Annotated in this window: 49 protein-coding genes and 4 tRNA genes (1 of these 53 running past the window's edge); 20 read left to right on the plus strand and 33 right to left on the minus strand. The window is 71.4% G+C overall.

The features are described 5' to 3' along the window. Positions 1-114: 114 nt before the first annotated feature. The 3 genes from AC07FA_RS00845 to AC07FA_RS00855 all read right to left on the minus strand — a co-directional run bounded on the left by AC07FA_RS00845 (position 115) and on the right by AC07FA_RS00855 (position 2569). Positions 115-732, minus strand: a complete 618-nt coding sequence (locus AC07FA_RS00845) for a superoxide dismutase (RefSeq protein WP_479072535.1) — start codon at positions 730-732, stop codon at positions 115-117. Between the two features lie 191 nt (positions 733-923). Beyond that, complete coding sequence (locus AC07FA_RS00850) at positions 924-1460, minus strand: heme-degrading domain-containing protein (RefSeq protein WP_479072536.1); 537 nt, start codon at positions 1458-1460, stop codon at positions 924-926. Continuing rightward, positions 1457-2569 carry a Gfo/Idh/MocA family oxidoreductase gene (locus AC07FA_RS00855; protein ID WP_479072537.1) on the minus strand — a complete coding sequence of 371 codons (1113 nt, stop codon included), beginning with the start codon at positions 2567-2569 and terminating at the stop codon, positions 1457-1459. Before AC07FA_RS00855 ends, AC07FA_RS00850 begins: the two co-directional genes overlap by 4 nt. Before the next feature lie 53 nt (positions 2570-2622). Here AC07FA_RS00855 and AC07FA_RS00860 point away from each other — a divergent pair, with 53 nt between their 5' ends. The 6 genes from AC07FA_RS00860 to AC07FA_RS00885 all read left to right on the plus strand — a co-directional run bounded on the left by AC07FA_RS00860 (position 2623) and on the right by AC07FA_RS00885 (position 8696). Next, positions 2623-3768 (plus strand): ROK family transcriptional regulator, encoded by a 1146-nt coding sequence (locus tag AC07FA_RS00860; RefSeq protein WP_479072538.1) that lies wholly within the window; start codon positions 2623-2625, stop codon positions 3766-3768. Positions 3769-3995: 227 nt separating this feature from the next. Further along, positions 3996-4946 carry a hypothetical protein gene (locus tag AC07FA_RS00865; RefSeq protein WP_479072539.1) on the plus strand — a complete coding sequence of 317 codons (951 nt, stop codon included), beginning with the start codon at positions 3996-3998 and terminating at the stop codon, positions 4944-4946. 262 nt (positions 4947-5208) lie between these two features. Further along, on the plus strand, positions 5209-5997 hold the full coding sequence (locus AC07FA_RS00870) for an HAD-IIA family hydrolase (protein WP_479072540.1): 789 nt from the start codon (positions 5209-5211) through the stop codon (positions 5995-5997). A 105-nt stretch (positions 5998-6102) separates the two neighbouring features. Then, complete coding sequence (locus AC07FA_RS00875; protein ID WP_479072541.1) at positions 6103-6642, plus strand: hypothetical protein; 540 nt, start codon at positions 6103-6105, stop codon at positions 6640-6642. Between the two features lies 1 nt (position 6643). Next, positions 6644-7345: a class F sortase gene (locus AC07FA_RS00880; protein WP_479072542.1), complete on the plus strand. Its 702-nt coding sequence runs from the start codon at positions 6644-6646 to the stop codon at positions 7343-7345. Between the two features lie 310 nt (positions 7346-7655). Then, complete coding sequence (locus tag AC07FA_RS00885) at positions 7656-8696, plus strand: glycoside hydrolase family 6 protein (protein WP_479072543.1); 1041 nt, start codon at positions 7656-7658, stop codon at positions 8694-8696. 24 nt (positions 8697-8720) lie between these two features. Here AC07FA_RS00885 and glxA read toward each other — a convergent pair whose 3' ends face one another. The 3 genes from glxA to AC07FA_RS00900 form a co-directional block, all read right to left on the minus strand. Beyond that, on the minus strand, positions 8721-10655 hold the full coding sequence (gene glxA, locus AC07FA_RS00890) for a radical copper oxidase GlxA (protein WP_479072544.1): 1935 nt from the start codon (positions 10653-10655) through the stop codon (positions 8721-8723). Continuing rightward, on the minus strand, positions 10652-12574 hold the full coding sequence (locus AC07FA_RS00895; protein ID WP_479072545.1) for a glycosyltransferase family 2 protein: 1923 nt from the start codon (positions 12572-12574) through the stop codon (positions 10652-10654). Before AC07FA_RS00895 ends, glxA begins: the two co-directional genes overlap by 4 nt. A gap of 449 nt (positions 12575-13023) precedes the next feature. After that, positions 13024-13097, minus strand: a tRNA-Lys gene (locus tag AC07FA_RS00900). A gap of 185 nt (positions 13098-13282) precedes the next feature. Between AC07FA_RS00900 and AC07FA_RS00905 the strand changes: the two genes are divergently transcribed. The 3 genes from AC07FA_RS00905 to AC07FA_RS00915 all read left to right on the plus strand — a co-directional run bounded on the left by AC07FA_RS00905 (position 13283) and on the right by AC07FA_RS00915 (position 17266). Next, positions 13283-14575 carry a peptidoglycan-binding protein gene (locus tag AC07FA_RS00905; RefSeq protein WP_479072546.1) on the plus strand — a complete coding sequence of 431 codons (1293 nt, stop codon included), beginning with the start codon at positions 13283-13285 and terminating at the stop codon, positions 14573-14575. Between the two features lie 25 nt (positions 14576-14600). Continuing rightward, entirely contained in the window at positions 14601-16517 is a 1917-nt protein-coding gene (locus AC07FA_RS00910) for an SPFH domain-containing protein (RefSeq protein WP_479072547.1), read from the plus strand. A gap of 158 nt (positions 16518-16675) precedes the next feature. After that, positions 16676-17266, plus strand: coding sequence for a lytic polysaccharide monooxygenase auxiliary activity family 9 protein (locus AC07FA_RS00915; RefSeq protein WP_479072548.1), 591 nt, complete (start codon positions 16676-16678; stop codon positions 17264-17266). A gap of 7 nt (positions 17267-17273) precedes the next feature. On the opposite strand, the gene AC07FA_RS00920 is transcribed toward AC07FA_RS00915, so the two are convergent. The 8 genes from AC07FA_RS00920 to AC07FA_RS00955 all read right to left on the minus strand — a co-directional run bounded on the left by AC07FA_RS00920 (position 17274) and on the right by AC07FA_RS00955 (position 24339). After that, entirely contained in the window at positions 17274-18812 is a 1539-nt protein-coding gene (locus AC07FA_RS00920; RefSeq protein ID WP_479072549.1) for an MFS transporter, read from the minus strand. Between the two features lie 130 nt (positions 18813-18942). Further along, a tRNA-Lys gene (locus AC07FA_RS00925) sits at positions 18943-19016 on the minus strand. 105 nt (positions 19017-19121) lie between these two features. Beyond that, positions 19122-19880 carry an IclR family transcriptional regulator gene (locus tag AC07FA_RS00930; RefSeq protein ID WP_479072550.1) on the minus strand — a complete coding sequence of 253 codons (759 nt, stop codon included), beginning with the start codon at positions 19878-19880 and terminating at the stop codon, positions 19122-19124. 167 nt (positions 19881-20047) lie between these two features. Then, entirely contained in the window at positions 20048-20881 is an 834-nt protein-coding gene (gene ehuA, locus AC07FA_RS00935) for an ectoine/hydroxyectoine ABC transporter ATP-binding protein EhuA (RefSeq protein WP_479072551.1), read from the minus strand. Next, positions 20871-21512, minus strand: coding sequence for an ectoine/hydroxyectoine ABC transporter permease subunit EhuD (gene ehuD / locus AC07FA_RS00940; protein ID WP_479072552.1), 642 nt, complete (start codon positions 21510-21512; stop codon positions 20871-20873). Before ehuD ends, ehuA begins: the two co-directional genes overlap by 11 nt. Beyond that, positions 21509-22237, minus strand: a complete 729-nt coding sequence (gene ehuC, locus AC07FA_RS00945; RefSeq protein WP_479072553.1) for an ectoine/hydroxyectoine ABC transporter permease subunit EhuC — start codon at positions 22235-22237, stop codon at positions 21509-21511. The genes ehuD and ehuC overlap by 4 nt, the downstream gene beginning before the upstream one ends. A gap of 19 nt (positions 22238-22256) precedes the next feature. After that, positions 22257-23159 (minus strand): ectoine/hydroxyectoine ABC transporter substrate-binding protein EhuB, encoded by a 903-nt coding sequence (gene ehuB, locus AC07FA_RS00950; protein ID WP_479072554.1) that lies wholly within the window; start codon positions 23157-23159, stop codon positions 22257-22259. A 196-nt stretch (positions 23160-23355) separates the two neighbouring features. Continuing rightward, a complete protein-coding gene (locus AC07FA_RS00955) occupies positions 23356-24339 on the minus strand; it encodes a D-2-hydroxyacid dehydrogenase (RefSeq protein ID WP_479072555.1) in 984 nt (327 codons plus the stop codon). A 191-nt stretch (positions 24340-24530) separates the two neighbouring features. Here AC07FA_RS00955 and AC07FA_RS00960 point away from each other — a divergent pair, with 191 nt between their 5' ends. Together AC07FA_RS00960 and AC07FA_RS00965 are read left to right on the plus strand one after the other, a co-directional pair. Continuing rightward, a complete protein-coding gene (locus AC07FA_RS00960) occupies positions 24531-25295 on the plus strand; it encodes a maleate cis-trans isomerase family protein (RefSeq protein WP_479072556.1) in 765 nt (254 codons plus the stop codon). Between the two features lie 61 nt (positions 25296-25356). Then, positions 25357-26451 carry an LLM class flavin-dependent oxidoreductase gene (locus tag AC07FA_RS00965; RefSeq protein WP_479072557.1) on the plus strand — a complete coding sequence of 365 codons (1095 nt, stop codon included), beginning with the start codon at positions 25357-25359 and terminating at the stop codon, positions 26449-26451. A 40-nt stretch (positions 26452-26491) separates the two neighbouring features. On the opposite strand, the gene AC07FA_RS00970 is transcribed toward AC07FA_RS00965, so the two are convergent. Beyond that, positions 26492-28366 (minus strand): putative bifunctional diguanylate cyclase/phosphodiesterase, encoded by a 1875-nt coding sequence (locus AC07FA_RS00970; RefSeq protein WP_479072558.1) that lies wholly within the window; start codon positions 28364-28366, stop codon positions 26492-26494. A 384-nt stretch (positions 28367-28750) separates the two neighbouring features. On the opposite strand from AC07FA_RS00970, the gene AC07FA_RS00975 reads away from it, so the two are divergent. Then, positions 28751-29986, plus strand: a complete 1236-nt coding sequence (locus AC07FA_RS00975) for a M6 family metalloprotease domain-containing protein (RefSeq protein WP_479072559.1) — start codon at positions 28751-28753, stop codon at positions 29984-29986. 46 nt (positions 29987-30032) lie between these two features. Here the strand turns inward: AC07FA_RS00975 and AC07FA_RS00980 are convergent. The 7 genes from AC07FA_RS00980 to AC07FA_RS01010 all read right to left on the minus strand — a co-directional run bounded on the left by AC07FA_RS00980 (position 30033) and on the right by AC07FA_RS01010 (position 36323). After that, positions 30033-30106 (minus strand) — tRNA-Lys (locus tag AC07FA_RS00980). Then, on the minus strand, positions 30097-30780 hold the full coding sequence (locus AC07FA_RS00985) for a hypothetical protein (RefSeq protein WP_479072560.1): 684 nt from the start codon (positions 30778-30780) through the stop codon (positions 30097-30099). Before AC07FA_RS00985 ends, AC07FA_RS00980 begins: the two co-directional genes overlap by 10 nt. Positions 30781-30920: 140 nt before the next feature. Beyond that, the gene (locus tag AC07FA_RS00990) at positions 30921-31262 is read right to left on the minus strand and encodes a hypothetical protein (RefSeq protein WP_479072561.1); all 342 of its coding nucleotides are present in this window, start codon (positions 31260-31262) and stop codon (positions 30921-30923) included. 106 nt (positions 31263-31368) lie between these two features. Continuing rightward, on the minus strand, positions 31369-32712 hold the full coding sequence (locus tag AC07FA_RS00995; protein WP_479072562.1) for an AAA domain-containing protein: 1344 nt from the start codon (positions 32710-32712) through the stop codon (positions 31369-31371). Next, positions 32709-34328, minus strand: coding sequence for a hypothetical protein (locus AC07FA_RS01000; protein ID WP_479072563.1), 1620 nt, complete (start codon positions 34326-34328; stop codon positions 32709-32711). Before AC07FA_RS01000 ends, AC07FA_RS00995 begins: the two co-directional genes overlap by 4 nt. Continuing rightward, positions 34319-35482 (minus strand): hypothetical protein, encoded by a 1164-nt coding sequence (locus tag AC07FA_RS01005; RefSeq protein ID WP_479072564.1) that lies wholly within the window; start codon positions 35480-35482, stop codon positions 34319-34321. Before AC07FA_RS01005 ends, AC07FA_RS01000 begins: the two co-directional genes overlap by 10 nt. Beyond that, entirely contained in the window at positions 35391-36323 is a 933-nt protein-coding gene (locus AC07FA_RS01010; protein ID WP_479072565.1) for a phosphatase PAP2 family protein, read from the minus strand. Before AC07FA_RS01010 ends, AC07FA_RS01005 begins: the two co-directional genes overlap by 92 nt. Positions 36324-36650: 327 nt before the next feature. On the opposite strand from AC07FA_RS01010, the gene AC07FA_RS01015 reads away from it, so the two are divergent. Further along, entirely contained in the window at positions 36651-37247 is a 597-nt protein-coding gene (locus AC07FA_RS01015) for a histidine phosphatase family protein (RefSeq protein WP_479072566.1), read from the plus strand. 94 nt (positions 37248-37341) lie between these two features. On the opposite strand, the gene AC07FA_RS01020 is transcribed toward AC07FA_RS01015, so the two are convergent. Further along, positions 37342-38766 carry a tetratricopeptide repeat protein gene (locus tag AC07FA_RS01020; protein ID WP_479072567.1) on the minus strand — a complete coding sequence of 475 codons (1425 nt, stop codon included), beginning with the start codon at positions 38764-38766 and terminating at the stop codon, positions 37342-37344. A 240-nt stretch (positions 38767-39006) separates the two neighbouring features. On the opposite strand from AC07FA_RS01020, the gene AC07FA_RS01025 reads away from it, so the two are divergent. Beyond that, entirely contained in the window at positions 39007-39468 is a 462-nt protein-coding gene (locus AC07FA_RS01025) for a hypothetical protein (protein ID WP_479072568.1), read from the plus strand. 83 nt (positions 39469-39551) lie between these two features. Beyond that, positions 39552-40442 carry a spermidine synthase gene (locus tag AC07FA_RS01030; protein ID WP_479072569.1) on the plus strand — a complete coding sequence of 297 codons (891 nt, stop codon included), beginning with the start codon at positions 39552-39554 and terminating at the stop codon, positions 40440-40442. Between the two features lie 3 nt (positions 40443-40445). On the opposite strand, the gene AC07FA_RS01035 is transcribed toward AC07FA_RS01030, so the two are convergent. Then, a complete protein-coding gene (locus AC07FA_RS01035; RefSeq protein ID WP_479072570.1) occupies positions 40446-40997 on the minus strand; it encodes a hypothetical protein in 552 nt (183 codons plus the stop codon). 89 nt (positions 40998-41086) lie between these two features. Here AC07FA_RS01035 and AC07FA_RS01040 point away from each other — a divergent pair, with 89 nt between their 5' ends. The 3 genes from AC07FA_RS01040 to AC07FA_RS01050 all read left to right on the plus strand — a co-directional run bounded on the left by AC07FA_RS01040 (position 41087) and on the right by AC07FA_RS01050 (position 44835). After that, positions 41087-41776 (plus strand): response regulator transcription factor, encoded by a 690-nt coding sequence (locus AC07FA_RS01040; protein ID WP_479072571.1) that lies wholly within the window; start codon positions 41087-41089, stop codon positions 41774-41776. Further along, a complete protein-coding gene (locus tag AC07FA_RS01045; protein WP_479072572.1) occupies positions 41773-43218 on the plus strand; it encodes a sensor histidine kinase in 1446 nt (481 codons plus the stop codon). The genes AC07FA_RS01040 and AC07FA_RS01045 overlap by 4 nt, the downstream gene beginning before the upstream one ends. Before the next feature lie 132 nt (positions 43219-43350). Next, a complete protein-coding gene (locus AC07FA_RS01050) occupies positions 43351-44835 on the plus strand; it encodes a glycoside hydrolase family 18 protein (protein WP_479072573.1) in 1485 nt (494 codons plus the stop codon). A gap of 212 nt (positions 44836-45047) precedes the next feature. Here AC07FA_RS01050 and AC07FA_RS01055 read toward each other — a convergent pair whose 3' ends face one another. The 4 genes from AC07FA_RS01055 to AC07FA_RS01070 form a co-directional block, all read right to left on the minus strand. Further along, positions 45048-46457 carry a GH1 family beta-glucosidase gene (locus tag AC07FA_RS01055; RefSeq protein WP_479072574.1) on the minus strand — a complete coding sequence of 470 codons (1410 nt, stop codon included), beginning with the start codon at positions 46455-46457 and terminating at the stop codon, positions 45048-45050. 61 nt (positions 46458-46518) lie between these two features. Beyond that, entirely contained in the window at positions 46519-47433 is a 915-nt protein-coding gene (locus AC07FA_RS01060) for a carbohydrate ABC transporter permease (protein ID WP_479072575.1), read from the minus strand. 11 nt (positions 47434-47444) lie between these two features. Beyond that, positions 47445-48389: a carbohydrate ABC transporter permease gene (locus tag AC07FA_RS01065; protein WP_479073407.1), complete on the minus strand. Its 945-nt coding sequence runs from the start codon at positions 48387-48389 to the stop codon at positions 47445-47447. A gap of 75 nt (positions 48390-48464) precedes the next feature. Continuing rightward, entirely contained in the window at positions 48465-49829 is a 1365-nt protein-coding gene (locus AC07FA_RS01070; RefSeq protein WP_479072576.1) for an ABC transporter substrate-binding protein, read from the minus strand. 248 nt (positions 49830-50077) lie between these two features. On the opposite strand from AC07FA_RS01070, the gene AC07FA_RS01075 reads away from it, so the two are divergent. Continuing rightward, a complete protein-coding gene (locus AC07FA_RS01075; protein ID WP_479072577.1) occupies positions 50078-51106 on the plus strand; it encodes a LacI family DNA-binding transcriptional regulator in 1029 nt (342 codons plus the stop codon). Between the two features lie 107 nt (positions 51107-51213). Here AC07FA_RS01075 and AC07FA_RS01080 read toward each other — a convergent pair. From AC07FA_RS01080 to AC07FA_RS01095, 4 genes are all read right to left on the minus strand, one after another. Further along, a tRNA-His gene (locus AC07FA_RS01080) sits at positions 51214-51286 on the minus strand. Positions 51287-51411: 125 nt separating this feature from the next. Continuing rightward, positions 51412-52014 (minus strand): oligoribonuclease, encoded by a 603-nt coding sequence (orn, locus tag AC07FA_RS01085; RefSeq protein ID WP_479072578.1) that lies wholly within the window; start codon positions 52012-52014, stop codon positions 51412-51414. Positions 52015-52024: 10 nt separating this feature from the next. Continuing rightward, positions 52025-53254, minus strand: coding sequence for a helix-turn-helix domain-containing protein (locus AC07FA_RS01090; protein WP_479072579.1), 1230 nt, complete (start codon positions 53252-53254; stop codon positions 52025-52027). A gap of 410 nt (positions 53255-53664) precedes the next feature. Beyond that, entirely contained in the window at positions 53665-54015 is a 351-nt protein-coding gene (locus tag AC07FA_RS01095) for a hypothetical protein (protein WP_479072580.1), read from the minus strand. A 378-nt stretch (positions 54016-54393) separates the two neighbouring features. Between AC07FA_RS01095 and AC07FA_RS01100 the strand changes: the two genes are divergently transcribed. Beyond that, entirely contained in the window at positions 54394-54915 is a 522-nt protein-coding gene (locus AC07FA_RS01100) for a universal stress protein (protein WP_479072581.1), read from the plus strand. A 77-nt stretch (positions 54916-54992) separates the two neighbouring features. Here the strand turns inward: AC07FA_RS01100 and glmS are convergent, their stop codons facing one another. After that, a protein-coding gene (gene glmS, locus AC07FA_RS01105) for a glutamine--fructose-6-phosphate transaminase (isomerizing) (RefSeq protein ID WP_479072582.1) crosses the window boundary here: on the minus strand, positions 54993-56372 show its 3' portion. Its footprint extends 450 nt past the window's final position; the window shows 1380 of its 1830 coding nt (coding positions 451-1830); its start codon lies off the right edge, out of view; it ends in the stop codon at positions 54993-54995.

The raw sequence follows: 56372 nt of genomic DNA on the forward strand, positions 1-56372 counted from the left end.
CCGGGGGAACGGAGAAAAGAGGGGGGGGGTGGGGGTCCCTTAGGAGGGCGGGGGGGTGGGCCGGGAAGCGCACGGGCTTCCCGGCCCACCCGCCGTTCCGCTGTGGCGCGGGTGTCAGCCGACGACGTTCGCGGTCGCGGCGGTGAAGCGCGCCTGGACGTCGGCCCAGTTGACCAGGTCCCACAGCTTGGTGACGTAGTCGGGCCGGACGTTCCTGTACTGGAGGTAGTAGGCGTGCTCCCAGGCGTCGAAGACGAGGAGCGGGACGCTGCCCTGACCCACGTTGCCGTGGTGGTCGTACACCTGCTCCACGATCAGCCGACGGCCCAGCGGCTCCCAGGCCAGCACGCCCCAGCCCGAGCCCTGCACGGACGAGGTGGCGACGGTGAGCTGCTTCTTGAACGCCTCGAAACCGCCGAGGTGTTCCTCGATCGCGGTGGCCAGCGCGCCGTCCGGGCGGTCGCCACCGTCCGGGGAGAGGTTCTGCCAGAAGATCGAGTGCAGGACGTGCCCGGAGAGGTTGAACGCGAAGGTCTTCTCCAGACCGACCAGCCCGGCCGGAGGGATCACGTCCTTGTCGCGGAGCTCGGCGATCTGCTCCAGCGTGTCATTGGCGCCCTTGACGTACGCGGCGTGGTGCTTGGCGTGGTGCAGCTCCAGGATCTCGCCGGTGATCGCGGGCGCGAGCGCGGAGTAGTCGTACGGCAGGTCCGGGAGAGCGTAGGTGCCCATCAGGCACGGCCCCTTTTCGGTAGTGGGTGATCTTCAGGGACCACCCTAGGCCGTTATTGCGAGTTGCTTGCAACAACCACAGCAATGCAACACTATGGATCAGGGCGGGGCCGACCCGTCAGCTTTCGCCAGGCCGGCACCCCGGCGTGCTGTCCTTCCGTGTGCTGCCCTTCCGACAGGTGATCGTCTTCTCACCGGCGCCCGCCGGCCCGGTCGGCCCCGCGTCCCGCTTTCCCGGCTTTCCGCACTCCGCCGCTCAGCTTCGTGGCGAACTGTTCCAGCGCCTCGACGACCAGTGCGTGGTCCTCGGCCTGCGGCAGACCGGAGACCGTGACCGAGCCGATGACGCCCGCGCCCTCGACCGCGATCGGGAACGAACCGCCGTGCGCGGCGTAGAGGTTCGGGTCCAGGCGCGAGGACTCCTCGAACGTGGTGCCCTTCGCCCGGAACCGGGTGCCGACCAGGTACGAGCTCTCCGCGTACCGCTCGACGACCCGGCGCTTGCGGTCGATCCAGGCGTCGTTGTCCGCGGTCGAACCGGGCAGCGCCGCATGGAACAGCTGCTGCGCGCCGCGCCGGATGTCGATCGCGACGGGGGCGTGCCGGGCGCGGGCCAGCGCGACGAGCAGGCCGCCGAGCGCGTACGCGTCGTCGTAGCCGAAGTGGGGCAGCGTCAGGCTGCGCTCCTGGGCGATGAGCTCGGAGATGGTCGGAGCGGTGGGACTCATACGGAGTGCTCCTCGGTGGGGTGGGGGAGAAGGGTCACGGACGTGCCCTCGCGCGCGGAGCGGCGGGCGGCCTCCAGCACGTCCAGGGAGGCGGCGGCCTGGAGAGCGGTCACCGGGTTCTCGCCGGTGCCGCGCAGGGCCGCGGTCACCGCCGCGTAGTACGCGGGGTAGTCGCCGGGGAGCGAGCGGACAGGGGTGCCGCCGTCGGTCAGGGGCGACTCGCCCGAGCCGACCCGGCCCCACAGCTCCTGCGGCTCCTCGCCCCACGGCTCGTCCGCCACGGGGCGCAGGCCCTCGCGCAGCGCGGCCTCCTGCGGGTCCAGGCCGTACTTCACGTACCCGGCCGTCGAGCCGAGCACGCGGAAGCGCGGGCCGAGCTGGGCCGTGATGGCGCTGACGTACAGATGCGAGCGCACCCCGTTGGCGTGCGTGATCGCGATGAAGGTGTCGTCGTCGGCCGAAGCACCCGGACGGCGTACGTCGCTCTCCGCGTACACCTGCACCGCCGGGCCGAACAGCGTGAGCGCCTGGTCGACGACATGGCTGCCCAGGTCGTACAGCAGCCCGCCGATCTCCAGCGGGTCGCCGGACTCGCGCCAGCCGCCCTTGGTCTGCGGACGCCACCGCTCGAAGCGGGACTCGAAGCGCTGTACGTCACCGAGCTCGCCGTCGGCGATCAGACGGGTCAGGGTGAGGAAGTCGTTGTCCCAGCGGCGGTTCTGGAAGACCGAGAGCAGCAGACCCCGCTCGTCGGCGAGCGCGGCCAGCTCCCGCGCCTCGGCGGCGGTGCCCGCGATCGGCTTGTCCACGACGACCGGCAGTCCGGCCCGGAGCGCGGCCTTCGCGAGCGCGACGTGGGTCTTGTTCGGGGAGGCGATCACGATCAGGTCGAGCTCGTCCGCGCGGGGCCAGAGCTCGTCGGGCGAGGCGGCGAACCGTACGTCCGGGAACTCGGCGCGGGCCTGCGCCCGCCGCTCCTCGTTCGACGTGACGACCGTGTCCAGGACGAGGCCCTCGGTCGTGGCGATCAGCGGGGCGTGGAAGACGGAGCCGGCCAGGCCGTAGCCGACGAGTGCGACCCGGAGTGGGGCATTGGGGTTCCCAGTCATGCCTGCCACTTAAGCAACGCTGTTGCCAAAGTGCAAGCGGTGGGGACAATGGTGTGGTGAACAGAAGCAATACCAGGAGCGGCAGCGGAGCCAACCTCCCGACACTGCGCCACCACAACGCCGCGCTCGTGCTGGACCTGCTGCGGGTCGCGGGCGAGCGCGGGATCAGCAGGCTGGAGCTGGCCGAGCGGACGGGGCTCACGCCGCAGGCCGTCAGCAAGATCACGGCCCGACTGCGGGCGGAGGGGCTCGCGGCGGAGGCGGGCCACCGCGCGTCCACCGGCGGCAAGCCGCGCACGGTGCTCCGGCTGGTCCCGGACGCGGGGTACGCGGTGGGGCTCCACCTGGACCGCGACGAGCTGACGGCCGTCCTGGTCGACCTGGCCGGCACGCCGGTGGCCGCCCGCACGTCGCCTCTCGACCTCGGCGCCCCGGCGGACGAGGTGATCGCGGAAGCCGCGGAGGCGGCGGACGCGGTACGGGGGCAGCGGCCGGTGTTCGGGCTCGGGGTCGCCATGCCCGGGCCGTTGGACCACCGGGGCGGGGTGCTGCACCGGGTCACGGGGTTTCCGCAGTGGGACGGCTACCCGCTGCGGGACGCGCTGGCCGCGCGGACCGGGCTGCCGGTGGTCGTCGACAAGGACACCAACGCGGCGGCCCTCGGGCTGGCCCTGCGGGAGCCGGGCGGAAGCGACTTCGCGTACCTCCATCTGGGGACCGGGCTCGGCGCGGGACTGGTGCTCGGCGGCGAGCTGCACCGGGGGGTGCGTACGGGGGCGGGGGAGTTCGGCCACCAGACGCTGCAACTGGACGGGCCGCTGTGCGAGTGCGGGGGCCGGGGCTGCGTCGAGGCCCTGTGCCTGGCAGCGGTGGCGCGCGGCGATGTCGCGGAGGCGGTGCGGGTGCTGGGGGCGGGGGCGGCGAATCTGGTCGGGCTGCTCGACATCGACCGGGTGGTGCTGGGCGGGCGGACCGTGGCGGCGGACGAGGAGGCGTACGTACGGGGCGTCCGGGCGGTGATCGAGGACCGCGCCCGCCGGGAAGGAACGGGCCGCCCGACCCCCGTCACCGTCGCGGGCGGCGGCGACCGCCCGGTCGCGGAGGGCGCGGCGCAACTGGTTCTGGCCCCGGTGTTCGGCCGGGTCGGCGAAGCGGGGCCGGGGCCGGAGGTGTTGTCCTCAATCACCGGACGGGCTTGATTCTGGCCGGAGCTTGTTGAGGGCACGTGACACGCGGGGACGGGGAGGGGCCGAATGAGCGGGCCATCCCAGCAGGCCCGTCCGGCGTTCGAGGACAACGCGGGGCCGGACGAGTGGCGCCAGGGCTCCGCACGGGTGACCGGGCCGGCATGTCGCGGCCCCCCGCCCCCACCCCCCTGGCAACGTCACCCGCCCGGTCGTTCGCGAGCAGCAAAGGGTGCCCCCCTATGCCCCCCAAACCCCCCGTCAGGCTGCGCGACGGCCGCGCCCTCATCACTCTGGGAACCCTCGGACCCGCCGCCGGGATCGCCGCGGCGGCCGTCCTCCTCGTCGGAGCCGCCCCGGCGGGCGCCGCCGCCGTATCCGTCAGCGCCGGCCGGCAACCCGGCTGCGGTGACCCGAACGCCGACGAGTTCCCCATCGAGACCAGAATCCACGGCGGCCCGGACACGTACGCCTCCGGCGGCGGGTACGGGGTCTGGTTCCTCGATCTGACCAACACCACGTCCGAGCCGTGCCGTGCCGTCCACCCGGTCCTGGTGGTGACCGATCAGGACCGCAAGCTCGCCGCCGACCAGATCCAGGTGGAGTTCTCCGAGCGGACCAGGCGCGCCGATCCCGATGCGGAGTACCGCGTCACCTGGGAGACCACGGACCGGGACGAACAGATCGGGGTCTTCGGAGGAGGCGAGGACGGCGACGACTTCCCCGGCTTCACCGTGCCCGCCGGACGTACCGTCACCGTTCAGGTCCGGATGGCCTTCACCTCCGACACCGAACCCGGCAAGATCACCGTCAACGCCGCCGTCGTCCATCGGCAGAAGGGGGGTGGCGGCGGCAGCGCCGACGGGGAGTGGGTCGGGGAATCCGGTGACTACCCCTTCGTCATCGTCGAAGGTGACGGCGACGGCGACGGCGACATCGACGCCGGAGGCGACAGCCGCACCGACGGCGACCCGGAAGCCGATACCGACACCGGCACCGAAAGCGAAACCGGTACCGACGCCGACACCGGCACCCGCACCACCCCCCGCGACGCCGCGGGCAACCCCCTCCCCGAGCTGGCCCGCACCGGCCAGGACCCGGTCCTGCCACTCGGATTCGCCACCGGAGTGCTCATCATCGGCGGGGCGGCCGTCGTGACCCGGGCGGAACGAGCCCGCCGCGAGCAGGACTGAGCCCCGCCCCGTTCACATACGTCTGCCACCGTCGCCCCGTGGCCTACCCGGACGACCAGGCAGCGTCAAGGTGAGGTTCCGCTGCACGGCGGGCAACAACGGGTACTGGGTGGTGGACGGGGTCAAGATCAGTTCCTCGTGACCCGGCAGTTCCGCCCCATCACACGGGAAGCCTAAAATCGGGACGTCGGCGCTGCACAACGCGGTGCCGCCGGCGTCCCCGCACATCGCGTGCACAGTACGTACGGCAGGAGCCCGTCACATGGCAGAGCGCAAGCCGATCGAATCCTGGCTGACCGACATGGACGGCGTCCTCATCCACGAGGGCACGCCGATCCCCGGCGCCGATGCCTTCATCAAGCGGCTGCGGGACTCCGGGCTGCCCTTCCTGGTCCTCACCAACAACTCCATCTACACGGCACGGGACCTGCACGCCCGGCTCAAGCGCATGGGCCTGGACGTGCCCGTGGCGAACATCTGGACCTCGGCCCTGGCCACCGCCCAGTTCCTGGACGACCAGCGGCCGGGCGGCACGGCGTACGTCATCGGCGAGGCCGGGCTCACCACCGCCCTGCACGACATCGGCTACATCCTCACGGACCACGCCCCGGACTACGTGGTGCTCGGCGAGACCCGTACGTACAGCTTCGAGGCGCTCACCAAGGCGATCCGGCTGATCAACGGCGGCGCCCGCTTCATCTGCACCAACCCGGACGAGACCGGCCCCTCCGCCGAGGGCCCGCTGCCCGCCACCGGCTCGGTCGCCGCCCTGATCACCAAGGCTACCGGCAAGGACCCCTACTTCGCGGGCAAGCCCAACCCGCTGATGATGCGGACCGGTCTCAACGCCATCGGCGCCCACTCCGAGACCAGCGCCATGATCGGCGACCGGATGGACACCGACGTCCTGGCGGGGCTTGAGGCGGGCATGCAGACCTTCCTGGTCCTCACCGGCCTCACCACCCTGGCCGACATCGACCGGTACCCCTTCCGGCCGTCCACCGTCGTCGACTCCATCGCCGACCTGGTCGACCTCGTCGACCTGCCCTGACACGGGTTCGCGGGGCCGGTCGCGACACGCGTCGTGACCTGCCCCGCGCGTCCTGCGGATGCGAAATGCCGACGCACGGGTGAACCTGCCAGAAGGAGGTTCACCATGCGTTCACTGCCCCTCACGTTCTGTGCCGCCGCGGCGGCCGCGGCGACTCTGCTGCCCACGACCGCCGCGCTGGCCGACTCCGAGCCCCAGGGAAGGGTCTCGGTGACCCCGTCCGCCATAGCCCCCGGCGGGGAGGTCGAGCTCTGGGTCGACATCTGCGGCAAGGGCAAGGCGGCCAAAGGCAACTCCGATGCCTTCGTCTCCGAGGCCCACTTCGCCCCCGCCGACAACAAGGGTCTGTTCGCCGAGGCCAGGATCCGCTCCGACGCCGAACCCGGCGACTACGACGTCTGGGTGAACTGCAAGGGCGGCAAGGGCAAGGCCACCGGCAAGATCACCGTCGTCCACCACCGGCAGCCCTCGCCCATCGCCCCCGTCAGGGCCGGCGGCGGTGGCACCGCCACCCTCGCCGACCAGGCAGCCGAGCAGGACGGCCCGGGCACACGGCATGCCGTGACCGGTCTGGTCCTCGGGGCCGTCGCGGCCGTCGCCGTCGCCTTCCGCAGCGCACGGCGCCGTCGCTCGGCCACGGACTGACGTGTCCGGCTCGGACCGCCCGGCAGGCACCGGGCGGTTGCTCACCGGAGTTGCCTGGGCCGTTCTCCTGCTGGGACTGTGGCTCTGGGGCCGCGAGATCACGGACGGCCCGGGCGGCAGCTCCGCCCCCACGACCGGGGACGTCGCGGCGGTCGGGCGCCCCCTGGGCGTACCGCTGCCCCCGGCGCACAAGCCGCTCGACGGTGCCGCGCCCGAGCGGGTCGAGATCCCCTCGATAGGGATCGAGGCCCCCGTCGTCCGGCGCGGTCTGGACAAGGACGGGGCGATCGACCCGCCGCCGTACGCGAAGCCGCAGACCGTCGGCTGGTACGGCAGCGGCACCGAACCCGGCACCGAGGGCGCCGCGCTCTTCGTCGGCCATGTCGACACGGAGACGAAGCCCGCCGTGTTCTACGGGCTCAGCGCCGCCCGCCCCGGCGAGAAGGTCCGCGTGACCAGGTCCGACGGCACGATCGCCGAGTTCACGATCGACGACGTCCAGGTCTTCACCCGGGAACGCTTCGACGCCCAGAAGGCGTACGGCCCCCGCAAGGACGGCCGGGCGGAGCTCCGGCTGATCACCTGCGGCGGCACGTACGACCGGAAGTCGCGTTCGTACACCGCCAATGTGGTCGTCTCGGCCTATCTGACGGGCCAGGACAGCGCGACCGCGAAGGACAACGGCGAGAAGAGCCCCGTCTGACGTACGGCACACCGTGGGTACCTGGCCCGGCCGGCAGTCCGCTCCCCCTCGGAGTCGTCGGCCGGGCCGGTCCTCGACCGCTGGTGCCCGGCTGCGGGAGAAGCCGGGCACGGCGCGGGAGGTCGGGTGCCTGCCCGACACTGTAGGCACGGCGATCCCTCGGGCCCACAGAATTTCTGACGGGTTGTCCGGATATCGCGGTCGCGGCGGGCGCCCCTGCCGCTGTGCCAGGATGGATATGACCGGGAGTACATCGGTGCGGCCGGCAACGGCTGCGATCAGTGCGACCAGTGCACCCGAGGGGGAGTGGATGTACGGCAGTTACACCGGCCGGTCCGGCGCGCGCACGCGCCCGGGAGCCGGTCTGCGCACCGGTACGGCGGCCGTGATCGGCGCGGTCCTGCTCCTGGCGGGCTGTTCCTCGTCCGGTGACGAGGAGAAGGACGGACCGTCCGCCGCCATCGGCCAGCAGCCCAGGGACAGCGCCCCGTTCTGGGTCGACCCCGACGGCACCGCGGCACGGCAGGCCGCCGGCTACGCGAAGGACGGCGACGACAGGAACGCCGGCCTGATCAGGAAGATCGCCCGGCAGCCGGTCGGTGAGTGGATCGGCCCGGACAACCCCGAGGGCGAGGTGAAGGGCGTCACCGAGGCGGCCGACAAGGCCGGCCGGGAGGCCCTGCTGGTGCTCTACAACATCCCGCACCGCGACTGCGGACAGTTCTCCAAGGGGGGAGCGTCCGACGGGGACACCTACCGGGCCTGGGTGGAGAACGTGGCCAGGGGCATCGGCGACCGCCGCACCACGGTGATCCTGGAACCGGACGCGCTGCTGCACCTGGTCGACGGCTGCACACCGCAGGAGTTCCACGAGGAGCGCTACGACCTGCTCAAGGGTGCCGTGCGGCGGCTGAAGCAGCAGCCCGGGACCACGGTCTACGTCGACGCGGGCAACGCGGGCTGGCAGAGCCCCGACGCGCTGTTCGAGCCGCTCCAGCGGGCGGGGGTGGGGGAGGCCGACGGCTTCGCGGTCAACGTCTCCAACTTCCAGACCACGGCTGCCAGTACGGACTTCGGCAAGCGGCTGTCGGCGAAGGTCGGCGGCAAGCCCTTCGTGATCGACACCAGCCGCAACGGCAACGGCCCCTACGACGGCGGCGACCCGGCGGAGAACTGGTGCAATCCACCGGGCCGCGCGCTGGGCGAAACGCCGACGACGCGGACGGGCGACGAGCTGATCGACGCCTATCTCTGGATCAAGCGCCCCGGCGAATCGGACGGCACCTGCAAGGGCGGCCCGAAGGCGGGCGAATGGTGGCCGGAGTACGCGCTGGATCTGGCCGGCCAGTAAGCGCGCCCGGGCTCGAACGCGTGGCTACGGCACTTCCACCCACGTCCCCTCCGACGGCGTGCCCCGCTCGTCGGTCACGAACAGCATGTACCAGCCCGAAGGAACCAGCGCCCGGTTCTTCGGCACCGTCACCGTGACCCCGTCCGCCGTCGTCCTCAGATCCAGCGCGACCGTCCGCTGATCCGTGTCCGTGACATGCGTGACCGCGCTCGGCCGCATCAGCTTCGCCGACTTCAGGGACGACGCCTGCCGCGTCGTGAACGTCCCCGTACCGCCGCGCGCGATCCGCTTGGGCCCGTCCGTCAGCTCCGGGCGGTCCCCGCGGTACAGATACGGCGGCGTGTAGATCTCGATGCGCTGCTCGAACGTGCCCGGCCGTGTGTTGTCCCGGTCCGAGTACAGCGAGTCCGAGCCGAAGATCATGACCCGGCCGTCCGGCAGCAGCACCGACCCGGAGTGGTAGTTGCGGCCGACGGCGGGGTCCGCCACCCGCTGGTACGTGTCCGACTTCGCGTCGTACAGCCGCGCCTGGAGCACATCGGAGCCGCCGCGCCCGCGATAGTCCTCGGAGCCGCCGGTGACCAGCAGCGAGTCGTCGGGCAGCAGTGAGGCGCTCGGGTACCGGGTGCCCGACGACAGCGCCGCGCCGTCCACGAACCGCGGTTTCCCGGCCTTGAGGTCCACCAGCCGGGACTTCTCGCTGGACTTCTCGGACTCACCGACCCCGCCCCCGCCGATGACCATGAACTTCTCGTCCTGGGCGGGAGGCAGCCGTACGGTCGCCGAGGTCTCCATCCTGTCCGGGTCGCTGAGTCCGGGAATCCTCTTGAACGTGTTCGTCCCCAGGTCCCAGACACCGGGGGCGCGGCCCACGTTCGCGGGCCCGTACCCGGCGTTGGAGCCGGAGTAGAAGAGCTTGCCGTCGTTGAGGAGGAAGACCGCCGGGTAGGTCGGGAACTTCCGGACGACGCCGGTGTACTCCCACGTCCTGGTCCGGGGGTCGTAGATCTCGTCCTTGCCGGGCACGATCTGCCCGATCTCGTCCAGACCGGAGAGTGCGAGGACCCTGCCGTCCTTCAGCGTGGTCAGCGTGGGATACCAGCGGGCCTCGTTCATCGGGTCGACGGTGATGTACTTCTCCGCCACCGGGTCGAATTCGTAGGCTTCCCTGATGCCCTGGAAGTCCTTCTTGTCCAGGGCGAGCTTCTGGGCGATCCCGTACACGTTACGGGTGTCGGAGCCGGACAGACCGGCGATCCGGTAGTTGTCCTCGGTGCCCGTCTCGTACTTCTTGCCGGACTGTCTGGCCTCGACGTAGATCCGTCCGCGACCGGGTTCGTTGCGCACGAAGGCGCCGGTCCGCTTGTCGAAGACCTTCGTGGCCTTCTCGACCAGCACGGGGTCCTTGGAAACGAACGTCTTGCCGTTCTCCTTGCCCGTGAACCGGGTGCCGGCCGGCAGGGTGACGGGCTTGTCCGGGTCCTCGTTCTGGACGATCATCAGGCCGCCGGCCTTGGTGACGTCGCCCTCCAGCTTCTCGTACCGCTTGGTGCCGCCGGCTATCAGGAGCTTGCCGTCGGGCAGCTGGGTGTGACCGGAGCAGAACATGTCCTTGGGCGTGGGTATGTTCTTGAACCCGTTCGTCGCCGGGTCCCACAGCACCGACCGGAAGCTCTTCGCGTCGAAGTTCTTCTGGTTGTTGCCCGAACCCGCGACGAGCAGCACCTTGCCGGTGTGCAGCAGCGCCGCGTGGATCGTGTTGATCCGGAACTCGGCGGGGACGTCGAGGAAGTCCCAGTGACCGTTCGCGGCCTTGTACTCCGCGGTGTTGATCTCGTACGCGTGGTAGCGCTCGGTGCCGAACCGGTACAGCCACGGTCCGTTCGCGCCCGCGAGCGCGAGAACCACCGCCGTACTGATCGCCAGCCGGCGGGTACGGCGGCTCGGACGGTACTTCATTTCTTACGTCCCCCAAGGGCGATCTGCATGGTCTGTTCGTTGTCGGCGGGGCCGGGCCGCTCCGGCGGAAGGGGCCGGGGCCCGGGCGCCGCGGCCCTGCCCCCGTGCCGCCCCGCGCGGCGCTTCTTCCGCTCGGCGCGGACGGTGTGCCGCCAGCCGAAGATCGGCGCCGCCGTGATCAGCAGGGCGAGGCAGGCCCAGGTCAGCATCGCGGGATGGCTGTGGCCCAGGAAGAAGGAGGCGGCGATGGAGCCGCCGAAGACGAGGAGGAAGAAGAGGTGGATACGGAAGGTGCCGAAGAGGGTGTCCGGGCTCGACGAGTCGCCCTTCGGTGTCACCACGAAGGAGCTCTTGCGGCGCAGGACGGCATCCAGCAGGGAGCGTGCGTAGATCGGCGCGGAGAGCGCCGACATCATCATCCCGGCGAGTCCGCCGGAGCCCTCGGGCTCGTGCGGCGAGACGTTGTGGCGGCGGTTCCAGATGTAGAGACCGATCTGGAGCGCGGAGGCGTTGCCGTAGAGCATCATCCAGATCGTCGGGTCGATCTGCACACCGGAGGCGCCCATGCCGAGGAACAGCGCGCAACTCAGCGCGGCGAGAATCCAGTTCATCGCCGACATCGGATAGAAGATGATCATCATCGTGTAGTTGAAGAGCTTGCCCGCGGGGAGCGAGAACCAGCCCTTCCAGTACTGCTTGAGGATCGTCTCGTACGTCCCGCGCGACCAGCGCAGCTGCTGCGTGAAGAAGTCCGTCCACGCGGTGGGACCCTCACCGACGGCGAGTACGTCCGGGGTGTAGACGGAGCGCCACTTGTTCCCGGTCAGGGGGTTGCGGGCGCGGTGGATCTCGAAGCCGGTCGCCATGTCCTCGGTGATCGAGTCGTAGAGACCGCCGATCTGCTTGAGGGTCGAGATCCGCACGGCGTTGCTCGTGCCGACGAACATCGGGGCGCCGTAGCGGTTGCCCGCGCGCTGGATCAGCGCGTGGAAGAGGAACTGCTGCGACTCGGCGGCCTTCGTGACGAACGTGTCGTAGTTGCCGTAGACCTGCGGTCCGATGACGAAGCCGATGTCCGGGTCGCGGAAGTAGCCGAGCATCCGCTCCAGATAGTTGGGCAGGGGTACGTGGTCGGTGTCGACCGAGGCGAAGAAGTCGTAGTTCCCGCCGTGCGCGTCGAGCCAGGCGTTGTAGTTGCCGTGCTTGGTCTTCGCGCGGTGCGGGCCCTTGGGCTGGTTCCAGCGTGCGACGCCCTTGCGGGAGAAGTGGTGCACACCGAGCCGGGCGCACACCTCCTTGACCGCGGGATCGTCGCCCTCGTCGAGCAGCCAGACGTGCAGGAGTCCGCGGTGCCGGATGCGCACCGCCGCCTCCAGGGTCTTCGTCACCATCTCCAGGGGCTCCTTGCCCGGCACGAAGGAGGTGAGGAAGGCGACCTTGGTACCCGTCTCCGGCACCACCGGGACCGGGTCGCGGGCCACCAGCGTCGCGTGCGCGTTGGAGAGGACGTTCATCGTGCGGAAGAGCTCGATCAGACCGATCGAGACCAGCATGACGATGTCGAGGACCAGCAGCGTGTCGTTCTTGAGGTTCGGGTCGCGTTCCGTCCAGTGCCCGGGCTGCATCAGCCAGGCGAAGAGGCCGAGCGATACGAGGGGGGCCGCGCCGAGGAGCAGTGCGGCCCGGAAGCGGTGCGGTTCCTGCGAGAGCAGGGAGCGGTAGCGGACCGTGTAGGGCCGGGTGGGGTCGGGCTGGGTCAGGGGCCCGGCGAGCCGGCTGTAGTGCTCGTAGTCGTAGCGCGGCAGCGCCTTGTTCGTCTGGCGCCGCCGCTGCCCGGTCCGCAGCTGCGGGGGTATCCGAAGCTGCGTGGTCCGGGACGAGTCGTTGTCCGGCCGGGCGCCTGGCGGCGTCGACGTCATGGGTCATCCCCCCGCACGCATGGTCAGTGCGCGATTGGTCGGTCAGTCGTGTGCGGTGGAGCCCCCTGGATCACCGCACACGCACACAGTGGCGGGCCACCTTTCCACAGACATGGAAAGGAGGCCTTCCGGTTGCATGATGCCCCCTCGGCGTTCGTCCGTCAGCGGGACCCCCACCCCGCGGTACACCCAACCGGTACGTCACCCTCCGCTGCCCAACTGCCCGGGCGCTGCGGCACCTTCGGAGTCGACGGCTAGGGGACAGGTTGTCCGACTTGTCGTGTGATCGCAAGGGTGAAAAACGGTACTTACTGGGCATACGCACGATGTGGCCGGTGTGTGCGAGGAGTGAGGGGAGGGGGCGCGAGGGGGCACCCGCGGGCGCGCGCGGATGCCCGGACACACGGACAAGGCCCCCTCACGCTCGGTGAGAGGGCCTTGACTGTGCGTGCGCCGTCAGGGACTCGAACCCCGGACCCGCTGATTAAGAGTCAGCTGCTCTAACCAACTGAGCTAACGGCGCCTGCTGACCTGGAGAACTCTACCCGACGCGATGCCGTGCCCCTGACCAATTCCGCCGCGCCACGCCCTGTGGGATGGTCGTTTTTTCTCTTTGATCCGTCAAAATGCGATATGTCAGGAGAGTTGAGACACTGACGCCCGTTGCAGATGCGCCCAAAGATCTTGACGAGTGCGGAGGGGAATCGCATGACTGTGCCGGTCTTCGAGGAGTACGAACCCGCTGTCGACTGCACCTGTGCGGGGTGTGCCGCGCAGCGGCGTACCGCGGCCAGGGCCCTGTCGACGCGGCACGGCGGGCACCCGGCGGCGCACGGCGCACGCCGGGCGCTGGTGCTGGTGACGGCCGCCGGAGTGGTCCTGTCCAGCGGGGCCGCCGACGCGGCGGCCGCCGCGGGACACGCCGCGGGGCCCGCCCGGACGGACGCGCCGGCGGACCCCGAACCGGCCACGCCGCAGGGCGAGAAGGGCCCACTGAAGGGGACCGGGTCCTCGGGCCCGCCGTCCTCGGGGCCGGTGGTCCGTACGACCACGCGGGCCGACATCATCAACCGGGCCAAGACCTGGGTTTCCGCGCAGGTCCCGTACAGCATGGAGAAGTACTGGTCGGACGGCTACCGCCAGGACTGCTCCGGGTTCGTCTCGATGGCGTGGAACCTGGGCGGCAACGAGTGGACGGGCAGCCTCGCCCAGTACGGGACGCGGATCTCCCGGGAGGAGCTGCAGCCCGGCGACATCCTGCTCTTCCACAACCTGGCGGACCCGTCCAACGGCTCGCACGTCACGATCTTCGGCGGCTGGACCGATTACCGGCACAGCCACTACACCGCCTACGAGCAGGCGCGCCCGCACACACGCAGGCAGGCGACGCCCATGGCGTACTGGAACAACTCCGACCGGTACGTGGCGTACCGCTACCGGGGTCTCACGGGCGGGTCGGCGGGGAGCGGCTCCTCGACGGCCTTCCCCGGGGCTGGGAAGTTCGGGCCGGGAGCCGACAACGCGTACGTCACCCAGCTCGGCCAGATGCTCGTGGCGCGGGGCGGCAAGCGGTTCTACACCCAGGGGCCGGGACCGCGGTGGGGTGAGGCGGACAGGCGTGCGACCCAGGCGTTCCAGCAGGCCCAGGGCTGGAAGGGCACGGAGGCCGACGGCATCCCCGGTCCTGACACCTGGCGCCATCTGATCGCCGGCACCGGGCGCGGCATCCCCGCCGCCGGTACGGGCGGCAGCCCGAACACGGCCCCGGCCTTCCCGGGCCGCGGCTATTTCAAGCCGGGTCAGTCCAACAGCCATGTCGCACGGCTCGGCACGCAGTTGGTGAAGAAGGGCTACGGCAAGCACTACCGCTCGGGCCCCGGCCCCCGGTGGACCGAGGCGGACCGCCGCAACGTCGAGGCGTTCCAGCGGTCCCTGGGCTGGCGGGGCAGCGCGGCCGACGGCTACCCGGGCCCGGAGACCTGGCGGCGGCTCTTCGCGTGACGGCACGGACATGACGGAGGCGGGAATGCGACCCATGGTGTCGGACAGCTCCGGATCCCCGGAGGACGGAAAGGCAGGGCAGCCGGTGAACGGACACGAGGACGTGATCGAGGTCCCCGCCACGGGTACCCCGTCCGGGGCCGCTCCGGCCCCCGGCGGCCCGGCCGGGACCACCCCGCAGGCGGACACGCCGCCCCAGGGGCCGGCCCCGGCCCGGTCCGCGGGGGAGCGGGCGAGTGGGGCCTCCGCGGACGGGGGCGGTCCGGTGCCGCAGCCGGGTCGCGCGGACGGGGGTGATCCGGCCCCGGGCCCCCTGCTCCTGGAGTCGGCCCCCGGCCGGCCGTCCGGGGAGCCGGCCACCGAGGCCCCGGCGGAGCGGGGCGGCTCGGCGCCGGAGCCGGGTCTTGTGGCCGCGGCGGGCGCGGGTTCCCGGGAGGCGCCCTGGCGCGGGGTGGACGGCGGTGCCGGGACCGGCGAGGTGCCGGCCGGTGAGCGGTCGGAGTGGGGTGACGACACCGTGGTGGATCTGGTGCTTGATCTCCTTCCGGCGGGCGCCGCCGTGGGGGCGTCCGTCCCGGTGCCGGGCCGGGGGGCCGGCGGCGCATCCGTCGTGGGTGACGACGTCGTGCCGAACGGCCCGCCCGACCCCGTGCGCGCGGCCGGGCTCGTCGGTGTGCCGGTGCCGGGGAACGAGGGCGGCACCGTCGATCCCGACAACTGGTGGGACACCGGGCGACGGCACTCCGTCATCGCGAACGAGTCCACGGCCTCCATCCCCGTACACCTGCTCTTCCGCGACGACCGCGACACGCGGGACACACGCGATACGCGGGACCCACGGGGCACCCGGGACACACGCGATACGCGGGACACGCGCGGCACACGCGACGTACGTGACCCCGAGACGCGCCCCGAGCACGGCGACCCCGGCGCGCTGCCCGCCTTCGTGACCCGGCGCACGCAGCCCGCCCGGCGGCCGCCCCTGCCGCGCACGCCGCAGACGCAGGTGCAGGCCCCGACCAGGCCCGCACCGCTCGCCGACCCCAGGCTGGCCGAGCGGCCCGGGCCCGCCCTGCCCGGCTGGGCCGCGCTGCTCACCGGAGCGGTCGGGACCGTGGCCGGGCTCGCCACCCTGTGGTGGTCCGGGGCGCTGCCCGCCGCCGCGCTCGACCGCATCGGGATCGGCTCCCGCGCGTACGACGGCATCGGCATCGGGGCCTGGGTGCTGCTCGCCTTCCTGGTGACGGTGGTCATGTTCGCGCTCGGCGGTCTCGGCCGGGGCCGGGTCGGCTACGCCTGGGTGCTGACCCTCTTCGGCGACTACCGGGGAAGCGTCCGCCGCACCGGCCTGGTGTGGGTCTCCCCGCTCCTGCTGCGCCGCCGCGTCGACGTACGGCTGCGGCACTGGCGCAGCGAACCCGTGCCCGCCGTGGACGCGAACGGCACCGCACTGCGCGTGGTCGTCCTCGTCGTCTGGCGGATCAAGGACACCGTGCGGGCCACGCTGGGCGTCGCCGACCACGAGGAGTATCTGCGCGAGCAGGTCGAGGCCGCGATGGCGCGGGTCCTCTCGCAGCTGCCGGCCGACGCCTTCCACGAGGACGCGCACACCCTGCGCAACGCCGAGGCCGTCGGCGACGCGCTGACCCGGATGCTGAAGGCGGACTGCGAACCCGTGGGCATCGAGGTGTACTCCGCGCAGCCGACCGGTATCGAGTACGCCCCCGAGGTCGCCGCCGCGATGCAGCGACGCCGGATCGCCGCGATCGACGCCAAGCACCGCGACAGCGTGCTGACTTCCGTGGTCGACGCCGTCGACGACACGGTGCACCGGCTCACCTCGCGCGGCATCGTGGAGCTCGACGACTACGAGCGAAAGGCGCTGGTGAAGGACCTGACGGTGGCCTTCTACACCGGACGCCGCGGCGGGGAAGGCGCCTGAGGGCGACCCGCCGCCCCCGCCGGTGAACCGGAATCGGACGCTCATTGGTCTGGACATGTTCATGCCCCGTCCATAACCTATGACTTGGTCTAGACCGCACAACACGCGCGCAGAGCAGAGCTCATGGAACCTCCCCCACGTTCTTGAGGAGCAAAAGCATGCGGAAAAGGGCAAGCGCGGCCGTGATAGGCCTGGCGATAGCGGGCGCGTCCATGTTCGCGACCAGTAGCGCCAGCAGCCACGGCTACACCGACTCCCCGATCAGCCGTCAGAAACTGTGTGCCAACGGCACGGTGACCGGCTGCGGCGCCATCCAGTGGGAGCCGCAGAGCGTCGAGGGCCCCAAGGGCTTCCCGGCGGCCGGTCCCGCGGACGGCAAGATCTGCTCCGCCGGAAACGGCAGCTTCGCGGCGCTCGACGACCCGCGCGGCGGCAACTGGCCCGCGACCAAGGTCACCGGCGGCCAGGGCTACAGCTTCCGCTGGCAGTTCACCGCCCGCCACTCCACCAGTGACTTCCGGTACTACATCACCAGGAACGGCTGGAACTCCACTCAGCCGCTCACCCGGGCCGCCCTGGAATCCCAGCCGTTCATGACGGTGCCGTACGGGAACCAGCAGCCCCCGGCGACCCTGACCCACCAGGGCACCATCCCCACCCAGAAGACCGGCAAGCACATCATCCTCGCCGTCTGGAACGTCGCGGACACCGGCAACGCGTTCTACGCCTGCTCCGACGTGCAGTTCTGACGTCCGGTCAGCACAGTGGTGCGGCGGCGGCCCGGGCGGGGGCCGCCGTTTTCCACGTGTCCGTCCGCCCGTCGCGCCGCAGCAGCACAGCGGCCAGTACCGCCCCGGCCAGCAACAGCACCGCCCCCGCCACCGACGCGTACTGCATGCTGTGCACGAACGCCTCCCGGCCCACCGAGATCAGCGACGCGTCCCCGGTGGCCAAGGCCCCGGGAAGCGTTTCGCGGGCGGCCTCCGGCGCCGATCCCGGCATGTCCGCCGTATAGACCGCCGTCGCGAGGGCGCCCAGCAGCGCCATCCCCGTCGCGCCGCCGAACTCCTGGCCGGTCTCCAGCAGCGAGGCCGCCGAACCCGCCTTCTCCGGCGGGGCGGTGGCCAGCGCCAGATCTGAGATTAGCGCCATCACGGTGACGATCCCGCTGCTCAGCACGGCTGCCCCGCCGAGCAGCAGCCAGAGCGAATCCGTACCGGACAGGGCGAGCACACCGAATCCTGCGGCGGCGATGACGAACCCCGCGCAGACGACCGGCGGCCGGCCGGCGCGCTGGGCGACCGTGGTGGCCAGGGGGGCGGCGGCGCCGACCGCCAGTGACGGTGCCAGGCTCCACACCGCGGCCTCCAGCGTGCCCATGCCGAGGACCGACTGGAGGTACTGGGTGGTGAAGAACGCGGAGCCCATCATGGCGAACGAGGCCAGCGAGTTGAGGCCGATACCGGCCGCGAAGCCCCTCCCGCGGAACAGTTCCCGGCTGATCATCGCGTCACTCCCGCGACGCTGGCGGCGTACGAAGGCCCAGCCGACGAGCAGACCGGCGGCGACGACGAGTCCGTCGCGCGGGTTCGGGCCGCGGGCGGCGCTCTCCTTGATTCCGTAGACGACCGGCAGGACGGCGCCCATCGAAAGCGGCACGCTCAGCAGGTCGAACCGGCCGGGTGCCGGGTCCTTGAACTCCGGCACCAGCACCGGCGCCAGGACCAGCAGCAGCACCATCGCCGGCACGTTGATCAGGAAGACCGAGCCCCACCAGAAGTGCTCCAGCATGATCCCGCTGAACACCGAGCCGAGCGCGATACCGCCCGCCATCGCGCCCGACCAGATGCCGATGGCCCGGCCGCGCTGCCGGTCGTCGCGGAACATGTTCCGGACCAGGCCCATGGTCGACGGCATCAGCGTCGCGCCGCCGATCCCGAGCAGCGCCCGGGCGCCGATGAGCATCTCCGGGCTGGTGGCGTAGGCGGCGGCCACGGAGGCGGCGCTGAACGCGACCGCGCCGGACATCAGCAGGCGGCGGCGGCCGATCCGGTCGCCGAGCGAGCCCATGGTGATCAGAAGGCCGGCCAGCGCGAAGGCGTACACGTCGAAGATCCAGAGCTGCTGGGTGGCGCTGGGGGCGAGGTCCCGGTCGATGGACGGGATGGCGAAGAAGAGGACGGAGACGTCCATGGAGACCAGGAGGAGAGGGAGGAGGAGGACCACGAAGGCCGTCCATTCCCGGCGGCCGGCGAGCTCGCCGCGCTCGGCGGTGGTGTGTGTCGCGTGCGTCATGCCAGGGAATATACGGCCGTATAGAACGCCTGTCTATGACGTTCGTATAAAACATCTGTATGGATTCAGGGGCAGCAAAAAGCGCAGTGGGCGGTTCCCGAAACATCGGAAACCGCCCACTGCGTTGTCGTGCGCCGTCAGGGACTCGAACCCCGGACCCGCTGATTAAGAGTCAGCTGCTCTAACCAACTGAGCTAACGGCGCCTGCTGACTCGAAAATAATACCTGCTCTCCAGGGGTGCTGACGACACGCGTCGCCACCCCCGGGCCTGTGACCGATTTGCCCGGAATCGCCAGGCGGTGCGGGGGCTAGAGCGTCAGCGACAGGAGTACGGGCGCCGCCCGCCGGTTCAGCGTGTCCGCCGCCGACCGCAGCCGGTGCGCGTCCTCGACCGGGAGCGAGAGCGCCAGGCATCCGGCCGACGCCCCGGCGGTCAGCGGCACCGCCGCGCACACCGTGCCCAGCGCGTACTCCTGGAGGTCCAGCACCGGAACCGTCGCGGGCTGACTGTCCAGCTTGGAGAACAGCACCTTCTCGCTGGTGATCGTCCGCGAGGTGAGCCTGGCCGTCTTGTGCCGGGAGATGTGGTCGCGCCGCCCGTTCTGGTCGAGCTGCGTCAGCAGACACTTCCCGATCGCGCTGGCGTGCGCCGACGACCGGAAGTCCACCCACTCGTGGACCGCGGGTGTGCGGGGCCCGGCCGCCATCTGCGTGACCCGGATCTCACCGTCGACGTACCGGCTGAGGTAGACCGCGGCCCCGACGGAGTCACGCAGCTGCACCAGCGTCTGCTGGAGCTTGTCCTCCAGGGCCTGCCGGCGGGCCGCGCCGGAGCCGAGCAGGAGGAGCGAGGAGCCGATGACGTACGCCCCGTCGGTGACCTGTTCGACGTACCCCTCGCGGCGCAGCATCAGCAGCAGGGAGGCGAGGTGGCCGGTGGGCAGCCCCGTCTCGCGGGCGATCTGTTCGTCGGTCACACCGTTGCCGTGCTTGGAGACCGTTTCGAGCACGCGTAGGGCGTACTGCGCCGAGTGGAACGGCGCGGTCGGTTCGGGCTTCAACGCCACGGTGTCCCCCTACCAGGTTGTGACCGTAAGCTTTCGGCCCACGATAGCCGCCAAGACCCCTGAACGGGGGCCCTGTTGGCGACTTGATGGGGGCGCCCCGGGCCTGTCAGCTGGGGCGCACCCGTCTGGCATATGCCCCTGTCATTGTCGGTGTACCAACAGCGTGGTCACAGCACCGCGTTGAGGAACTCGCGCGTACGTTCGTGCTCCGGGTCCGAGAAGATTTTTTCCGGAGATCCGGACTCCACGACCCGTCCGGCGTCGAACATCAGCACCTTCTCCGAGACGTCCCGGGCGAAGTTCATCTCGTGGGTCACGCAGAGCATGGTGATGTCGGTGGTCCTGGCGATGTCGGAGAGCAGATCCAGTACACCCGCCACCAGCTCCGGGTCCAGCGCCGACGTCACCTCGTCGAGCAGCAGGATCTCCGGCCGCATCGCCAGCGCCCGCGCGATGGCCACCCGCTGCTGCTGACCGCCGGAGAGCTGGGAGGGATGCGCGTCGGTCTTCCCCGCCAGCCCGACCAGATCGAGCAGTTCCAGGGCCCTGCTCTCCGCCTCGTCGCGGTCCATGCCCAGCACACTGACCGGTGCCTCGGTGATGTTCTGGAGCACCTTCATGTTCGGGAAGAGATTGAACTGCTGGAAGACCATCCCGATCTTCTTCCGCGACTCCCGCAACTGCTTCTCGCCCGCCGGCTTCAGGGAGCCGTCCGCGGTGCGGACGTGCGACAACGGTGAACCATCGACCCAGATCACCCCGTCACTGACCTTCTCCAGCGTCATCAGCAGCCGCAGGATGGTCGTCTTGCCGGAGCCGCTCGGACCGATCAGGGTGACGTGCTCACCGCGCCGCACGGTGAAGTCCAGCTCGTCCAGGACCACATGGCCGCCGTACCGCTTCACGACCCGGTCGAAGCGGACCAGCGGCTCGACGCCGGTCCGCACCTGGCCCGCGACCGCGTCCGCGGGCTCCTTCAGGGGGGCAGATTCAGTGGCCAAGGCGCTTCTCCAGTTTTCTCATCAGTAGTGAGGTGGGGTAGCTCGCGACCAGGAAGACCAGACCGGCGAGCGTGAACGCCTCGGTGTACGCGAAGTGCTCGGCCCCGTACTTACGGGCCTCGAAGACCATTTCCTGCACCGTGATCACGGCGAGGAAGGGCGTCTCCTTGAACATCGAGACGGCGTAGTTGCCGAGCGCGGGAAGCACGTTGCGCACCGCCTGCGGAAGGATCACGGCCTGCCAGGTCCGCCGGGCCGGCAGCGAGAGCGCCCGGGCGGCCTCCCACTGGCCCTTCGGCACGCCGTCGATCCCGGCGCGGTACACCTCGGAGGTGTACGCCGCGTAGTGGATGCCCAGCACCACGATGCCGATGGTCAGCGGCTCCACGGAACTGAAGACCGCGGCCGCGCCCACCAGCTGGACGAGCAGCGGGGTGGAGCGGACGAACTCCGTCGCGGCCCGCACCGGCACGGTGACGAGCCTGCTGGGTGCCCGTCCGGCCACCGCGACGGCCAGACCCAGGACCGCGGCCACGAGGGTGCCGAGCACCGTCGCGAGCAGGGTGACCCTGAATCCTTCGAGCAGCAGGGGCAGGGCGTCCCCGGCGGCGTTCCAGTCGAAGCCGTTCACCGGACACCTCCGACGGCCGTGGCGGCGCTGCGGCTCTTCAGGAGGCTGCCCGCACCGGTCTCCAGGCCGAGCCGCCGCTTGGCGGTCCGCTCCAGCAGATTCATCAGCAGGGTCAGCGCGTAGGCCAGCACGAAGTAGGCGGCCAGCAGCGTCAAATACGCGGTGAGGGTCTCACCGGTGCGGTCGCGCACCTGCTGGATCACCGTCATCAGGTCGGCGGCGGAGATCAGCCACAGCAGCGGGGTGCACTTCAGCAGCTGGATCAGCAGGTTGGTGAAGGAGGGGATCATCTGCACCCAGGCCTGCGGAAGGATCACCTTGCGCAGTCGCCGGGACGGGGTGAGATTCAGGGCGACGGCGGCCTCGTACTGCCCGCGCGGTACGGAGTTGATGGCCCCGCGCACCACTTCGGAGCCGTACGCCCCGTAGTTGAGACCGAAGGCGACGACGCCGCAGAGCAGCGGCGTCAGTTCGTAGCCGGTCAGGGGAGGCATCGCGTAGTACAGCCAGAACAGCTGGATGTAGAGCGAGGTGCCGCGGAAGAACTCGACGACGGTCCGCGAGACCCCGCGCACCAGCAGCAGCCGGCTGCCGGCCATCAGGCCGAGGGCGAAGGACAGGGCCAGGGCGAGCAGGGACCCCAGCACGGTGGCCTGGAGCGTCACCCACAGACCGGCGCGGACCTGGGGGAGTTCATCGAGGAGAGTGGAGAAGAAGTCACTCATACGGTGTGGTCCGCCCCCGTCAGCCCTTGCACAGATCGGCGGTCTTCAGCGTGGCCGGCGGGATCTCCGTGGCCCCGAAGCCGTACGGCTCCAGCAGGCTCACGTAGCGCGAGCGGTCCGAGACGATCTTCTTCAGTTCGCGGTTGAAGGAGTCCCGCAGATCCTCGTTGCCCTGGCGGAACACCGCGCCGCCCGGGGAGAACTGCTTCTTCCCGTCCAGCTCCGGCAGGAACGCCTCGGTGACCTCGGTGGCCGGATTCGTCTTCGCGAGCCAGCGCAGCGAGATGCCGGTGAGCAGGAAGGCGTCGATGCGCCCGCCCTTGACGGCGTCGGCGCCGTCCTGCGGCTTCTGCAAAGTCTTGATCTTGTCCTCGGCGATGCCCGCGCCCTTGGCGTACGAGCCCTCGACGGCGCCCGACATCACGCCGACGGTGACTCCGGCGGCCTTGGCGGAGGCCAGGTCGGTGATCTTCTTCGGGTTGCCCTTCTTCACCATCAGCGCGGTGGGGGAGATGAACTCCGGCTCGGAGAAAAGGGCGTTGGCGCAGCGCTCGGGGGTGATCGCCATGCCCGCGCTGACCACGTCGTACTTGCCTGCCTGGAGTCCGGGAATCAGGCCGTCCCATTCGGAGAGGGTGGGCTTCAGCTCGTCGACACCGAGCGCCTTGAATATCTCGCGGTGCAGCGTGGGCGCCTCGCCCTTGAGGTCCTTGCCCTCCAGATAGCCGTACGGGGCCTCGTTGGCGTACGCGACCCGTACGAAGCCCTGCTTGCGGAGCTTGTCGAGGGCGCCTTCGCCTTCCACCGCCCCGGAGCCGGTCTTGCTGCACGCGGAGAGCAGGCCGGGCACGACGAGCGATCCCCCCACGGCTGCCGATCGGTTGAGGAAACCCCGGCGGGACAGATTCGGGAAGTCAGCCATGGTTCGCAATCTCCTGGGGGGTCGGACAGTCCGGACAGGGTGAGCGCCTGCCCGATCCCGTACGTCTATGCAGGGCACTGCGGCATGTAACCCAATGGTGGCCGGAGGGTGACCTTTCCGTGCCCTGGGGCGGGCGGAGTGCGACCGGGGGTGTGCGGGGCGTATTCCCCGGCGGCTTCGGCGATATGACGGAACGTCAGGAGGGCCGGACCTGACCGGCTCGGCCGGTGCGGTCCGGGGACGGGACGTACCCCAGTTCCTTGTCCACCACGTTCGGCAGCGGCAGCCCGGCGGCCCACTGCTCGTACATCTCCACGAACTGCTCGCCCAGCCGGTCGCGCCAGCCGGCCGAGTCGCCGCTCATGTGGGGCGAGACCACCAGACCCGGCACGTCCCACAGGGGGCTCTCAGGTCCGAGCGGCTCCTCCTGGAACACGTCGAGTGCGGCGCCCGCGATCCAGCGCTTGTGCAGGGCGTCCGCCAGATCCTCCTCGACGACCATGGGGCCGCGGCCCACGTTGACGAACACGGCCGAGGGCTGGAGCAGACCGAAGAACCGGGCGTCGAACATCCCGCGCGTCGACTCCGTCAGCGGCGCCGCGCAGACCACCCAGTCGGCGCGGGCGGCCAGCCGGTCCAGGTCCTCGATGCCGTGGATGGTGCGCCGGGCGGTCCGCGCCACCAGTGCCACCCGCACCCCGAGGCCGTGCAGCAGCCGGGTGATCTCCCGGCCGATGGGGCCCGCGCCGACGACCACCGCACGGGTGCCGGAGAGCTGCCTGACCTCGCGGTGGCGCCAGTGGTGGAGCCGCTGGAGCTCCAGCGTGCCCGGCAGGTCCTTCGCGAAGGCGAGCACCAGGCCCGCGACGTACTCGGCGATCGGCAGCTCGAAGATCCCCCGCGCGTTGGTCAGCACCGTGTCGGACGCGGCGAGTTCGGGGCACAGCAGCCGGTCCACCCCCGCGCTGGCCGTATGCACCCAGCGAGGGCGGGGCCCCTCGCCCGGCCAGGCCCCGCGCACCGCGTCCGAGGTGAAGTCCCACACCAGCAGGGCGTCCGCGGAGGGGAGGTGCGCGGCCAGGCCGTCTTCGTCGGTGTATCGCACACGGACCCGGCCGGTCAGCCGGCCGAGGCGCGGCGACGGTTCGGTGTCCAGGACGAGGAGGACGGGCTCTGGCATCACCCACCACGCTCGCACCGGAAACCCGCCGCGTCAACGGAGCCACCCGGTCACGCTCGGTGCGGCCTACGTGGTGCGGGCATCCGGGGAATACTTGTCAGTGGCGAGGGCAGCGGTGACGGGGTCACGCGCTCGGCGGACGCCGGGCCGCTCGCCTCGCCCGGCGCTCCGGACCCACAGGAAGGGCGGACATGACGACCATCGGACTTCTCTACCCGGGCCACTCCGCGGAGGACGACTTCCAGCGGATCGAGATCACGCTCGACAGCGACATCAGACTGCCGCTCTTCCACACCGACATCGGCGAGGACACCCACCGCGTCGAGGCCCTCCGCGAGATGGGCTCCCCCGAGCGGCTCGCGGCGGGCGTGGAGGATCTGCGTCTGGCGGGCGCCGAAGCACTCGTCTGGGCCTGCACCGGTGGAAGCTTCGCGTACGGCTGGGAGGGCGCCCACGAGCAGATCGCGACCCTGGCCAGGGCGGCCGGCCTGCCGGCGTCCAGTACCTCCTTCGCCTTCGCGCACGCGGTACGGGAGGTGGGGGCGGCCCGGGTCGCCGTCGCCGCGACCTACCCGGAGGACGTCGCCGTGCTCTTCGCCCGCTTCCTGGAGGCCGCGGGCATCGAGGTGGTCGCCACCCGGGGGAGCGGCATCATCACCGCCGCCGAGGTGGGCGCCTGGGACGCCCGGCTCGTGAAGGAGCTGGCCGTCGCCGGGGACCATCCGGACGCCGACGCGGTGCTGCTCCCGCACACGGCCCTGCACACCGCGGCGTACGTCACCGAGCTGGAGGAACTCCTCGGCAAGCCGGTCCTCACGGCGAACCAGGTGACGGTCTGGGAGGGGCTGCGGCTGGTGGACCGCCGCATCTACGAGCCGGCGCTGGGCGCCCTCTTCGCGACCCGCGAACCGCCCCCCGGCGTGACCGAACCCCGGGGGATCGAGGTGCGGGAATAAACGGAGCCATCCTCCTGTTGGCATCTTCCGTTACGTACGCATCACCGGGAGAGGCCGAAACGTGGACGAGATCCGAGGCGACCAGATTCGCGGCACCGCAGGCGGAACGGCCCCCGTGCCCCTGTCCGTGCTGGACCTGGTGACCGTGGGACAGGGCCGCACCGCGACCCAGGCGCTGCGCACCAGCGTGGAGATCGCCAAGCTCACCGAGCGCCGCGGCTTCCACCGCTTCTGGGTCGCCGAGCACCACTCCATGCCGGGCGTCGCCTCCTCGTCCCCGGCCGTGATCCTCGCCCACCTCGCCGCGCACACCGAGCGCATCCGGCTCGGCTCGGGCGGCGTCATGCTGCCCAACCACGCGCCGCTCGTGATCGCCGAGCAGTTCGGCACGCTGGAGGCCATGGCTCCCGGACGCGTCGACCTGGGCCTGGGCCGCGCGCCCGGCACGGACGGCGCGACCGCCGCGGCCCTGCGCCGCAGTGAGCGCCTCAACGAGGGGGCCGACGACTTCCCGCAGCAGCTGGCCGAGCTGATCCGGTTCCTGGACGACGACTTCCCGGACGGCCATCCGTACGCCAGGATCCACGCCGTACCCGGCCCGGTGCAGGCCACCGCGCCCGGTGGTGTGCAGTCCGCGGCCCGTCCGCCGGTCTGGCTGCTCGGTTCCTCGGGCTTCAGCGCCCGGCTGGCCGGTGTGCTCGGCCTGCCGTTCGCCTTCGCGCACCACTTCTCGGCGCAGAACACCGTTCCGGCGCTCGACCTGTACCGGGAGTCGTTCAAGCCGTCCGCGGTGCTGGACGCCCCGTACGCCGTGATCGGCGTCTCGGCGCTCGCCGCCGACGAGGAGCGCGAGGCCCGCCGCCAGGTGCTGACCGGCGCCCTGTCGATGGTCCGCCTGCGCACCGGACGCCCGGGGCTGATCCCCAGCCCGGAGGAGGCGGCCGCGTACACCTTCGCTCCCATGGAGCGGGAGTTCGTCGACGGCTGGCTCTCCAACGTCATCCACGGCACCGCGGACGAGGTCCGTACCGGCCTGGACGACCTGGCCAAGCGGACGGGGGCGGACGAGCTGATGATCACGGCCAACGCGCACGGCGGGGACGCGAGGCTGCGCAGCTACGAGCTGATCGCGGACGCGTACGGTCTGCCTTCCTGAACGCTTTGTCCTCAAGCGCCGGACGGGCTTGAAGGTGTCCTCAAGCGCCGGACAGGCTCGGGTTTTCAAGCCCGTCCGGCTCGCGATGCCTCGCGCCGATCAGTTCGGCGATGCGTTCCGGGGCCACCGCGCGTGAGTACAGCCACCCCTGCCCCGTGTCGCAGCCGATCCTCCGCAGCCGTTCGGCCTGGCCCGCCGTCTCCACGCACTCCGCGGTGACGGTGAGGCCCAGCCGGTGCGCCAGCTGCACCATCGCCTCCACGATCGTCTCGTCCGCCGGGCTGGGGTGCGCGCCGTCCTCGTAACGGAAGCCGCGTACGAAGGAGCCGTCCAGCTTCAGCACGGAGACGGGCAGCCGGCTCAGATAGGCGAGGTTGGAGTAACCGGTGCCGAAGTCGTCGATGGCGATCCGCACACCCATGTCGCTGAGCGCCTGGAGCGCCCGCAGCGGGCGGCCGGCGGAGCCCATCACGGCGGACTCCGTCAGCTCCAGTTGCAGCAGCCCGGCGTCGAGACCCGTCTCGGCGAGGATCTCCGCCACATCGGCGACCAGGTCGGAGTCCCAGACCTGTCGTACGGCCACGTTGACGCTGATGAACAGGGGCGGCTCGTCCGGGTGGTCGAGCTGCCAGCGGCGGGCCTGGCGGCACGCGGTACGCAGCACCCACCGGCCGAGCTGGACGATCGTGCCGTCCTCCTCGGCGATCGCGACGAACCGATTCGGCGCCAGCAGGCCGAACTGCGGGTGATTCCACCGCACCAGGGCCTCCACGCCCCGTACGGCGCCGTCGGCCATGCACACCAGCGGCTGGTACTCCAGCGTGAACTCGCCCCGCTCGACGGCGGGCCGGAGCGTGGAGGAGAGCGCCTGCCGGGTCATGCGGTGGGCGTTGCGCTCGGGGTCGAAGAGCGTCCAGCGGGCCTTGCCGTCCTCCTTCGCCCAGTACAGCGTCGTGTCCGCGGCCTGCATCAGACCGGTGGGCGACGTGCCCGCGGCGGCCCGCTCGACGACTCCGATCGAGGCCGAGACGGAGAGCCGCCGCCCGGCGAGGTCGAAGGGCTGCTGGAGCGAGAGGAGCACCGCGTTCGCGAGCTCCGTGAGCTGAGGTGTGCCGGTGGAGTCCTCGACCAGGATGGCGAACTCGTCGCCGCCGAGCCGCGCCACGAGATGGCTGCCGCTGCGGTCGGAGCCGTCGCGCTCGGCGCAGTCGGTGAGCCGTCCCGCGACGGCGGCCAGCAGCCGGTCGCCGATGCGGTGCCCCATGGTGTCGTTGACCGCCTTGAAGCCGTCCAGATCCAGGTAGCAGAGCCCGATCCGGCCGTGCGGGGGCATCGAGTCGTCCTGGAACGGCGGTGTGTCCAGGGCCGCCGAGAGCCGTTCGAAGAACAGGGTCCGGTTGGGCAGCCGGGTCACCGGGTCGTGCATCTGGAGGTGGCGCAGCCGCTTCTGGAGCTCGCGCCGGTCGCTGATGTCCGCGACCGACAGCAGCACGCCGCCGGCGGGGGTGGACGAGGCGTCCATCGGTGCGACGGTGATCTCCGCCCAGAGGGAGCGCCCGTCGGGGTGCTTCAGCCTGCGGGTGCAGCGGAAGCGGGAGCGGCGGCCGTGCAGCACCTCGCGGTACGCGTGCCAGGTGCGGTTGTCCGACGCGAGGTCGACGAGGTCGGCGGCCGGCTGTTCGGCCAGGGCTGCGGCATCGGTGCCGAGCAGTCCGGCCAGGGCGTCGTTCGCGGTGATGATCTGGCCCTCGTGGTCGAGGACGGCCATGGCGAGAACGGCGACCTGGAAGGCGGCCCGGTAATCGCGCAGCTCGGAAGGGCTCGCTCCGGTCGCATGACGCTCCGTGACCGGTGGTCGCACGGTGCCGTGGGCTCTGCCTGCCGGGGGCTCCGGCCCTTCGGAGGTTCCGCTCACCGCTTGCTCCCGCTGTGAAGATGGTCGTGAACAGGTGTGGTCGGACAGGCCACCGTGTGGGGCGCCGTTCCAGGGACGGTATCCACGCGGGAAAGCGTGGTGAAGCATAGAGGGTGGTGAGTCGGCCGTTCCAGCTCGCCGGGCGGTCCCGCCTCTCTGTACCCGCATGGCCTTGGATCCGGGCTTCAATCCGCTTTGCCCGTTACTGGTCCTTTCTGTGCGGTTCTGTGATCTTGCTTTGCCGGATTGATCGATTGTGACTGTCCGTGAAGCGGCTTGCGGTCCGAGTGTGTCTGACCCGAGTGGGGCAGCCCAACAGGACGTACGGCCCCGGACCGGCACAGGGTGGGTGGGGAGTCCCGTGTTTCCCACCCGGAGGTAGATGTGCCGCGACAGCGCAGACCCGGGGGAGTGGAGAGACCGAGTCCGCGTGGCCTGGCAGCCGCGCTGACCTCTCTCATGGCGCTCGTCGCCACTTCCCTCGTCGCGGGCCCCGCCGTGGCCACCACGCGTGACGCGGGCCCGTGCGCCCTGCCCAGGACCGGGGCCCACCACTCGCTCGGCCTCGACACCTGGAACGGCGCCTACCCCCGCCCCGACCGCGGACTCGACGCGGTCATGATCTTCCTCTCGTTCCCCGACTCCGAGCCCACGGTCACCCCGGCCGTGCTCACCGCCGACTACTTCCCCTCCACCACCCGCTTCTTCGAGCGCGCCTCGTACGGGAAGTTCACCCTGCGCCCGCACCCCCAGCAGCGGTGGACCGAGATGCCGCACTCCTCCACCTGGTACGGCATAGAGCGCGACTGGGACTCGGGGCGGCGCAGCGCGTATCTGCGCGACGCGATCGACGCGGCCGACGAGGCGGTCGACTTCTCGGCGTACGACATCGTCTATCTGGTCGCCGACCCCGACGCCCCCGGAGTCGACTCCGACGCCACCAAGGTCGTCAACTTCGACCGGCCGCTGCGGGCCGACGGCGCGGACATCAGGCGCGTCGTCACCCTCTTCGAGCAGCACCCGCCGGACCGCAACGTCCTCGCGCACGAGACCGGGCACGTCTTCGACCTGGCGGACCTCTACCACCGGCCCACGGACGGCAAGGGCGACTGGGACACCTATGTCGGTGACTGGGACGTCATGGGCAGCCAGTTCGGGCTGGCGCCCGAGCTCTTCGGCTGGCACAAGTGGAAGCTCGGCTGGCTCGACACCCGCCAGGTCCGGTGTGTGCAGGGCAGCGCCGACCTCACCCTGGAACCCGTCGCCGCCGCGCCCGGCGGATACACCGGGACTCGGCTCGCGGTGATCAGGACCGGCGAGGACAGCGCCCTGGCCATCGAGGCGCGCAGCGCCACCGGCAACGACGCGGCGACCTGCACCGAAGGCGTACTGATCTACCGGATTCGCAACGAGACCCCGTCCGGCGGCGGCCCGGTCGAGGTCCTGGACACCCATCCCGGCACCGACGCCTGCTGGGACCGGTCCGTCTACCCGCCGCTCGCGGACGCCCCGCTGGCCGAGGGCGAGACGTACACCGTGCCCGGCGAGCGCACCAGGATCGAGGTCGCGGACCGTACGCCCTCCGGATCCTGGACCATCCGGATCACGACCGGCACCTGAACACGAAGAAGCCCCCTCGCGAGAGCGAGGGGGCTTCTTCCGTCTGTGCGCCGTCAGGGACTCGAACCCCGGACCCGCTGATTAAGAGTCAGCTGCTCTAACCAACTGAGCTAACGGCGCCTGGTGACGTCGTAGACATTAGCACCCGGATCGGCAGGAGGAAAAATCGAATACGTGGCGGCCTGGGAGGGCTGTGACCTGCCCACCCGCACGCAGGCCCACAGGAGCACGTCGGGGCCGGGGAGCCACGGGTCACGGGTGTCGGGGGCGACCACCCAGCGGGGTCCGGAACCCTCGGAACCGCCGGCCAGGGGCGGCACGGTCACCGCGTCGCCGGTGCCGTGACAGAGCAGGGGAGGCACGGCCGCCCGGTGCGCCCCGGGCTGGCCGGGGCCGCCGGTGCCCCACTCCTCCCAGTCCAGCAGGGACGGCAGCCGCTGGGCCGTACCGGGGGCGGCGAACAAAAGCATCCGGCCCCGGTGCGTGGCGACCGGGCCGGAGCCGGGCCCCTCGGACCAGAGCTGCTCCAGCATCCGCCGGCCGAACAGCGCCGGCACGTTCACCACGTCGAAGACGGACCCGCACGGCAGGACGCCGGGGGAGCCCGGATGCGCCTGCCACTGGGAGAGCGTGCTGCGCGGATAGGCCGAGGCGCCGGCGAGCCAGGCGGCCCCCGCGGCGGTCACCGCGGCGGCCTGTTGCCGGGGCTGGTCCCGCAGCAGAGCGAAGATGTCGACGTTGCGGTGGGAGGCCCCTGCGGGGAGGGTCGTTTCGTCCTTCAGCCAAGCGCTCATGCACGCAGGTCTACAGGGAGTGACGGTACTGATTCCGAGAGTTGCGGGAAACGGGGACAGGGCAGGCCCTGGAGGAGTATCTTGCGCGCGGGCATATGCCAGCGGCGGTACCCGGGGTCAGGGCGAAACCGCCGGTCCGGTCAGGGTCCGGCTTCCTTGAGCAGCGACCTGCCGAACTCGATCATCTTCTTGGCATAGTCCTCGGTCCACTCCGCGCGCTGCGCGACATCGGCCGCTGTCAGCCGGTCGAAGCGGCGCGGATCGGCGAGCTGGGCGGCGGCCACCGCCTGGAATTCGACGGCCCGGTCGGCCGCGGCCCGGAAGGCGTGCGTCAGCTCCGTCGCACGGGCCAGCAGCTCCTGCGGGTCGTCCATCGCGTCGAGCTCGAAGAAGTGCTCGGGGTCGGCCGCCGCCTCCGACGGCTCGAAGAGCAGCGGTGCGGGTCGCATCCGCTGCCGCTCGTTCCGCTCGGGTTGTGCCATGGGGTGTTCCTCCTTCGTACGGCCGGATGGCCACCCTCCATTGTCCAGCCCCGCGCAAGAGGGCCGACGGGCGTCCTGGGCGGACGCCCTCCGGATCCTGTCCGGATCAAGGCCGCCAGCGCACCCGGTGTTCCGCGAGATGGGCCAGCACCGAGTGGTTCGCGTCCCAGCCGTCCGGGAATTTGACCGTGACACCCAGCTGGACCGGCTCGGTCGACGGGTGCTCGTCCAGCAGGTCCGCGACGCCCTCCCGGCACACCACGACGCAGGCATGGCGATGGCGGGAGGCCAGCACGCACAGGCGGCCCGTCTCCAGATGGAAGGCCGTGGCGTCCGGGCGGCCGGACAGGGGGTGCAGGACCACCGTCACGTCGAACTCCCGGCCCTGCAGCCGGTTCGCCGTGTCCACGGCCACGCCCGTGACCCCCAGCTCGGCCAGCGCGGCCCGGACCGCGGCGGCCTGGTCGCGGTGGGCCGTGCCGACGGCCACCCGGTCCGCGGTCACCGGGACCGGGTCCGGGGAGCGCTCGCTCGTCGCCGCGCCGCCCCGGTCCAGCAGCCGGCGGACGATCAGGGCCACCGCCCGGACCGCCTCCGGGTCGGTGCGCGGGGTGTGCCGTGCCGGGAGCTCCAGCAGGCCCCAGCCGGACTCCGCCGCCTCGTCCAGCACCCGGTCGGGACCCGATCCGTCCGACGGCACACCGAACGCCAGGCGCCGCTCCCCGTGTTCCGTACCGCTGCGGAACGGCGTGTACGGGTAGAAGGCGTCCGAGACGAGCGGCGCCGCGGACGCCGGGAGCCGCCAGGACACGGGCAGCCGGTGCTGCGGCAGCTCCGGGTTGTGGGCGAGCAGCGTGGTGACCGCGCTCGCCGACGGGTCGTACGACAGCCCCGCCCACTGATCGGCGCCGACGATCGAGAACGGGTCCAGCTGACCGGGGTCACCGACGAAAAGGGCCCGCTCGAAGAGTCCCGCGACGGCCAGCAGCGCGTCCGAACGCATCTGGTACGCCTCGTCGACGATCGCGTGCCCCCACGGCTCCACGTTCTTCACATGGGCCCACTTGGCGGCCGTGGAGATCACGATGTCGAGCCCGGCGAGATCCGCCGCCTTCGCCGACTTCCGTACGTGCTCCAGACCGTCCAGCACCGTGTCGTACGGATCGGAGTCGTTGCTGTGCAGACGGCCCACCGGCAGGCCGGGGGCCTTCTCCGCCAGCCGGACGACCAGGTCGTCCACCTGGGCGTTGGTCTGCGCGATCACCATCAACGGCTGTCCCGCAGCCGCCAGTTCGAGTGCGGCGCGCACCACCAGGGTCGACTTCCCGGCGCCCGGCGGCGAGTCCACCACGACGCCGCGCGAGGTGCCGCGCAGGGTGTCGTGGAGGATCGCGTCGGTCGCCCGCGTCGCCGCGGCGCCCGGGTCGAACGTGGCCTTCTCCGAGGTCACAGCAGGTCCTCCGCGGTCACGGGGTCGGGCTGTTCGGCCCGTTCGGCGGCGGCGCCGGGCGGGCCGCCGTGAGTCCAGGGGGTCTCCTCCGGATCCGGCAGCTTCGGGCCGCCGCGAGGGTCGTGCTCGAACAGCGTCCAGACGATCCGGTCGCCCGGCTCGGGGACCGAACCCGGCGCGGGTTCCTTGCTCCGGCCCATCCGGTCGGTGATCCGCAGCACCAGCAGGAGACCGCCCTCATCGGACGGCGCCCCGGCCTCCGCCTCCCGGACGAACTCCGCGGTCTGGGGCTTGCCGTCCAGGGAGCGGTACACCTTCGTCCGCTCACCGAGGTGCGGGTGCTCGTCCGTACGGACGGTGACCAGGGGGCGGGGCGAGGGCCGCTTCGACTCGCTGTACGCCATCTCCACCTCCGTCACCTCCCCGACGAACGCCTCGCCGGACAGCCGGCGCCCCGCGAGCACCAGCGGATCGTCCAGTGCCTCCTGCGCGTCGAGCTGGGCCTGCGCGGCCTCCCGGGAGGCCAGCTTCCGGGCGGCCGTCACCGCGTCGTCCCGGCGCGGCTGCGGGGGCTCGCCGGCCCGCACCCGGTCCCGGTGGCCCGTGAACGACCAGCGGTCCCGCGTCCAGCGGTCCTCGGCCCTGGCCCCCTCGGGCAGTTCGCCCAGCAGGTCGAGGCCTCGCCACACGGCGTCCCAGGCAGGCAGCATGACCTTCGCCAGCAAGGACCTGATCTCCCGCTCGGCGCTCGTCAGTCCGGCCAGGCGGGCGTCCGCGTCCAGTCCGTCCTCCGCGGCCGCCAGCGCCGTGCGCGCCCGGTCGTACGCCTCGATCGCGGGCGCCAGCAGCCGGTTGTCGAACGCCGGGTCCGTGGCCGGCCCGGCAGGCGGGCAGAGCAACTGGCCCTCCCGGTCCCGCTCCAGCTCCGCGCGCAGGGCGGCATCGGCGCCCGAGCAGCCGTCCGGAGGGGCGATCCAGGCCAGCAGCGCGCCGAGATGCTGGTCCTCCAGGCTGCTCTGGCCGGTCGCCCAGTGCCGGTTCAGCAGATCGGTCGTGGCGAGCAGCAGGGAGGAGCCCGGCACTCTGGCCCGCTCCGCGTAGTGCGTCAGCCAGCGGCCGAGCAGCGGGACCCGGGCGGGCGCCGGATACGGGGTGTCCGGGTCGTCCTCCGCCGTCCGCCGGAAGCGCATCGAGCGCCCCAGGAGGCGTACGAAATCGATGCCCGCCCGGCTCGGCACGATCAACTGGGCGGCCTCCGTGCACAGTTCGACCTCGACCTTGACCTTCTTCCCGGTCTCGGGATCGGTCTCGCTGCGTTCGGCCGGCTCCACCACGTCGGCGTACGACTCGATGTACGGCAGCACCGCCTCGGCCAGCTCGGCGAGGAACGCGAACCGCAGATCGCGGTCGCGCGGCTGGGCCACGGCCAGCAGACGGGGCGCCTCCCGGTCCGTGCCCACCAGGGCCCCGAGCGGAGCGCCCGCCTCACCGGCGGTGGTGAGCGGCACCAGCACGAGCGGGCGGCCGGTGAGATGGCGGTGGCGGACGGTGGCCAGCGGCTGGGCCCGCCCGCTCTCCACCGCTTCCAGCCGGGCCAGGGTGTTGATCAGTGACATACCGCCCGGCCTTCCAGGGCTTCCGCGCGCAGCGCGGCGGCGCGGCGCAGCGCGGCGACCGTCGGGTCGTCCGGGTCGCCCTCCTTGCCCGCCGCGGCGGCCAGCACCTCACCGACCGTCGTGAGTCCGCCGAGCTCGCCCCTGACGCTCCGTCCCAGCGTCTCCACGGCGCCCTCGGCCCGGGACTTCCCCCGGCAGTGGAAGGCCAGTTCGCACGCTGCGAGACACTCCGGGGCGTAGGCCGCGCCGACCGCGTCGACGGCCTGACCGAGCTCCCGCGGGGAGCACCCCGGGTCGAAGGTGGTGCCCTCGGGCAGGGTCGCGGCGATGTCCTCGATGCGCGTCAGCCTGGTCAGCTGGCGGCGCGTGACCGCCCGCTGCTTCCGGACGTCGACGACGGACGCGGTCGGCAGGTTGGAGAAGTCCTTCGGGCAGACCAGCAGCACCCGGTGCCCGACCTGGGCGCCCTCGGTCATCGCGGCGATCCGTTCGAGCGCCAGGACGTAGACGGCGGACTGCCGGGCCGCGGCGCCGACCTTGGCCGCGTCGGCCGAGCTGTCGATCATGGGGAACGATTTGATCTCCACGACCGTCCAGGTGCCGTCGGGGTGCACCACCACGGCGTCCGGTTCCAGATAGGCGGGCGAGCCCGCCACCTCCAGGGCCAGCATCGGATGGTCGAGCAGGGCCCAGCCGCCCGCCGCCGTCGCCTCCCGCAGCGCCAGCGCCGTCCTGGCGGCACGGCCCTCGGGTCCGGCGGCCGTCAGATCCGGCACCCGCGCCTCGTGCGGTGCCTCGCAGCCGCCGCCGAGCCGCTCGTACAGCAGGCGCAGCAGTTCCGTGCCGCCGTCGGCCTTCACCTTCGCCTCGAACGCGTTGCCCCGCATGAACGCGAACTGCGACTGGCCGAAGGCGGCGGGGGAGCCGAGCGCCGTGGCCAGCACGGCCTTGTTCACCCCCGCGGCGTCCAGCAGGGCGCGCCGCTTGCAGCCGGGGTTGGCGGCGAGGGCGGCCAGCGCGCGTGCGTCGAGCGGGTGCGGTGCGACGGACGGGCCGCGCAGCTCAGCGAGCCGCTGCCGCAGCGTCGTCGCCGGCGGGAACGCCGGTGTCGGTGGAGTCTGCGGAGGAGGTCCGCTGGCCGGGTATTCGCTCACCCGCGGAAGTCTTGCATCCGGCACTGACATCCGGGGCCTTACCGGTGTCCACGGCCCCGCGCACGGGGGTGGGGCCGGCCAGGAACCGGTGCTTCACACGGTCCGCGAGGCGGATCACCGGCCTGGTCAGCAGGGCTCCGGCCGCCATCACGGCGACGCCCGCCACGGCGTCCAGGAAGTAGTGGTTCGCGGTGCCCATCACCACGAGCGTGGTCAGCAGGGGATAGGCGATGCCGAGGGCCCGTACGAGAGGGTGGCGGCCGTGCCGCCACAGCAGGATGCCGCACCAGACGGACCAGCCGACGTGCAGGCTCGGCATCGCCGCGTACTGGTTGGTCATCCCGCCGAGCCCGCGCGGCGCGCTCGCCTCGGTGCCCCACCAGCCGTACGCGCTGTACTGGGCCATCGTGTCGACGAAGCCGTGCCGGGCGTCGAGCAGCCGGGGCGGGCAGGTCGGCATCAGCGTGAAGCCGATCAGACCGAGGAGTGTGGAGGTCATCAGCCAGGTGCGGGCCGCCCGGTAGGCGGCCTTCCGGCGGCGGAACAGCCAGATGAGGACGGCCGGGGTGATGAGGTAGTGCAGCGAGGCGTACGCGAAGTCGGCGGGTATCCCGAGCGCCGGGTTCGCGGTCAGCAGGCGGTTCAGGGGGTGCTCGGCGTTGAGGAAGAGCGACTGTTCCAGGCGGAGGATGGCGAGCCCGTGGTCGACGGCGGTCGACACGTCGCCGCGGACCAGCAGCCGTCCTGCCGAGTACAGCGCGTACACCACCGCGATCAGTGGCAGCTCCGTCCACCAGCGGGGGCGGTGGCCGGGTGCGGGCGCGGTGGTGGCGTGCTGCATCCGGTAGCTCTCCCCATGTTCATGCTGCCGTCGAATGGCATTCAACCGTACGGCGGTCGTCGGCCGGGGTTTCCCAGGGGGTCCCGGTTCCCGGCACCGCGCTCGCGGGCGCGGGCCCGGGCGGCGGGCCCTGGCCGGGACCGTGCTGGATGGGACGCCGTTACGGCCCCGGGGGTTGCCTCCCGGGCACGTGAGAGATGATGGAGCGGGAGGAATCGGCCGCGCCCCCGACGGGGTCCGGGACCGGTTGCCGTCCGCGTCGCTGTATCGGACATCGCCGTCCGGGACCTATCGGATCGTGAGATCCCAGTTCCAGGGAGAGCTTCCATGGCACCGCGCATCCTGCTCGCCCGGCACGGCCAGACCCAGTGGTCGGTGCGGGGCAATCACACGGGCAGGACGGATATTCCACTGCTGGACTCCGGCCGCGAGGGCGCCAAGCTGCTCGGCGAGCGCCTGCACCGCGAGCCGTGGGCGGGCCTGCCGGGGGTCGAGGTCAGGACCAGCCCGCTCGTCCGGGCCGCCGAGACCTGCGCGATCGCAGGCTTCGGGGAGCGGGCGGAGCCGTGGGACGCGCTGATGGAGTGGGACTACGGGGCGTACGAGGGGCTGACGCCCGCCCAGATCAGGGCGGACCGGCCGGACTGGCTGATCTGGCGGGACGGTGTGCCGGAGGGCGAGACGACGTCGGAGCTGTCCGCCCGCGCGGACGAGATCGTGGACTGGGCGAGGTCGGCGGACCGTGACGTCCTGGTCTTCGCCCATGGCCACATTCTGCGGGCGCTGGGGGCGCGGTGGCTGGGGGAGGACGTGTCGTTCGGCGCACGCATCCGGCTCGACCCGACGTCACTGTCGGTGCTCGGCTGGGCGTACGGCCTGCCTGCGGTGGAGCGCTGGAACGATACGGGGCACCTGGACCGGTAACGGTCCTCCGGGCTGCGCGCCGCCTCCGTGGACCCGGGTTCCGTCCTCGGACGCCGCACGGGCCGGGGGTGGGGTGGCCGGGGCTGGGGCCGGATCACGTCCGCCCGGCGTTCGAGGACGGAACCGTCGGAACCGTCGGCCCCGGAGCCGGCCGCCGGCCCGCCGCTTCGTGGCGGTCCACGAAGTCCCTGACCGCAGGCGACGCGTTCTGCGCCCGCAGTACCCCCACCGCGCTCGCCAGCATCGCCCGGATGCGCGAGGACTGGACCCGGTCCAGCAGGTCCAGCACCCCGTGGCCCGCCGTCGCCGCCTCGTCCGCGATCCCGGCCCGTGCCAGATCCCCGGTCAGCTGCGCCCGGTACAGCGCCAGGTTCCGCGTGAAGTGCGGGTCCTGGAGCCGCGTCGCCCGCCGTGCGTGCCGCGCCGCCCGCGGCCAGTCGCCCAGCGCCGACCAGCACTGGGCCTGGAGCATCTCCAGTTCCGCTTCCCGGAAGAACGTCATCCACTCCGGGTCCGCCGCCGACGCCCCGCGCTCGAACGCCGCGTGTGCCCGGCCGATCGCCCGGTCGCACCCGGTGCGGTCACCGAGCCCCGCCCTGCCCCCCGCCTCCCGCAGGGCCAGCAGTGCCAGCAGCCGTGCCGAGCCGAGCGGCCGGGCGGCCCGCTGGCCGGCCTCCGCCGCGCGCACGGCCTCGCGCGGCCGTCCCGTATCCCTGGCCAGGAACGACGCGTTGCAGAAGGCATGGGCTTCCAGCGCCGCGTCCCCCGCAAGCCGCGCCGTCGCCAGTGCCTCCGCGTAGTGGGAGCGGGCGTCCTCGAAGCGGCCCGAGTCATGGGCCAGCCAGCCCACCGAGATGGCCAGCTCCCCGGCGCCCGCGTGCAGCCGGTCCGCCGTGACGCGGCGCGTGGCCGTCCCCGCGTCGAGCAGGGCGTACGCGGCCCGCAGCGGCTGCGAGGCCCGCCGGTAGAGGCCGTCGCCCCCGTGCCGGTCGTCCAGCAGCCGGATCTGCCGCACCGCCTTCTCGACGGCGATCACTTCGGCCTCGCCCACCCGGCGCTGTGCGGGCAGGCTGGCCAGGGCGGCAGCGGCGGAGGCGCCGCCGAGGCCCAGGGACGCGGCCGCCACGGTGGCGGTCCCGCTGGTCATGAACATGCGACGCAGCACGTCGCTCTCCTCGTCGATGTCGCTGTGGAGCGTAGGGGGCGGTGAAGTGGCGGGGTGTGCGGAGGGGTCCGCGGCCGAGGCGCGCGCCCCGCGGCCGCGCACGGTCTCGCGGGCCGAGAAGCCCAGGTCCGTGAGGCCGGTCCCGGGGAACATGTGCAGGAAGACCCGTTCGTAGGCGTAGTTGGGGCAGCGGATCTCGCCGGACTCCACGCGGCCGATGTACCGGGCATCGCAGGCGACCTGTTCGCCGATCTCCCGCGCGGCCCGGCGGACCGCCGCCGCGAACTCCCCCGCGGAGCGCTGTCCGCGCAGTCGGCGGAAGGCGAGGTTGGGAACTGGCCGTGTCGACACCATGGCTGGGCCCTCTCCGGTGCAGCCGGGCGCTGGTTCTGTTGTCCCGGCGGAGCAAGAACGTACCTGCTGTGACGAGACGCACACGGAGTGTTTGCCTACAAAGCAGGCATCTCGCCCGTGATCCGCCATGAACTGCCATCCTTTGCGGCGGCGTGGTGCCGTAGCCCTTGACGCCATGAGCGCGTTGGTCCATGTGGAGACGGAGTCTGGCTCCGTTCGGCGATGAGAGGAGGGGTTCCCTTGCTGCACCTCGGCACGGAGACCGGCTCACGGACGACCGCGGCGCACCCCATGACCGCACCACCCGCCGCACCCGCACCCGCGTCCACACCCGCACCCCCCGCCCACGGCGGCGAACCGTGCGACCTCGTCACGGTCCCGGCCCGCCAAGGACTGGAGGCCGTCGACATCCTGCGCCGCGGAGCCGACCAGGAGGCCGTGGGCCCGGTCCTCCACGACGGCGCCTGCGACACCCTCGGCTTCCTGGTCCCGCCGGGCACCGCCGATGCCTGGGACGTCCCCGGCAGCGCCTGTACGCGGACGAACGGCCGCGGGCTCCGTATCCCCGCCGAGCCCCCCGTCCTCGGCAGCGGCTGGCTCCTGCCGCCCGCCGCCGACGCGCCGGTCACCGACCCGGCCGTGCTCAGGGAGGCCCTGGATCAGGCGGCCCGGCTGATCGAGGCGGCCGACAACTGCCAGTGAGCCCATAATGGCCGGACGGCCGGAACTCCCGGCGCCGCCGGTGAAGTGCCGGCCCCGGAACGTATGAGCAAGGGCGAGCAAGCGTGGCACGTCGAGGAGCGTCGGCAGGAGGCGCGAGCGCCCGGAAGCGGTCCGACCGCAAGCGGGAGCCCCTCGTCGCGGAGGTGGACGGCGGTCGCGCCGAGCTCGTCCCCGACCGCGAGCGGCCGCGCGGCTGGACGCTGCTGCTGGACGGCGCCCCGCAGTCGCATGTGGACCTCGACGATCCCGCGTACCTGTCCTTCGAGTACCAGCGCAGGATCGGCCACATGATCGATCTCGCCGCGCCCGCGCAGCAGCCCCTCCAGGTGGTGCACCTGGGCGGCGGGGCGTTCACGCTGGCGCGTTACGTCGCCGCGACCCGCCCCCGCTCCACCCAGCAGATCGTCGAGGCCGACGCGGCGCTCGTCCAGCTGGTGCGCCGCGAGCTGCCGTTGGACCCCCAGGCCCGGATACGCGTCCGGTCCACCGACGCCCGCGCCGGGCTCGGCAGAATGCAGGACGGCTGGGCCGACCTCGTCATCGCGGACGTCTTCAGCGGAGCCCGTACCCCCGCGCACCTCACCTCCACCGAATTCCTCGCCGAGGTGCGCCGCGTCCTGAAGCCCGGCGGACAGTACGTCGCCAACCTCGCCGACGGGCCGCCGCTGACCCACCTCCGCGGCCAGATCGCCACCGCCGCCACCCGCTTCCCCGAGCTGGCGCTCGCCGCCGATCCGACCGTGTGGCGCGGCCGACGCTTCGGCAACGCCGTGCTGCTCGCCTCGGACCTGCCGCTCGCCGTCGCCGAGCTCACCCGCCGCGTCGCGACCGATCCGCACCCCGGCCGCGTGGAACACGGGCGGGCGCTCGCGGACTTCACCGGCGGCGCGGCCGCCGTGACGGACGAGGACGCCAAGCCGTCCCCGGCGCCGCCGCCCTCCGCGTTCGGGTAGCCGCTACGGGCCGACGATCTGCACCTGTGGCGGATGGTCGTTCCAGGTGCAGAACACGGAGTACGTCGCTCCGGTCTCGTCGGCGAAATTGACCCTGATCCAGGTCGTGTTCGTCCACACCTGCATCGACCAGCCCGGCTCCGGAGTCGCCGACACCAGCTTCGCGGAGCTGCTGCCCAGCTCGAACACGGCCCGCCCGCCGTCCGTGCGGTAACTCTTCACCTCGCCCGAGGCGGCCGACGCGCTCGGCGTCCGCACAGGTGCCGGGCTGCTCGGCGGTGTTCGGGAAGGCGTACGGGACGGCGTGCGCGTGGCCGGAGGCGTGGTGCTGGGGCTCGCCGATGGCGAGGAAGGGGCCGGTGCCGCGCGGTGCGTGGACGAGGACACCGGCTCCTGCGTGCTCTGTCCGGTACGGGCGCCCACGGCGAGCGGCACCGCGCGCGGCGGGTCGTAGGCGGTCCCCGCCATCACCGTGTGCACGCCCCACCACGACAACGTGACCGCCGCCCCGGTGGCGAGCGACCACGCGATCGCGTGTACGAGTCCTCGTTGCATCCGGCACATCCTGCACCACTCGGGCCTCCGCTGTCCCGGAGAGGACCGGCCCGGCACCCGGCGCGGCCGGATGGCGTACGGTGCCGCCCATGGCAAGTGTGCTCGTGGTCGAGGACGACCAGTTCGTACGTTCCGCCCTCATCCGGCACCTGAGCGAGGCATCCCACACCGTGCGGAGTGTCGGCACCGCGCTCGAAGCGCTGCGCGAGGTCGCGCATTTCGGCTTCGACGTGGTCATCCTCGACCTGGGACTGCCCGACCTCGACGGTGGCGAGGCGCTGAAGATGCTCCGGTCCATCACCGACGTACCCGTGATCATCGCCACGGCGCGGGACGACGAGGCCGAGATCGTACGGCTCCTCAACGACGGCGCCGACGACTACCTGACCAAGCCGTTCTCGGTCGAACACCTCTCGGCGCGGATGGCGGCCGTGCTGCGCCGTTCGCGCGCGGCCGGCAGCGAGGCGCCGCCGCCCCGGGTCATCCAGGTCGGCGGGCTCTCCATAGACCCGCTGCGCCGCCAGGCCGAACTGGACGGGGCCACGCTCGATCTGACCCGCCGCGAATTCGACCTCCTGACCTTCCTCGCCGGCCGCCCCGGCGTCGTCGTCGCCCGCAGGGAGCTGCTCGCGGAGGTCTGGCAGCAGTCCTACGGCGACGACCAGACCATCGACGTCCATCTGTCGTGGCTGCGCCGCAAACTGGGCGAGACCGCCGCCAGGCCGCGCTATCTGCACACCCTGCGCGGGGTCGGCGTGAAGCTGGAACCGCCCGCATGAGATGGGCCCTCGTCAAGGTCTGTCTGGCCGTCACGGCCATGGTCGTCATCGCCTTCGCGGTCCCGCTCGGACTCGTCATCAAGGAGATGGCCCGCGACCGGGCCTTCTCCGACGCCGAGCGGCAGGCGGCCACCATCGGGCCGACCCTGTCCATCACCACCGACCGCAAGGAACTGACCCGGGCCGTCCTGTCCACCGAACCGGGTGACGAGGGGCGGCTCGCCGTCCATGTCCCCGCCGCCGCGGAACCGGACCGGCGGGCGCTGGAGATCGGCAGCCGCCGGGCCACCCGCAAGGACCTGGAGACCGTACGGAAGTCGGGGCGCGCCGCCATCGCCGAGGTCACCGGCGGCTCCGTGCTGCTCCAGCCGACGGCGCTGGGTTCCGGGGACATCGCGGTGGTCGAGGTGTTCGTGCCCGAGGGGGAGGTCTCCAACGGGGTCGCCACCGCCTGGCTCGTGCTGGCGGGTGTCGGCGTCGCGCTGATCGTCGGCTCGGTCGCGGTCGCCGACCGGCTCGGCGTACGGATGGTGGAGCCCGCCCAGCGGCTCGCGGGCGCCGCCCACGACCTGGGCGAGGGCAGGCTGGGCACGCGGGTCCCGGAAGAGGGGCCGACCGAACTGCGCTCGGCCGCCGTGGCGTTCAACTCGATGGCCGACCAGGTCGTCCAGCTCCTCGCCAACGAACGCGAACTGGCCGCCGACCTCTCGCACCGGCTGCGCACCCCGCTCACCGTGCTCCGCCTCAACGCGGCCTCGCTGGGCGAGGGGCCGGCCGCCGAACAGACCCGGGCCGCCGTCGAGCAGCTGGAGCACGAGGTCGACACGATCATCCGCACCGCTCGCGAACAGCGCCCCCAGACGCAGGGCGGCCCGCAGGCGGGTGCGAACGCGGGCTGCGACGCGTCTGAGGTGATCCGGGAGCGGATGGGCTTCTGGTCGGCGCTCGCCGAGGACGAGGGGCGCACGGTGCGTCTCGCGGGAGTGGACCGCACGGTACGGATCCCGGTCGCCCGGCCCGAACTGGCGGCGGCACTCGACGCGTTGCTCGGCAACGTCTTCCGGCACACCCCGGAGGGAACCGCGTTCTCCGTCGACGTGCACCACAGCGGTGACGCGGTCATCGTGCTGGTCTCCGACGCGGGCCCCGGCATCGCCGACCCCCGTGCGGCGCTGACCCGGGGTTCCAGCGGACGGGGCGGAGCGGCGGGCTCGACCGGCCTCGGGCTCGACATCGTCCGCCGGGTCGCGGAGTCCACCGGAGGCGATCTGCGGATCGGCCGGTCGGTGCTCGGCGGCACGGAGGTAAGGATCTGGATCGGGCTCGACGGCGGCCGGCCCGAGCGGGGCCGGCGCGGACACCGGGTGGGGCGGCAGCGACGTGGAGTGCTGCGCCGGAACGCAGAGTTCCGCCGTGGCTCCGGTGCGGGCACCCAGCATTAACCGGCGCCGATGCGCTCCTTAAGCCCACCCTAAGAACACCGGCCGGGGCCCGAAGCGCCCCAATTGCCGTCTTCGGTGCCGCTAGCGTCTGCCGCGAACCCCCACCCCCCGCAGGACAGAGGCAGGCACGCGATGGGCACCAGCACGCACCGCCGCACGGCGAGCACCAGAACCAAGGCGGTCGGCGCCGTCGTCGCCGCGGCGGTGATCGGCGGCACGGTCTTCGCGCTGACCGGCACCGCTCAGGCGGCCGCGGTCGGAGCGACGTACACCAGGACCAGCGGCTGGACCGGCGGATACACCGGGCAGTACGTCGTCACGAACGACAGCACGCGGGCCCGGTCGGACTGGACGCTCGAATTCGACCTGCCCACGGGCACGAAGATCAGCTCCCTCTGGAACGCCGAGCACACGGTCAGCGGCAACCACGTCACGGTGAAGCCCGCGAGCTGGGACACCGGGCTGGCCCCCGGCACGTCCGTCACCGTCGGCTTCGTCACCACCTCGGCCGGCACCGCGGGAGACCCGGCCGGCTGCCTCATCGACGAGGCCGCGTGTTCGGCCGGCCCGGGCACGACACCGGAGCCGAGCGGCCGGCCCACCGGCACCGCGTCCCCCGCGCCTGAGCCGACCCCCACGGCCTCCGAGACCGCCACGACGGCGCCGAGCGCGACACCGAGCACGACGCCCGCCCCCACTCCGTCGGAGCCCGGCGGCACCACGGAATCGGCAGGCTTCGCCCCGTACATCGACACCTCGCTCTACCCCTCGTACGACCTCCTGGACACCGTCACCAAGACCGGGGTGAAGGAGTTCACCCTCGCCTTCATCACCTCCGGCGGCAGCTGCGCACCCCTCTGGGGCGGCGTCACCGGCCTCGGTGACGACAAGGTCGCCGCCCAGATCGACGCGCTGCGGGCGAAGGGCGGTGACGTCCGGGTCTCCTTCGGCGGCGCGGCCGGAGCCGAACTGGCCCTGCACTGCTCCTCGGCCGCAGAGCTCGCCGCGGCCTACGGCAAGGTCATCGACGCCTACGGGCTCACCAAGGCCGACTTCGACATCGAGGGCGGTGCGCTGCCCGACACGGCCGCCAACTCCCGCCGCGCCCAGGCCATAGCCCAGCTTCAGAAGTCGCACCCCGGCCTGGACGTCTCCTTCACGCTGCCGGTGATGCCCGAGGGGCTGACCCAGCCGGGTGTGGACCTGCTCGCCGACGCGCGGAAGAACGGCGTCCGGGTCGACGCGGTCAACATCATGGCGATGGACTACGGCCCCGCGTACAGCGGCGACATGGGCGCGTACGCGATCCAGGCGGCCACCGCCACACAGGCGCAGATCAAGGGGGTGCTCGGGCTCTCCGACACCGCCGCGTGGAAGGCCGTCGCGGTCACCCCGATGATCGGTGTCAACGATGTCGTCACCGAGATCTTCAAGGTCGAGGATGCCGCGCAGCTTGTGAAGTTCGCCCAGGAGAAGGGCATCGGCCGGCTGGCGATGTGGTCCGGCACGCGGGACAAGGCGTGCCCGGGCGGTGCGCAGCCGAGCGCGGATGCCAGTTGCAGTTCCATCATGCAGGAGCCGTTGGCCTTCACGAAGGCGTTCGGCGCGTACGAGTAGTCCTCCGGACCGCCACCCCCCCCGCGTGCCCCGGCCGGGCCCCACATCCCCCCACGACCCCGGCCGGGGTGCGCGCCCCCCTTTTTCCGCGGATGGAAGATGTCCTCGATCGCCGGACGGCTTGAGGGCGCCCGGACGGGTCGGGCGGTGAGACCGACAGGAGTGGAGCACGGCGGCACCCTCGTTCCGCCGTGCCCCGGTTCGTGGCGTGCTCAGCCGGTCGGCGGCTTCGGAAGGACCCCTGTCCTCGCCAGCTCGCCGTACCAGTGGGCGCTGGCCTTGGGCGTACGCGTCTGGGTGGGGTAGTCGACGTGGACGATGCCGAAGCGCTTGCCGTAGCCGTACGCCCACTCGAAGTTGTCCATCAGCGACCAGAGGAAGTAGCCGCGCACATCGGCCCCGTCCTCGATCGCCCGGTGGACCGCCGACAGATGCCCGTGCAGATAGCTGATGCGCTCCACGTCCCGCACCACACCGTCGTCACCCTGCTTGTCGGGATACGCCGCACCGTTCTCCGTGATCATCAGAGGCATGCCCGGCGCCTCCTTCGTGTACCGCATGAGCAGGTCGTGCAGCCCCGACGGGTCGATCGACCAGCCCATCTCGGTCTGCTCGCCCGGCGGCTGGTGGAAGGCGACATGCTCCGAACCGGGCCACGGCGAATGGTCGCTCGACCCGTGTCCGTCGTGGCGCGGGCCCTGCGCGTCGGTGCCGTCGGAGACGATCGCCGGTGTGTAGTAGTTGATGCCCAGCGAGTCCAGCGGCTGGTTGATCGCCGCCAGGTCGCCCGGCTCCACGAACGACCAGTCGGTCAGCCGCGCCGTGTCCTCGAACAGGTCCCGCGGGTACGAGCCCTTGAGCACCGGGTCCGAGAAGACCCGGTTGGCCAGCGCGTCGATTCGGCGCGCGGCATCCAGATCCTGCGGCGACTGCGTCCGCGCCCGCACCGCACTCGGGTTGAGGCTCAGCGAGACCTGCGCCCGGGCGGGCAGTGCCGCACGCAGTGCCTGCGTGCCCAGGCCGTGCGCCAGATTCAGATGATGGGCGGCGCGCAGCGCGGCGACCGGCTCCGTACGCCCCGGGGCGTGCACCCCGGAGCCGTATCCGAGGAAGGCGCTGCACCAGGGCTCGTTGAGCGTGGTCCACAGCTCCACCCGGTCACCGAGCGCCCGCGCCACGATGTCCGCGTACTCGGCGAAGCGGACGGCGGTCTCCCGCGACGTCCAGCCGCCGGCGTTCTCCAGCTCCTGCGGGAGGTCCCAGTGGTAGAGCGTGAGCATCGGCTTCACGCCCCGCTCCAGGAGCTCGTCGACCAGGAGGCGGTAGAAGTCCAGGCCGCGCTGGACCGCCGGTCCGCGCCCGGTGGGCTGCACCCGGGACCAGGAGACGGAGAAGCGGTACGCGTTCACCCCGAGGTCCGCGATCAGCTGCACGTCCTCGGTGCGGCGGTGGTAGTGGTCGGTGGCGACGTCGGCGTGGTCGCCGCCCTCCGTCTTGCCCGGTGTGTGGCTGAAGGTGTCCCAGATGGAGGGCGTACGGCCGTCCTCCCGTACCGCGCCCTCGATCTGATGCGCGGAGGTCGCGGTGCCCCAGAGGAAACCGGGTGGAAAGTGTGCGGACATGGAGAGCCTCCGTGAGTGTCCTGAGAGTCCTGGGAAAGGGAGAAGGAGGGCGTGCGGGGGGTCAGCCCTTGACGGCGCCCTGCATGATGCCGCCGACGATCTGCTTGCCGAAGAGCACGAAGACGGCCAGCAGGGGCAGCGTGCCGAGCAGGGCGCCCGCCATGATCACCGACTGGTCGGGGATGTACCCCCGGCCCAGCCCGGTGAGCGCCACCTGCACGGTGGGGCTGCCGTTCTGGGTCAGCGCGATGATCGGCCAGAAGAAATCGTTCCAGGCCATGACGAACGTCAGCATCCCGAGCACCGCCATCGCGGGCCGCGCGGCCGGGAAGACCACGTGCCACACGATGCGCAGACTGCTCGCCCCGTCGACCCGGGCCGCCTCGATCAGCTCGGTGGGCAGCGCCCCGATCAGGTACTGCCGCATGAAGAACACCCCGAAGGCGCTCACCAGTGTCGGCAGGATGACCGCCTGGAGCTGATCGGTCCACTGGAGCTTGGCGACCATCATGTACAGCGGTACGACGCTGAGCTGCGGCGGCACCATCATCGTGCCGATGACCAGCAGCAGCAGGACGTTCTTGAAGCGGAAGCGCAGCTTGGCGAAGGCGAACCCCGCCAGCGTGGAGAAGACGACCGTGCCCACCGTGATGGAACCGGCGACGATCGCCGTGTTGAGCAGGGCGGACCCCATGTTGGCGTCGGTCCAGGCGATCTCCAGGTTCTTGAAGAGATTGCCGCCGAACCAGAACGGCGGCGGATTCTGCGCCAGCCGGTGGTTGTTGCGGGACGCCGCGATGGCTGTCCACACCAGGGGGAAGAGCGAGATCACCGTGAAGACGGTCAGCACCGCGTAGGTGATCCTGCCGCCGTGCAGGTGCTTGCCGGCGCGGTTGCCGCCGCGCCGCAGTCCCCTCCGCTTGCCCGGCGGTGCGTCCGGCGGGATCACCCGGTCGGCCGGAGTCAGGGTTGTCATCGTGTCGCCCCTCATGAGCTCTTGCGCAGACGACGGCCGATCAGCCAGTTGACGGCGCCGATCAGCAGCAGGATCAGGAACATCGTCCAGGCGATGGCCGAGGCCCGGCCGAGGTGGAGATTGACCCAGCCCTGCTCGTACAGATAGAGACCGAGCGTCTGGAACTGGTGGTTGGCCCCGCCGGTGGCACCCGCGCCCCGGTTGAACAGGAGCGGCTCACCGAAGAGTTGGGTCGCGCCGATCGTCGACACCACACAGGTGAAGAGGATGGTCGGCCGCAGCGACGGGATCGTCACATGGACGAACTGCTGCCAGCGGGTGGCGCCGTCCAGCGCCGCCGACTCGTAGAGGTCGTTCGGGATCGCCTGCATCGCGGCCAGGTAGATCAGCGCGTTGTAGCCGGTCCACCGCCAGACGACGATCGTCGACACGGCGAGCTGCGAGGTCCACTCGCCGTTCTCCCAGTCCACCGGGCCGAAACCGACCTGCCCCAGCAGCCAGTTGATCATCCCGATGTCACGGCCGAACAGCATCACGAACACGAGCGTCGCCGCGGCCACACTCGTCGCGTACGGAGTGAGGATCGCGACCCGGAAGAACATCGAGCCGCGGAGCTTGTAGTTGAGCAGATGCGCGATGCCGAGGGCGATCAGCAGCTGCGGAACCGTGGAGAGGACCCCGATGGTCAGGGTGTTGCGCAGCGCGTTCCAGAAGAACTCGTCCTCCATCAGTCTGGAGAAGTTGCGCAGCCCGATCCATTCCATGTCGTTCGGGGCGGTCAGCTCCACCTGGTGGAGCGAGGCCCACCCCGTGTAGAGCAGCGGGAAGAGGCCGAAGGCCAGGAAGAAGACGAAGAACGGAGCCACGAAGGCGTACGGACTCCACTTCAGGTCCCACCGGTACAGCCGGCTGCGCCGCTTGCTGTGCCCCGGACCCGGCGAACCGCCGCCGCCCACGCGGCGCGGGGCCGCGCCCCCCTCGGAGAGGGGCGCGGCCGTACGGGACTTACTTGTCGTTCCGCTCACCGGAGGTCACTTCTCCAGGGCGTTGTCGATCGCCTTCACCGCGGCGTTCCAGCCGTCCTCGGACGAGACGCCCTTCTGGTCGACCTGGAGCATGCCGACATCGGCCAGGTTCTGGGCGATGATCAGGTCCTTCGGGCCGACGATGGTCACCGGGATGTTCTTGGCGGCGTCGGAGAAGATCTTGCCGATCGGGGCGTCGTTGACGTACGGGTCCTTGGCGTCGGCGACTTCGGGCAGAGAGAACGCGGCCTGCGCGCTCGGGAAGCTGCCGCGCTTGGCGAAGAACGTGGCCTGCTGCTCAGGGGCGGTCAGCCAGGCGACGAGCTTGGCGGCCTCCTCCTTGTTCTTGCCGGCCTCGGGCACGGTCAGGAAGGAACCGCCCCAGTTGCTGCTCTTGGGCGCGGCGGCGATGTCCCACTTGCCCTCGGTCTTCTCGGCGCCCTTGTCCTTGATGTAGCCGACCATCCACGGCGGGCAGGAGATGGTGGCGAAGGTGCCGTTCACGATGGCCTGGTCCCAGGAGGGCTGGAACTGCTGGAGCTTGGCCGTCAGACCGCGGTCGGCCGCCTTCGCGGCGACATCCCAGGCGTCCTTGACCGCCGGGTTGGTCTTGTAGACGACCTTCCCGTCCTTGTCGTAGTAGCGCTCGGCCGAGCCGCCCTGGACGGCGGCCATCAGGCCGGAGGCGGAGTCGATGAACGCGGTGCCCTTGGGCGCCTTCGCCTTGTACTTCTCGCCCGTTTCGAGGAACTTCTGCCAGTCACCGGCCCACAGCGCGCCGACTTCCTCGCGGTCGGTGGGGAGCCCGGCCTTCTCGAAGAGGTCCTTGCGGTAGCAGATGCCCTGGGGGCCGATGTCGGTACCGAGCGCGACCGTCTTACCGCTCTTGTCGGTGCCCTGCGCCCACTTCCACTCCAGGAAGTTCTCCTTCTTCACCCCGGCGGTCTTGCCCAGGTCCACCAGCTTGGCGGACTGCGTCTGGGCGATCTCGGCGATGTTGTTGACCTCGATCGCCTGGATGTCGGCGAGACCGCTGCCCGAGGCGAGGTGCGTGAGCAGCTGCGGGTAGTAGTTCTCGTTCCGCTCGATCGACGTCTGCTCGATGTTGATCTCGGGGTGGAGCTTCATGTACTTGTCGTACAGCCCCGCCTCCTTCAGACCGAAGGCACCGAAGACGCCGACGGTGATCGTCGTCCTGCCCTTCCCGTTGCCGCCCGCGGACGAGGAGGACGAGGGATCACCGGAATCCTCCGCGCAGCCGGCCAGCAGCCCGGCACCGAGCGCGGCGACGGCGGCGACGACCACGGCCCTGCGGAAGGTGCGGCGGGGCGGTGGCGCGGTCGTTCCCCGGGTGAAGACAGAAGTGCGCATTGCGGCCTCCTAGTGCCCTGTACGTGCCCTCCCCGGCCCAACTGCGCGAACGCGTCCGTACGTTGTTTCGCGCTGTGGCCCAGGTGAGGGACGTGCGGGATGTGTATGAGTCAGGTACGGTGGGAGCGCTCCCATACGTGATGTGTTGAAGGGTTGCGGCTCGCTGAGAGGGTGTCAAGGGACCGGACGCCGAGACTTGTCTCAGTTATCAGCTTGTGAGAAATTTTCGACGACTGGGAGGGGCAGCCATGACTGTTCGTGGAAGGCAGGGGCGGCGGCCCACACTCGAGGAGGTCGCGGCGAGAGCGGGCGTCGGCCGCGGCACGGTGTCCCGGGTGATCAACGGATCACCCCGCGTGAGCGACACCACCCGGGCCACGGTCGAGGCGGCGGTCAACGAACTGGGGTACGTGCCCAACCGTGCCGCCCGCGCCCTGGCGGGCAATCGCACGGACGCCATCGCCCTCGTCGTGCCCGAGCCGGAGACCCGGTTCTTCGCCGAGCCGTACTTCTCCGACATCGTGCGCGGGGTCGGCGCGGCCCTCGCCGACACCGAGATGCAGCTGCTGCTCACCCTCGCGGGCAACGACCGCGAGCGCCGCCGGCTGGCCCAGTACCTGACCGCGCACCGCGTGGATGGCGTCCTCCTGGTCTCCGTGCACGCCGACGACCCCCTTCCCGACCTGCTGGCGCAGCTGGGCATGCCCTGCGTGATCAGCGGTCGCAGGCACGCCGCCGAACCCCTGGCGTCGGTCGACTCCGACAACTTCGAGGGCGCCCGCTCGGCCGTCAACCACCTCATCTCCCGTGGCCGCCGCTCCATCGCCACCATCACGGGCCGCCTCGACGTGTACGGCGCCCAGCGCCGGCTCGACGGCTACCGAGAGGCTGTCGCCGCGGCGGGCCTGGCCCCGGACGAGCGCCTGATCGCCCCCGCCGACTTCACCGAGGAGGGCGGCGCCCGCGCCATGCGGGAGCTCCTCGGCCGCTGCCCCGAGGTCGACGCGGTCTTCGCCGCGTCCGACGTGATGGCGGCGGGCGCCCGCCAGGTCCTGCGCGAGGCCGGCCGCCGCGTCCCCGACGAGATCGCCATGGTCGGCTTCGACGACTCGGCGGTGGCCCGCCACATGGACCCGCCGCTCACGAGCGTCCGGCAGCCCACCGAGGAGATGGGCCGCACGATGACCCGCGTCCTGCTCCAGGAGATCGCGGACCCCTCCGACGACCGCCCGCGCATCGTGCTGCCCACGGAACTGGTCGTACGGGACTCGTCCTGACCGGACGCGGGAACGCCCTCCGCTTCCCGTGACCCGGGTCAGGGGAGGCGAAGGGCGTCGGCACAACGAGAAGAGCCCCGGTCCGCGGACCGGGGCTCTTCCTTCAGGGTGAGTAACGGGACTTGAACCCGCGACATCCTGGACCACAACCAGGTGCTCTGCCAGCTGAGCTATACCCACCATGTCGCCCGGTCGCTTTTCCGACCGGCCGAGAAAAAGTGTACAGGGTCCGAGAGGGTGCTCGCGCCCTGGTTGTTTCCGCCCCGTCCACGGGCCCCGAAAGGCCCGTGACCAGGGTCGTCGTTCTACTCCGCGGGGGCCGCGAAGCGCGCCGCGATCTCCTTGGCGCGTACCGAGTCGGGGCCGGGCTGCGGTACGAAGACCGCCTCCCGGTAGTAGCGGAGCTCCGTGATCGAATCGCGGATGTCCGCCAGTGCCCGGTGGTTGCCGTTCTTGTCCGGACTGTTGAAGTACGCCCTCGGGTACCAGCGGCGTGCGAGTTCCTTGACCGAGGACACATCGACGATCCGGTAGTGGAGGTAGCCCTCCAGCTGCGGCATGTCCCGCGAGAGGAAGCCCCGGTCGGTACCGACCGAGTTTCCGCAGAGCGGGGCCTTGCCGGGCTCCTTCACGTGTTCGCGCACATAGGCCATGACCTGCTCCTCGGCGGCTTCCAGGGTCGTACCCCCTGCAAGCTCGTCGAGGAGCCCCGAGGCGGTGTGCATCTGCCGCACCACCTCGGGCATGGTCACCAGGGCCGCGTCCGGCGGGCGGATCACGATGTCCACCCCTTCGCCGAGCACGTTCAGCTCCGAGTCGGTGACCAGTGCGGCCACCTCGATGAGTGCGTCGTCCGTCAGCGAGAGCCCGGTCATCTCGCAGTCGATCCACACCATACGGTCGTTCATGGGCCCCACCCTACGGGGCGCTGCGCTGCCCCGGCAGGGCCGGGCGTCCCGGGGCGTACGCGTCCGGACCCGGTCTCAGGTGCTCCATGGAGCCGCCGGAGACCGCGCCGACCGGGGCCGGCCCGGGTGGTGCGGCAGCCGGTGCGGGCCGCCGGCCCGTGACCGCGCCCTGGGCGGGCACGACCGGGTCGATCGCCGTGGTGATGCTCTCCAGGCCCCCGCCCTGCGGACGGCGGGCCCGGTAGGCGGCCCGGTAGGCCGCCGGGGACGAGCCCAGCTGGCGGCGGAAGTGCCCGCGCAGCGCGACCGGTGAGCGGAACCCGCAGCGGCCCGCGACCTCGTCGACCGAGTAGTCGGAGGTCTCCAGCAGCCGCTGTGCCTGCAGCACCCGCTGGGTGATGAGCCACTGGAGCGGTGCGCTGCCGGTGAGCGAGCGGAACCTCCGGTCGAAGGTCCGTCTGCTCATGTAGGCCCGCGCGGCCAGCGTCTCCACGTCGAACTGTTCGTGGAGGTGCTCCAGCGCCCAGGCCACCACCTCGGCGAGCGGGTCGGAGCCGATCTCCTCCGGCAGCGACCTGTCGAGGTAGCGTTCCTGACCGCCGCTGCGGCGCGGCGGCACGACGAGCCGGCGGGCGAGTGCCCCGGCGGCCTCCGTGCCGTGGTCCGTACGGACGATGTGCAGGCAGAGGTCGATTCCGGCGGCCGTGCCGGCGGAGGTGAGCACGTCGCCGTCGTCGACGAAGAGCTCACGCGGATCGACGTGCACCGACGGATAGCGCTTGGCCAGCGTCGGTGCGTACATCCAGTGTGTCGTCGCCGGACGGCCGTCGAGCAGGCCGGCCGCGGCGAGGACGAAGGCTCCCGTGCACAGTCCGACGATGCGTGCGCCCTCTTCGTGGGCACGGCGCAGCGCGTCCAACGCCTCTGCGGGAGGTGGTGATGTGATGGATCGCCAGGCGGGCACCACGACGGTGCCTGCCCTGCTGATCGCCTCAAGGCCGTACGGTGTGCTGAGTTCGAGTCCACCCGTGGTGCGCAGTGGCCCCTCTTCGCCTCCGCAGACGAGCAGCCGGTAGCGGGGAACTCCCGCGTCCTGCCGGTCGATTCCGAAGACTGAGAGCGGGATGGAGCTCTCGAAGATAGGGCCGCCGCTGAAAAGCAGTACGGCTACGACTTCCCGGCGTCGCCGCCCGGTCAGCTTCCGTGCGGCCTCCGTTGCGGTGGCGGAGTCCTGGCTCATGACGCTAAGCCCCCCTCGGTGTTCGCGTCTCCCTGGTCCTTACGGGCCTGTCGCTCCTGCACGTTTCCCCTCGGTCTCGCACGAGTCCGCAGACTTCGTCCCATGATCGAATCTACTGCGTCCCGTGGTGCCGTGGTGACACGTTCCCCCACCGGCACTATGTCGACAAGGCAACTTGGCGCGAAGCTGTCGATCACGAAGCGTTCCACTCGCGAGGCGCCCAGGGAAGTGCGCCTCGCGATCTTGGCCCGTCCCCGTTGGGTGAAAGCGTACCGCGCGGTCTATTCCTGCCTGGTGGCACGTGGGTTGGCCGGGCAGAACACCAAGAGTTGGACGGTGGCGCGAAGTTGGCTGAAAACCAGCGGTTGTGTGCGCGGAAACCAGTCACGCCCCGGCGTGCGACCCCTCGATCACCTACCGCCCCGGCGCGCGCCTTCGGTCTCGCGGGCGCGCGAGGGGGCGTACGAGGGGGTGCGCGAGGGGGCGTCGGCGGGCTCGCGTGCGGGGGTGGCCGCCCCGGCGTTGTCGTGTGCGGACCGGCGCAGCAGCAGTCGGCAGGCCGCGGTGACGGCCGCCAGCCCGAGGGCCCAGGACGCGCCGCCGCCGAGCCAGGTGCCGTACACCGCGAAGGCGGCGGGGACGAGCAGGCAGCAGAACAGCCCCCAGCGGGCCGCGTCCGGGGGCATGGCGGTGCCCGCGGGCTCGACGAGGGGGGCGCCGGCGGTCGGGTCGGCCGGGGGTGCGGACACGGCTACGGGCACGGTTTCTGCTCCCTGGAAGGCGGTGGTGGCTCAGTGTGACGGTGGGGCTAACGCCGGAATGTCCTGACTGGTCACGAATCGCCCCGAAGCGGCCCGCGGGGGCCCGTGGAAGGGGGAGGGGAGGGGAGGGTGCGGAATGGTGTCGTCCGGTCGGGTGAGGCTCGGTGTACGGCACAACCGGCATTGCCATACGCCGCCGCCTCGGGCATGCTCCCTCCAACGTCGCACGCGCTTTGCGGGGGTCTGGGCTGTGGAGGAGTGGCGCCGTACCCTTGGGGGTATGGGGTTGGGAAGATGATTCCCGGACACACCTTCGCCTCCTGAAACACCGCCCGAAGCCGCTCCCTCCACACGAGGACTCTCTTCGCCGAGACACCGATGGCCGGTCACGAAATCCCTGAACCCGCAGACCGCAAGCAGGTTGCCGACCCAGAGTCGGACCCGCTGACGGTAGAAGAAACACGTCATTCCTGCGACCCGGCCTTCCGGCACGGAGTCGTGGTCGGTTTTGACGGCTCCATGTCCAGTGAACGGGCCCTGGCGTATGCCATCGGCATGGCCTCGCGTTCCGCTTCGGGCCTGATCATCGTGCATGTCGCCAACCGGCTGCCGACCACCGTCTGGGCGGGCTGCGAGCCTCCCGTCTTCGTCGACGTGCCCGATCACCGCACCGAGGTCCTCGGCCTGGAGCTGGCCTGCGCGGACTACCTCTCCGAGGTCCCGTGGGTGCTCGTCGAGCGCGGCGGCGACATCTGCCACGAGCTGGAGGAGGTCGGCCGCGAGTATTCGGCCGACGCCATCGTCGTCGGCTCGACGCACGGCATCGTCGGCCGGATCTTCGGCTCGGTGGCGGGCCGCCTGGCGCGCCGGGCGCAGCGACCGGTCATCGTCATTCCCTGAGTCGCCCCTGAAGAACAGCGAGCGGCCCCGCCCCACGGTGACGTGGGACGGGGCCGCTCGCTGTTCTTCGCGTACGACTACTCGACCGTGACGGACTTCGCCAGGTTGCGCGGCTTGTCGATGTCGCGGCCCATGGCCAGCGCCGTGTGGTAGGCGAAGAGCTGGAGCGGGATGCCCATCAGGATGGGGTCCAGCTCGTTCTCGTTCTTCGGTACGACGATGGTGTGGTCGGCCTTCTCCTGCACCTGGTGGGCGACGGCGAGGATGCGGCCGCTGCGGGCCTTGATCTCCTCCATCGCGGCGCGGTTCTTCTCCAGCAGCTCGTCGTCCGGGACGATCGCCACGGTCGGCATCGCGGGCTCGATGAGGGCGAGGGGGCCGTGCTTCAGCTCGGAGGCCGGGTAGGCCTCGGCGTGGATGTACGAGACCTCCTTGAGCTTCAGCGAGGCCTCACGGGCGACGGGGTAGCCGCGCACCCGGCCGATGAACATCATCGACTTGGCGTCCGCGTACTCGGCGGCCAGCTTCTTGATCTCGTCCTCGTTGGCGAGGATCTCGCTGATCTGGCCGGGCAGCTTGCGCAGGCCGTCGATGATCCGCTTGCCGTCGGCGACCGACAGGTCCCGGATCCGGCCCAGGTGCAGGGCGAGCAGGGCGAACGAGACGACCGTGTTGGTGAAGCACTTGGTCGAGACGACACAGACCTCGGGCCCGGCGTGGACGTACGTACCGCCGTCGGCCTCCCGGGCGATCGCGGAGCCGACCACGTTGACGATGCCCAGGACGCGCGCGCCCTTGCGCTTGAGCTCCTGGACGGCGGCCAGCACGTCGTACGTCTCGCCCGACTGGGAGACCGCGACGTACAGGGTGTCGGGGTCCACGACCGGATTGCGGTAGCGGAACTCGGAGGCGGGCTCGGCGTCCGCGGGGATGCGGGCGAGCTCCTCGATCAGCTGGGCGCCGATCTGGCCCGCGTGGTACGAGGTGCCGCAGCCCAGGATCTTGATCCGGCGGACCCCGCGCGCCTCGCGGGCGTCCAGGTTGAGGCCGCCGAGGTGCACGGTGGAGAACCGGTCGTCGATCCGGCCGCGCAGCACACGGTCCACGGCGTCGGCCTGCTCGGAGATCTCCTTGTGCATGTACGTGTCGTGGCCGCCCATGTCGTACGACTCGGCCTCCCACTCCACGGTGGTGGGCGTGGCCGTCGTGGACGAGCCCTCCGTCGTGTACGTACGGAAGTCGTCGGCCTTGAGGGTGGCCATCTCGCCGTCGTCGAGGGTGACGACCTGGCGGGTGTGGGCGACCAGGGCGGCGACGTCGGAGGCGACGAACATCTCCTTCTCGCCGATGCCGAGGACGACCGGGGAGCCGTTGCGCGCGACGACGATGCGGTCGTTGAAGTCGGCGTGCATGACGGCGATCCCGTACGTGCCCTCGACCAGGCGCACGGCCTCGCG

This window comes from Streptomyces sp. NPDC045968 (genome assembly GCF_056430475.1).

What these genes read in the sequence shown, in the direction of transcription:
- AC07FA_RS00845 (WP_479072535.1), bottom strand. Translation starts at nt 732, where the DNA reads ATGGGCACCTACGCTCTCCCGGACCTGCCGTACGACTACTCCGCGCTC.
- AC07FA_RS00850 (WP_479072536.1), bottom strand. Translation starts at nt 1,460, where the DNA reads ATGAGTCCCACCGCTCCGACCATCTCCGAGCTCATCGCCCAGGAGCGC.
- AC07FA_RS00855 (WP_479072537.1), bottom strand. Translation starts at nt 2,569, where the DNA reads ATGACTGGGAACCCCAATGCCCCACTCCGGGTCGCACTCGTCGGCTAC.
- AC07FA_RS00865 (WP_479072539.1), top strand. Translation starts at nt 3,996, where the DNA reads ATGCCCCCCAAACCCCCCGTCAGGCTGCGCGACGGCCGCGCCCTCATC.
- AC07FA_RS00870 (WP_479072540.1), top strand. Translation starts at nt 5,209, where the DNA reads ATGGCAGAGCGCAAGCCGATCGAATCCTGGCTGACCGACATGGACGGC.
- AC07FA_RS00875 (WP_479072541.1), top strand. Translation starts at nt 6,103, where the DNA reads ATGCGTTCACTGCCCCTCACGTTCTGTGCCGCCGCGGCGGCCGCGGCG.
- AC07FA_RS00885 (WP_479072543.1), top strand. Translation starts at nt 7,656, where the DNA reads ATGTACGGCAGTTACACCGGCCGGTCCGGCGCGCGCACGCGCCCGGGA.
- glxA (WP_479072544.1), bottom strand. Translation starts at nt 10,655, where the DNA reads ATGAAGTACCGTCCGAGCCGCCGTACCCGCCGGCTGGCGATCAGTACG.
- AC07FA_RS00895 (WP_479072545.1), bottom strand. Translation starts at nt 12,574, where the DNA reads ATGACGTCGACGCCGCCAGGCGCCCGGCCGGACAACGACTCGTCCCGG.
- AC07FA_RS00905 (WP_479072546.1), top strand. Translation starts at nt 13,283, where the DNA reads ATGACTGTGCCGGTCTTCGAGGAGTACGAACCCGCTGTCGACTGCACC.
- AC07FA_RS00910 (WP_479072547.1), top strand. Translation starts at nt 14,601, where the DNA reads ATGCGACCCATGGTGTCGGACAGCTCCGGATCCCCGGAGGACGGAAAG.
- AC07FA_RS00915 (WP_479072548.1), top strand. Translation starts at nt 16,676, where the DNA reads ATGCGGAAAAGGGCAAGCGCGGCCGTGATAGGCCTGGCGATAGCGGGC.
- AC07FA_RS00920 (WP_479072549.1), bottom strand. Translation starts at nt 18,812, where the DNA reads ATGACGCACGCGACACACACCACCGCCGAGCGCGGCGAGCTCGCCGGC.
- ehuC (WP_479072553.1), bottom strand. Translation starts at nt 22,237, where the DNA reads ATGAGTGACTTCTTCTCCACTCTCCTCGATGAACTCCCCCAGGTCCGC.
- ehuB (WP_479072554.1), bottom strand. Translation starts at nt 23,159, where the DNA reads ATGGCTGACTTCCCGAATCTGTCCCGCCGGGGTTTCCTCAACCGATCG.
- AC07FA_RS00955 (WP_479072555.1), bottom strand. Translation starts at nt 24,339, where the DNA reads ATGCCAGAGCCCGTCCTCCTCGTCCTGGACACCGAACCGTCGCCGCGC.
- AC07FA_RS00960 (WP_479072556.1), top strand. Translation starts at nt 24,531, where the DNA reads ATGACGACCATCGGACTTCTCTACCCGGGCCACTCCGCGGAGGACGAC.
- AC07FA_RS00985 (WP_479072560.1), bottom strand. Translation starts at nt 30,780, where the DNA reads ATGAGCGCTTGGCTGAAGGACGAAACGACCCTCCCCGCAGGGGCCTCC.
- AC07FA_RS00990 (WP_479072561.1), bottom strand. Translation starts at nt 31,262, where the DNA reads ATGGCACAACCCGAGCGGAACGAGCGGCAGCGGATGCGACCCGCACCG.
- AC07FA_RS01000 (WP_479072563.1), bottom strand. Translation starts at nt 34,328, where the DNA reads ATGTCACTGATCAACACCCTGGCCCGGCTGGAAGCGGTGGAGAGCGGG.
- AC07FA_RS01010 (WP_479072565.1), bottom strand. Translation starts at nt 36,323, where the DNA reads ATGCAGCACGCCACCACCGCGCCCGCACCCGGCCACCGCCCCCGCTGG.
- AC07FA_RS01015 (WP_479072566.1), top strand. Translation starts at nt 36,651, where the DNA reads ATGGCACCGCGCATCCTGCTCGCCCGGCACGGCCAGACCCAGTGGTCG.
- AC07FA_RS01020 (WP_479072567.1), bottom strand. Translation starts at nt 38,766, where the DNA reads ATGGTGTCGACACGGCCAGTTCCCAACCTCGCCTTCCGCCGACTGCGC.
- AC07FA_RS01035 (WP_479072570.1), bottom strand. Translation starts at nt 40,997, where the DNA reads ATGCAACGAGGACTCGTACACGCGATCGCGTGGTCGCTCGCCACCGGG.
- AC07FA_RS01040 (WP_479072571.1), top strand. Translation starts at nt 41,087, where the DNA reads ATGGCAAGTGTGCTCGTGGTCGAGGACGACCAGTTCGTACGTTCCGCC.
- AC07FA_RS01045 (WP_479072572.1), top strand. Translation starts at nt 41,773, where the DNA reads ATGAGATGGGCCCTCGTCAAGGTCTGTCTGGCCGTCACGGCCATGGTC.
- AC07FA_RS01050 (WP_479072573.1), top strand. Translation starts at nt 43,351, where the DNA reads ATGGGCACCAGCACGCACCGCCGCACGGCGAGCACCAGAACCAAGGCG.
- AC07FA_RS01055 (WP_479072574.1), bottom strand. Translation starts at nt 46,457, where the DNA reads ATGTCCGCACACTTTCCACCCGGTTTCCTCTGGGGCACCGCGACCTCC.
- AC07FA_RS01060 (WP_479072575.1), bottom strand. Translation starts at nt 47,433, where the DNA reads ATGACAACCCTGACTCCGGCCGACCGGGTGATCCCGCCGGACGCACCG.
- AC07FA_RS01070 (WP_479072576.1), bottom strand. Translation starts at nt 49,829, where the DNA reads ATGCGCACTTCTGTCTTCACCCGGGGAACGACCGCGCCACCGCCCCGC.
- AC07FA_RS01075 (WP_479072577.1), top strand. Translation starts at nt 50,078, where the DNA reads ATGACTGTTCGTGGAAGGCAGGGGCGGCGGCCCACACTCGAGGAGGTC.
- orn (WP_479072578.1), bottom strand. Translation starts at nt 52,014, where the DNA reads ATGAACGACCGTATGGTGTGGATCGACTGCGAGATGACCGGGCTCTCG.
- AC07FA_RS01090 (WP_479072579.1), bottom strand. Translation starts at nt 53,254, where the DNA reads ATGAGCCAGGACTCCGCCACCGCAACGGAGGCCGCACGGAAGCTGACC.
- AC07FA_RS01100 (WP_479072581.1), top strand. Translation starts at nt 54,394, where the DNA reads ATGGCCGGTCACGAAATCCCTGAACCCGCAGACCGCAAGCAGGTTGCC.